A 57,671-nucleotide genomic window follows, 5' to 3' on the forward strand; every position below is an offset into this window, starting at 1 on the left:
GGCGCGGTTTGTGCTGTTTCTTGATCTGACCGGGGGAATGGTGCGCGACAGTGCTTTTGTGGCCGGGGGCCCATTTCGGGGGCGCGGCGGCGCCTGCGATAGGGGACAGGGCGAGCGAGGCTGCAGCGATATAGGCCAGTCTCATTGGCGATCTCCTTCATGATCTCAACACTTGGATGAGGCTTGGCGGGGATCGGGGGATTTGGCAAATGGACTGTGCCGAAAGACGCTGACGCAACAGCGGGTCATCGGCGGGCTGGTGCCGGTTTTAAAACCCGCAGGGCGCAGGGCGCGGATGTTTGCGCCCCACGTCGGATTGTTCGGCGGATATTGGCGACCGGGAGGGACCGGGCGCGGGTTCAGCCCTCTTCGGTAAAGCGGACCTTGCCGATAAAGGGCAGGTTCCGGTTGCGCTGCGCGTAATCGATTCCATAGCCGACGACAAATTCGTCCGGGATCTCAAAACCGATCCAATCAGAGCGGAAATCCACCTCACGGCGGGAGGGTTTGTCCAGCAGCGCGATGGATTTCAACCGGGCTGGCTGGCGGCTGCGCAACAGATGCGTCACGTGGTTCAGCGTATGCCCGGTGTCGACGATATCCTCAACAACCAGCACATCTCGCCCTTCAATTGCGCCACGTAAGTCTTTGAGAATACGAACTTCCCGACTGCTTTCCATGGCGTCACCGTAAGAAGATGCCTCAAGAAAATCGACTTCGATCGGCAGATCCAGTTCCCGCACCAGATCGGCGATAAAGACGAAGCTGCCGCGCAAGAGCCCCACCACCACCAGTTTGTCGGTGCCTTCAAATTCCGTCTGGATCTCGGCGCAAAGCTCTTCGATCCGGGCCGCAATGGCCTTGGCTGAGATCATCACATCGATGACATATGGCCGCTGTGTCATGGGTGCCCCCTTGAATTTCCCGCGCGTTCATATGACATGACGCGGGACGATCATAGCAGGAAATGCGCCTCTTATGCCTACCCATTCAGAAACCCGGCCAATGCCTTACACGGCGCAGCAGATGTATGATCTGGTGGCTGATGTCGGGGATTACCCCAAGTTTCTGCCCTGGTGTTCCGCTGCCCGTATCCGCAGCCGTACGCCCTTGGGGGACGCTGAGGTGATGGAGGCGGACTTGGTGATCTCCTTCAAGGTGTTTCGCGAACGCTTTGGCAGCCGGGTCACGCTGTTCGCAGAGGAGAAGAAAATCGACACGGAATATCTGGACGGGCCGTTTCGTTACATGAAATCCAATTGGGCCTTTGCGGATCGCGCGGATGGTGGCTGTGATGTGTCGTTCTATGTTGATTTTGAATTCAAGAACGCCGTGCTGCAGGGCATCATCGGTGTGGTCTTCAATGAGGCGATGCAGCGGATCGTGCGTGCCTTTGAACGTCGCGCGGCGGAGCTCTATGGCTGATCCGCAACCACAGCTAAGCCGTTGAATAAAACGGGCCCGCGATGCAGGCCCGTTGTCGTTTGTGATATTGGCTGATTGGCGTCAGCTGGTCATGTCGTAGGCGCGTTCACCGTGAACGGTGATATCCAGACCGTTGGTCTCCGTCTCCAGGTCGACGCGCAGCGGTGTGATCGCGGCGGTAACCTTGACCAGAACGACGGTCACGACGGCGGTGAAGATCCCGACAACCGCCAGACCACCCAGCTGCGCCAGCCAGCTGCCCGCACCAAAGACCGCGATCATGATGGTGCCGAAGATGCCGCCGACACCATGCACCGCAAAGACATCCAGCGTGTCGTCGATCTTCAACAGGTTTCTGACGAGGTTCACGGCCTCCTGGCAGAGGATACCTGCGACAGCACCGATCACCAGCGCCTCAACCGGGCCGACAAAGCCGGAGGCGGGCGTGATAGAGGCAAGGCCCGCAATGGTGCCGGTGACAAGGCCCACCATGGACGCCTTACCGTATTTGATCTTCTCCCACAGCGCCCAGGTCAGCGAGGCTGTGGCGGCGGAGATATGGGTGACGGTGAGGGCCATCGCCGCGCCACCGTCTGCGGCCAGCTGCGAACCACCGTTGAAACCGAACCACCCAACCCAGAGCATGGCCGCGCCGATGAAGACATAGCCGGGGTTATGCGGCGGAGTGGTGCGGTTTTTGCGCGGGCCAAGGAACACCGCGATGATCAGCGCCGCCAGACCTGCAGTTTCATGCACGACGATGCCACCGGCAAAGTCGCGCACGCCGATCTCGCCAAAGATGCCGCCATCGGCCAGCATGCCGCCGCCCCAGATCCAATGCACGACGGGCGCGTAGCACAGGAGCATCCAGAGACCGGAGAACACCAGCACAAAGCCAAAGCCCACGCGCTCAACATAGGCGCCGACAATCAGGGCAGGCGTGATGATCGCGAAGGTCATCTGGAAGGCAAAGAACAGCACCTCCGGGAGGGTGCCAGAGAGGCTGTCTGCGGTGACGCCGGACAGGAACATCTTGTCCAGCCCGCCCCAGAGGCCAGAGGTGCCGCCACCAAAGGCAATGGAATAGCCAAAGGCGAGCCACAGAACGCTCATCAAACAGGCAATGGCATAACATTGCATAAACACGCTGAGCACATTTCGGGCACGGACAAGGCCGCCGTAAAACAGGGCAAGCCCCGGCAATGTCATGAATAGGACGAGGGCCGTGGCCACAATAATCCAAGCTGTATCGGCTGCGTTCATCGCCGTTCCTTCCGCATCTGCAGGCTGTTTCTTGATCTGAAGCCTGACAAAGCGGAACTGGGGCGTTGAAAAAAGCGGCAGGTTTCATATTGGCGCCAGAAAACCGGGCTTTTGTCAAAGTGCTGAAAAAATGAGCGACCCTGCGGGCGTGTTGCTCAATTCCCGCCCACTCTATGAAATAGCGGCAGATGGGCTGTGGTTTGCGTCAGTCCAGCGGGTTGGGGCTGAGCGATTGCCAGATCAGGGTCAGCGCATGGTCGCGTGTCGCTGTGCGGACGCCGTCGCGGCCAAGTGGGCCGAAATCAACTGTTTCGACGTGCGTGGGTTGGTTGCGCCGTGCCAGCGCGAAGCAAACCCGCCCCTCAGGTTTGTGCTCCGAGCCGCCGGGACCAGCAATACCGGTGACCGCTACGGCGATGTCCACATCGGCGCGGCTCTGTGCACCCTCGGCCATCTCGGTGGCCACCTCCTCGCTGACGGCGCCGACGGCTTCTAGGGTTGCCTGCTCAACACCCAGCATCTCCTGCTTGGCGCGGTTGGAATAGGTGACATAGCCCCGATCCACGACCGCGGAGGATCCGGGCACATCGGTGAGGGCCGCCGTAATCATGCCGGCGGTGCAGCTTTCTGCGGTGGCAAGGGTGAGGCCTTTGGCACGGGCCTCACGGATAATGTCTGTCGTGTCCATATCACCCTCTCCTCAGATTAGAGGCCAAGCACCCCATGTGAGAATCCAGCAAGGGCGGCGACGCCAATCGCAGCAAGAATACCGGCGATGATGTCGTCCATCATTACGCCTGTGGCGCCCTTCTGGCGGTCGGCCCAGCCGACGGGGCCGGGTTTCCAGATGTCGAACAGCCGAAACAGCACAAAGGCGGCGATCCAGCCCGGCCAGAGCGCGGTGATTGCGATGTCATGCGCCCATGCGGGGTAAGAGATTGCCCAAAGGGCGACGAACTGGCCTGCGACCTCATCCAGAACAAATTCGGAGGGGTCCATGTTCTCGCGGTTGCGGGTCATGGCCTCTGCGGCCCAGACGCCGACCACCATGCAAATCACGGTCGCAAGCGCCAGCAGGAGAAACCCACCCAGCTGGTGCAGGACAAACGCCAGAGGGAGGGCTGCCAGCGAGCCCCATGTACCGGGGGCGGGGCGCAGATAGCCAACACCGCCGACGGTGCCGATCAGAAAGGCGAGGCGCGACCGTTTCATGGTTTCACCACGCAGGCTGTGGCGATGGCGGCGATGCCTTCGCCCCGCCCGGTGAACCCAAGCCGTTCGGAGGTGGTCGCCTTGATCGAGACGCGTGAGAGATCAATCGACAGGATCTCCGCCACGGCAGCGCGCATGGCGGGGGCGTGGGGGGTGATCTTTGGGAATTCACAGACCAGTGTGCAATCCACATTGGAGATCTGGTAGCCTTTGGAACGCGTCAGCTCGGCGGCATGGCGCAGGAAGATATCGCTGGCCGCGCCTTTCCATTGCGGATCAGACGGCGGGAAATGGCGACCTATGTCGCCCTCTGCCAGCGCGCCGTAGAGGGCATCGGTAATGGCATGTAGCCCGACATCGGCGTCCGAATGCCCCTGAAGGCCGCGATCATGGGCCACCGGCACCCCGCAGAGCACGACCTCATCCCCCGGTCCAAACCGGTGAACATCATAGCCATTGCCAAGCCTTACATCCATGTCGCCCCCTAAATTGCGCGCAGCCCGGTCGAAATCTTCCGGGCGGGTGATTTTGATGTTGTCTGGGTCGCCCGGAATGATGGCAACGTCAATCCCTGCCGCGCGGGCGACCTCCACATCATCGGCGGCGTCATCGCCATTTGCCGCAAGTTGCTGATGGGCAGCGCGGATCTGGGGCAGGTGGAAGCCTTGCGGGGTCTGCGCTGCAAACAGCCCATTGCGGTCTTCAGTGCCGGTGACATAGCCATCGACCCCGCGCCAAAGCGCATCCGTCACGGCCAGCGCAGGGGCAGCGGCCAGATGGGTGTCGAGCGCGGTCATTACTCCCCGGATCATGCGTCCAGACACACATGGACGGGCGGCGTCATGGATCAGCACCCTGTCGATGTTGTGATCACTCAGCAGTGCAAGGCCGTTAGCCACCGATTGGGCCCGTGTGGATCCACCGGTGGTCAGCAAGATGCCGCCCTGGGTAGAAAACTCCTGCCAGTGGTCGTGATCCTCGGCATTGAGGACCAGTGCGATGCGGTCTACGCCTGCAGTGAGGAAGGCATCAAGCGTCCAGTCGATCACCCGACGTCCCGCCAGGGGGCGCCACTGTTTGGCCAGACCACCGCCCGCGCGCAGCCCCTTGCCTGCGGCGACAATCAGTGCGGCGGTTTGGTGTTCCGGGGCACGGGTCGCCTCGGGTGTGTCTGCGCCGACGGTTGCAGACGGGGAGGGGAAGAGATCGGACGGCATCAGGCGCCTCATTGTTGGGTCGCAATTGTTTAGGAGGTGATGCAAGGGGAGGCAATGGCAGCAGGTCACCCCGCGTAATATGCTCAAAAATTAGGCATATGCCAAAAGATGCAGCCTTGCCGCCGGGGGTTTCATTGTCGCATAGAGGCTGCTTCGGTTAGAAACGCTTCATATGCACAAGGATTAGGCAGTTGTCCTTCACTCTCGGTTCCACTTCTCTGACACCTCCCATCGCGCTGGCGCCGATGGCCGGAATCACGGATCGTCCCTTTCGCGATCTGGTGCGCAGCTTTGGTGTTGGGCTGATGGTAAGCGAGATGGTCGCCAGTCAGGAGATGGTCCAAGCCAAGCCCGGTGTGCGCGAACGCGCCGAGCTGAGCGCCGATGTCGAGAATACCGCCGTGCAGATTGCCGGGCGCGATGCCTACTGGATGGCAGAGGCCGCGCGCCAGGTGGAGAGCCGGGGTGCCAAGGTCATTGATATAAATATGGGCTGCCCGGCCAAGAAGGTGACCAATGGCTATTCAGGCTCGGCGCTGCTGAAGACACCGGACCACGCGCTGTCGCTGATTGAGGCGGTGGTGGCTGCGGTTTCGGTGCCGGTCACGCTGAAGACGCGGCTTGGCTGGGACGACAATAGCCTCAATGCCGCTGACGTGGCCCGCCGCGCGCAGGATGCGGGCGTGCAGATGGTCACCATTCATGGCCGCACCCGCTGTCAGTTCTACAAGGGGAGCGCGGATTGGAAGGCGATCTCTGCCGTAAAAACCGCGCTGACCGTGCCGCTGCTGGCCAATGGCGATATTGTCGATACGGCGAGCGCACGTCGCGCGCTGGCCCAGTCTGGCGCGGATGGTGTGATGATCGGGCGCGGGGTGCAGGGTAAACCCTGGCTGCTGGCTGAGGTGGCCCATGACATCTGGGGCAGCGCCGTCCCCGATGTTCCCACCGGTGCAGAACTGGTTCAGATGGTCTGCGCCCACTATGAGGCGATGATCGCGTTCTATGGCACTGACCTGGGCCTGCGGGTCGCGCGCAAGCATCTGGGTTGGTATATGGATGAGGCTGCTACACCGGCGCCGCTGCGCCGCGAGGTGCTCACGGCCAAAGACCCTAAGGCGGTGCTGAAGCTATTGCCTGATGCGCTGACCAGTGGCGCTGGTCCGGATCGCAGCCCCGACCTGGCGGGAGGGCAGGCAGCATGACCGGGCACGTGGGGGAGGCCCCTGCGGGGGTTACAGGATGGAACGGGGCCGATAGTGCGCTTTGGGCCTCGTTGCCTGTGCCGGCCTTTGTGATAGATCCAGAGGCCCGGATCGAAGATGTGAACTCCGCTGGTGAAGGGTTCCTCAATACCTCGCGCAAGGCGCTGCTGGGGAAGGCGATCTGGCACCATGTGATCATTGCTCCCGCCATCGACGAGGCGGTGGCACGCGCCCGCGACAATGGTACGCCCCTGTTTGTCAATGACATTGATGTTGGTGCGCCGGGGCGTGCGCCGCTACAATGCAATGTACAGGTGGCGCGGGTGCAGGGCGTTGAGGGGCGGATGCTGATCCTGCTCTCCCCGCGCGAGCTGGCCGGGCGGCTGACGCAGAACCACTCCGCCAAATCTGCCGCGCAATCTGCGATTGGCATGGCGGAGATGCTGGCCCATGAGATCAAGAACCCGCTGGCTGGGATCACCGGGGCTGCGCAGCTGTTGTCGATGGGGCTGTCGGGCGATGATCTGGAGTTGACCGACCTGATCGTCAGCGAAAGCCGACGTATTGTGAAGCTGTTGGAGCAGGTGGAGCAATTCGGCAATCTCTCTGTCCCGGCCTTTCAGGAGGTCAATCTTCACGATGTGCTGGACCGCGCCCGCCGTTCGGCGCTTTTGGGTTTTGGCGCGCAGATGACAATTATCGAGGATTATGATCCCTCCCTCCCGATGGCCTGGGGAGATGGGGATCAGCTGTTGCAGGTGGTGCTGAATCTTCTGAAGAACGCAGCTGAGGCCGCGGATCCGGGGGGTGGCACCATTCGGATCCGGACGTTCTATGAACATTCCTTCCGGCTGCGCCGCAGTGACGGGTCCGGCAAGCTGTTGCCGCTGCAAATTGAGATTTCGGATGATGGCCCCGGCCTGCCTGAGGCAATTCGCGACGATATCTTTGATCCCTTTGTCTCTGGTCGGGAGAATGGCACCGGACTGGGGTTGGCGCTGGTCAGCAAAATCATCGCCGATCATCAAGGCTGGATCTCGGTCAATTCCGAACCCGGCCGGACGGTTTTTCGATTGTCACTGTCGCGCGTGCCGACCGCACCGCGTCCCGTACCCATCCCAAACGCCCCACGGCAGGAGTAGCACATCATGGACGGCACCGTTCTGGTCGCAGATGACGATCGCACAATTCGCACGGTCTTGACCCAGGCTCTGACGCGTGCCGGGTGTAAGGTCCATGCGACCTCCTCCCTGACCACGCTGATGCGTTGGGTGGGGGAGGGCAAAGGCGATGTCGTGATCTCCGATGTGATGATGCCGGATGGCAACGGGCTGGAAATGCTGCCGAAGATTGCTGATGACCGTCCCGGGCTGCCGGTGATCGTGATTTCGGCGCAGAACACCATCATGACCGCGATCAAGGCGGCGGAGGCGGAAGCCTATGACTACCTGCCCAAACCGTTTGATCTGCCGGAGCTGATGAAGCGGACGGCGAAGGCTCTGACCGAAAGGCGGAGCGGGCAGGGGGCGTTGCGCGCAGCTACCCAGACTGGCGCCACGCCGGATGGGGCGGAGACCGCGAACGAGAGCCATGAGGATCTGCCGCTGGTCGGGCGCACCGAGGTGATGCAAACGCTCTACCGGCTGATCGCGCGGGTGATGAACACCGATATCCCCCTGCTGATCACCGGTGAAAGCGGCACCGGAAAATCCCTGATTGCCCGGTCTATGCATGACCTGTCGGACCGCCGCACGCTACCGTTTGTCCGGGCGGAGGCGGCTGATCTGGCGTCACTTGACGGTCCGGCGCAGCTGCTGGCCGAGGTCCGTGGCGGAACGCTGTTGCTGGATGAGCTGGCGGATCTGGCGGAGGAGGCGCAGGCCCGCGTGGTGCGGATGATGGATGCGCCGGGGGATCATCAGCCCCGATTTATCGCCACCAGTCAGCAGAATCTCACTGCGGCGATGGAGGCTGGCACGCTGCGACAGGATCTCTACTACCGGATCAGCGGCACCGAGCTGCCGGTGCCTGCGTTACGTGCCCGCGTGGACGATATCTCCCTGCTCTGCGCGCATTTCCTGACGCGTGCTGAGAACGAGGGCGCGCCGCACCGTCGGCTGAGCGAGGCGGCCCGTGAGCCGTTGCGGCAGTTTCCTTGGCCGGGCAATGTGCGCCAGCTGGAAAACGTGGTGCGTCGTCTGGCGTTGACGGCCCGCAGTGAGGAGATCAGCCTCGACGAAGTCAACGCCGCGCTGGGCGCACAATCGGGCGGCGAACCGATGGCGGCGACAGGCGGCGCACTCAGCAATGAAAAACTGTCGGAATCAGTGGCGCGCCATTTGCAGCGGTATTTCGATCTGCACGGCGATATGCTGCCGCCGCCGGGGCTATATGCCCGTCTGATGCGCGAGGTTGAGACCCCGTTGATTGAAATATCGCTCGCAATGACCGGCGGAAATCAGGCAAAATGTGCGGATTTACTTGGCATTAACCGCAATACGCTGCGCAAGAAGATTACAGATCTTGATATTGAGGTGACACGCCGCCGCAAACTGATGTAATATCGCCACAGAACCGTGGCGGATCGGCGTTCAGGCTGGTGATGATCACGACATATGGCGGTCGACCAGAAGGGTCGCACATCAGGATGAGGGCAGTACGTGGCGCAGAGGTCACATCTTCGCTCGGCATATGGGCCATTTGCGGCCCTTGACCGGTGGCGCAGAACACGCAGGGCGCGCAATGTTGGCGCGCTCGGGCTGGTTGTTCTGGGGCCGGTGCTGGCGCTTTCGACATTTTTGATCATCGGCCCGTTTTCGCAAGGGGTGGCGTCGCTGTCGCTGCGGCTGATCCTGCTTGCCGATCTGATCTATGTGCTGGCAGTCGCAGCCTTGGTGCTGACGCAGGTGGGACGCCTGATCGCCGCGCGCCGGGCCAAATCCGCAGGCTCCAGATTGCATCTGCGTCTGATCGGGGCCTTCGCCTTTCTGGCGCTGACGCCCACCGTGATTGTGGCGCTTTTTGCCGGGCTGACGGTTAATGTTGGCCTTGAAGGCTGGTTCTCTGATCGGGTGCGGCAGGTTGTGGGCAGCTCTCTGGCGGCGGCGGAGGCCTATCAGGACCAGCAGCAGCGTGACCTCTCGGAGGATGCAGTGGCGCTGGCGCGCTATATCGACAACAGCCGCAACCGTAATTTTTTCATCAGCGACGGGCAGCTGCGCCAGGTGCTGACACAGGGCCAATTGCAGATCCAGCGCGGGTTGCAAGAGGCCTATGTGGTGGATGGTGCGGGCGCCATTCGCGCCCGTGGGGAGCGGTCGTACGAGTTCGACTTTGAAGAACCGCGTGCGGCAGATATCAGCCAGGCCTCTTTTGAAGGGGCCACCCTGATCCAGGACTGGGACAACAGCGAACTGCGCGCACTGGTGCGGCTGGATGCGTTTGTCGACCGGTTTCTCTATGTCAGCCGGGATGTGGACGGCGAATTGCTGAGCCTCCTGGATGACACCAAGGAAACGGCGCATCTCTATCAGCAGTTGGAGAGCGAACGGGGGCGGGTGCTGTTTGATTTTGTCCTGCTGTATCTTGGCTTTGCTGTGATCCTGATCCTCGCGGCGATGTGGCTGGGCATGTGGTTTGCCGAGCGGCTGTCGCGCCCGGTCGGGCGGCTGACCATTGCGGCGCGGCGCGTCGGGGCAGGCAACTTGAATGTGCAGGTGCCAGAAGACGATGGCGATGACGAGATCTCGCAATTGGGTCGCTACTTCAACCAGATGACACTGGAGCTGCGGGAACAGCGCGACACGCTGCTGGAAAACACCCATCAGATTGAACGCCGCCGCCGGTTGTTTGATTCCGTGCTGATGTCGGTGACCTCTGGCGTGGTGGGGCTGGATTCTGAGGGGCGCGTCACATTTGTGAACCGGTCTGCGGAGCGGCTCTTGGGTTGGAGCGGTGATCGCCAGTCGCTGGCCCTGGCGGTGGCCGTGCCGGAGTTCGGACCGCTGTTTCAGGAGCTGACCGAAACTGGCGCCGATGTGGTACAGGGCGAGATAAAAGTGACCCGTCAGGGGCAGCTGGAGAACCTTCTGGTGCGGATGTCCCCCCGGCGGAGCGAGGAAGACCGGCTTGAAGGCTATGTGGTGGCCTTTGACGATGTCACGGATCTGGTCAGTGCCCAGCGGATGGCGGCCTGGGGCGATGTTGCGCGCCGGATTGCCCATGAGATCAAGAACCCACTGACACCGATCCAGCTGAGTGCCGAGCGCATCAAACGCAAATTTGCGCCCAAGCTGGGCGAAGAAAACAGCGATCTTCTGCAATCCATGACAGATGTGATTGTACGTCAAACCAATGACTTGCGCCGTATTGTTGATGAGTTTTCCAAGTTTGCCCGCATGCCGGAACCCGAGCGGCGTGAGGAAGATCTGGTGAAGTTGCTGCGCGAGGCGGTGACCCTGCAAAAGGCCGGTCAGCCCGATCTGCGTATTGTCGCGGATCTGCCGACGGAGCCGATGCTGGCGGATCTGGACGCGACGATGATTGGCCAGGCCTTGACCAATTTAATCAAGAATGCAGGCGAAGCCGTTGAAACACTGAAACAAAAAGGCACAGTTGCGGATCTTGATCCTGAAATCCGCATCGCTGTAAGTCCGACGAAATCCGGCTATGAGGTCACCATCGCCGACAATGGCATCGGTCTGCCAGAAGACCGTGCCCGTTTGTTCGAACCCTATGTGACCACCCGCGACGAAGGCACAGGTCTTGGCCTGCCGATCGTCAAGAAAATTATCGAAGAACACGGCGGAACACTGGTGCTGGAAGATGCGCCGGTTTTCGACGGTCAGGCCCATTACGGGGCCATGGCTGTGATCCGCCTGCCTGCTGCACATGAGGCGGCAGACCATCATAAGAGTACAGTGAAAGCAGGTCTGACATGAGTGACATTCTGATTGTTGACGATGAACGCGACATCCGTGAGCTGGTTTCTGATATCCTTGAGGATGAAGGCTACGCGACGCGCAAGGCTGGCAGTTCCGAGGAATGCATGGCCGCGCTGAATGAGGCGCCGCCCGCGCTCATGGTGCTCGATATCTGGCTGAAGGACAGCCAGATGGACGGCATCGACATTCTGAAAGTCGTGAAGCGGGACAATCCAGAGATCCCCGTGGTGATCATTTCAGGTCATGGCAATATCGAGATCGCGGTCGCGGCGATCAAGCAGGGCGCCTATGACTTTATTGAAAAACCGTTTAATATTGATCAGTTGCTGGTCGTTATTCGCCGCGCGATGGAAACCTCAAAGCTGCGTCGCGAGAACACGGATCTGAAACGTCAGGACTCCGGCGCCAGCGAGATGATCGGCGCCTCCGCCGCCTATCGCGCGTTGGTCAGCCAGCTGGATAAGGTGACCAAATCCAATGGGCGGGTGATGCTGACCGGGCCTGCGGGCAGCGGCAAGGAAATCGCCGCGCGGTATATCCACACCCAGTCGAACCGCGCCTCAGCGCCTTTTGTGACGGTGAACTGCGCCAGCATTGAACCCGACCGGATGGAAGAGGTGCTGTTTGGCCGCGAAAGTACCGAGCGCGGGATTGAGCCGGGTCTTCTGGAGCAGGCACATGGCGGCGTCGTCTTCTTTGATGAGGTGGCGGATATGCCGCTTGGCACCCAGTCTAAGATCCTGCGCGTGCTGGTTGATCAGCAGTTCCAGCGGGTCGGAGGCTCTGACAAGGTGCGCGTCGATCTGCGGGTTATCTCCGCGACCAACAAGGACTTGGAACGCGAGATTGAGGCGGATCGCTTCCGTCAGGAGCTTTATCATCGCCTGAATGTGGTGCCGATCCCGGTTCCGTCACTGGCAGACCGGCGCGAGGATATCCCGCTGCTGGCGGATCATTTCATTGCGCAGTTCAACCAGAGCCAGGGCCTGCCGCTTCGCAGGCTGAGCGAAGATGCCGTCGCGCTGATGCAGACTATGCTGTGGCCGGGCAATGTGCGTCAGTTGAAGAACATGGTGGAACGTGTTCTGATCCTTGGTGAAAACAGCGGCCCGATAGAGCCGAAAGATCTGCCGCGTGAAGAGGAAGCGGTGGAAGATCAGAGCCGGGTCGTGCTGTCTGGCGCGCTTGCTACCCTGCCATTGCGGGAGGCGCGTGAGGCGTTTGAGCGGGAGTATCTGCTCACACAGATCAACCGATTTGGCGGCAATATCAGCCGCACCGCGTCCTTTGTCGGGATGGAACGGTCTGCGTTGCACCGCAAGCTGAAATCGCTGGGGGTGGTGACCTCCAACAAGGCGGGCGCGCGAATTGCCCATGTTGAGAAAGAAACTGAGGAGGATATGGCCTGAGACAGGCTGTATCCACGCGAGTTCTGTTATATATTAAGGCTTTGTCGGCAACCTTTAATGTGCCGACAAGTCAGGGAGCCGTAGCGACGATCTGAGGGGCCTGTCCGCGTCGCGCAATTGCGCAGGATGTCTGGGTCAACGTAGGAAGCGTCGATGCACGGCGGCTACCCACGGCATCCGCCACCGATTGCGGACAGCGTTTTAGGGCGATGCTCTGATAGCCTTTGGACGCCATGCAGGACTGCTCCACCCGCCCGCGCAGATCTGCGTTGACGTCGACGGTATAGATGCCGCCGTCCTCCCAATAGCCCGCACGGTGATAGCAGCGCCCATTGCGGCAGATTTCACCGCCTGGACGATAGATGGGCGGGTGCTGTCGAATCTGGGTCGCGACCGGTGCATCCCGCAGGGCGCTGACCTCGCAGGATAGCAGATCCGCGTCGCGTCGGGCCACATCCGCGCCCGCGCGGTAATAGACCGGAACCGGTCCGCAGGCCGCCATACCCGAGACCAGCAACAGTGCGGCAAACGTATGTTTTGCGAAGAACATCCTGTGATTGTGCTGCAAATTCCTCGGCAAGACAATTGAATTGACCGTTACTGCGGCTTCTGTCATTCAAAACCGGCGATTGCGCGTATCAGCGCCCCGAGGGACAAGCACATGAAAGTAATTATTTGTGGCGCAGGTCAGGTCGGCTGGCAGATCGCCCGCCACCTGTCGGGTGAGCACAACGACGTGACGGTGGTGGATAACAACCCTGATCTGGTGCGTCGCGCGACGGATACGCTGGATGTTCAGGGGATTGCGGGGTTTGCCTCCTATCCGGATGTGCTAACCCGGGCCGGGGCGCGGGACGCGGATATGATCATCGCGGCCACCCATTCGGATGAGGTGAATATGGTCACCTGCCAGGTGGCGCATTCGGTGTTTTCCATCCAGCGCAAGATCGCGCGGCTGCGCTCCAAGAGCTATCTGGAAGCGATTTACTCTGATTTGTATCGGCGGGACCATCTGCCGATTGATGTGGTGATCAGCCCCGAGCGCGAGGTGGCCGCCGCGGCGATGCAACGCCTGTCGGCGCCGGCTGCTTTTGACACCGAGATGTTTATGGAAGGCGGCGCGCAGCTGCTTGGGGTGCAGATCGATGAGGATTGTCCTGTCGTCAACACGCCGCTGCGTCAGCTGACCGACCTGTTTTCGACCCTGCGCGCCATCGTTGTGGGCATTCGCCGGGACGGCAGCCTGTTTGCACCGGAACCGGGCGACCAGCTCTTCGTCGGCGACAGTGCTTATGTGTTTGCCCATGTGGATGATGTGAGCCGCACCATCGAAGTCTTTGGCAAACAACAGAAACGCCAGGATCGCGTGGTGATCGTGGGCGGCGGCAATGTCGGCCTTGAAGTGGCGAAGGCTCTGGAATCCCGCACAGGGCGCACCCGCGCCAAGATGATTGAGCGGAACCGCAAATGCGCCGAACGTGCGGCGGAGACGCTGGAACGGACAATCGTGCTGAACGGCGATGGCCTGGACCGTAGCCTGATGATTGAGGCGGGGATCGACCGCGCTGACGCCATGCTGGCGGTGACCGATGACGATAAGGTCAACATGCTGGCCGCTGTGCGCGCGAAGGCCGAGGGCTGCCCTCTGGCTATTGCGCTGATCAATGATCCGACACTTGTGCCGCTGATGGCACCCTTGGGCATTGATGCTTATATCAACCCGCGCGCCACCACCGTAAGCTCGATCCTGCGCCACATTCGCTATGGCCGGGTGCGACAGGTCTATTCGATCGGCGACGCCGAAGCAGAGGTGATCGAGGCCGAGGTGATGTCAACCTCTCCGATGGCCGGGCAGATGATCCGAGATATCGATTTCCCTGAAGGTGTGCTGGTGGGCGCCGTCAGCAAAAACGGTGTGGTGATGCGCCCAACTGGCGGCATGCGGATTGAGGAGGGCGATGTGATTGCCCTCTTTGCCATGGCCGCGGATGTGCCCGAGGTCGAGCGCCTGATGCAGGTCTCGATTGACTTCTTCTAGGATGTCGCGGAACCGCAAACCCTCGCAGGAGAGGACACGGGGTCTCCTGCGCCTGCCGCTGTTTCTGCTGATCCTGTTGGTGGCGGCGCTGGCGATGTGGGTGCCGGCCATCCACGCGCTGATCCTTGATGATCATCAGACCTCGCGCAGCTTCTTCTACTCTGGCGTTGTAGGGCTGATCGTCGTTGTGCTGGTCGGGCTGTCGATGGGCAACCGCGTGCCGCGCTACAGTATGCCGGGGCAATTGACCTCGCTGCTGGCCAGCTTTGCCGTGCTGCCTGCGTTTCTGGCCGTTCCGGTGCAGGATGCCTTGGGGAATACCAGCTATCTCAATGCATATTTCGACATGGTCAGCGCCATAACAACAACGGGTGCGGATGTATTTGCCGACCCGAACCGGTTGCCGCCCAGCGTACATCTGTGGCGCGCCATGGTTGGCTGGCTTGGGGGGCTGCTGATGTGGGTGGCGGCCTCGGCCATTCTCGCCCCGCTGTCGCTGGGCGGGTTTGAGGTTACCGCAAGGGGCGAGCCGGGGCGGGGCACCGAAACACCCCTGCACATGCAGCGCGCGGATCCGCGTCGCAAGCTGGTGGTGGTGACCAAAACCCTCGCGCCGCTTTATGCCGGGCTGACACTGGTGCTGTGGATTTTGCTGATCGTCACCGGTGAGACGGCCTTGGTCGCGCTTGGTCATGCGATGTCGGTGCTGGCCACCTCGGGCATTTCGGCCGTTGGCGGGGTGGAGAATGGTGCCAGCGGGCTTGGCGGCGAAATGGTGATGTTCCTGTTCATGTTCTTTGCCCTGTCGCGGCTGACTTTTTCCACCGATACGGTGACCAGTGGCCATAGCCGACTGGATAGGGATCCTGAGTTCCGCATCGGCCTTCTGATCGTCTTTGGCGTGCCGCTGTTGCTGTTTCTGCGCCATTGGATCGCCAGTTTTGATGTCGCGACCACCAGCGATCTGGTGCAGGGGCTGCACTCCTGGTGGGGAGCGACGTTTACCGTTCTGTCATTCCTGTCGACCACCGGGTTTGAAAGCGCGGATTGGGAAACTGCGCGGCAATGGTCGGGGCTGAATACACCGGGCATGATCCTTCTGGGGCTGGCGGTGATTGGTGGTGGCGTGGCAACCACGGCGGGCGGTGTGAAGCTGCTGCGGGTTTATGCGCTCTACCTCAATGGGTTGCGGGAGATGGAACGGCTGGTCCATCCATCGTCCGTCAGCAATGAGGGCAAGGGAAACCGGAGGTTGCAACGCAATGGCGCCTTTGTGGCCTGGGTGTTTTTCATGCTGTTTGCGCTGTCGCTGGCAGTGATCAGCATCAGCCTGGCGGCCGTGGGGTCTGATTTTGAGCAGGCGCTGATTCTGACCATTGCGACACTCTCAACCACAGGGCCGCTGACTGAAATCGCAGGGTCCGAACCCATCGCGCTCATCCATCTGACGGCCACTGCAAAGCTGATCCTGTGCTTTGCCATGGTGCTGGGGCGGCTGGAAACTCTGGCGATCATTGCGCTGATGACACCAAACCTCTGGCGCAGTTGATCAATCATGGTTACCGTGAATGTCATATGAGTAATTTTCGGGTGGAAACTCCGACTATCTGCGTTCATAGTATTCATTAACAGGGCGCTGGTCCGCAGCGCGACAAGAACAAAGGCGAGATAATAATAATGGCTTCGGACAGACAGAATCTTCAGGATGCCTTCCTGAACCACGTTCGTAAAACCAAGGTTCCGGTCACCATCTTTCTGATCAACGGCGTAAAGTTGCAGGGTGTGATCACATGGTTTGACAATTTCTGTGTCCTGCTGCGTCGGGACGGGCAGTCGCAACTGGTTTACAAACACGCCATCTCGACGATCATGCCTGCCCAGCCGATCAGCCTTTATGAAGGTGAAGACGCCTCTTGATGGAGCATGATAGGACGCCCACCCGTGCCTGGGTGGTGCATCCCGATATCAAATCAGACCGCGACCGCCGCGACCCGGTGTCCGCCCTTGCGGAGGGCGTTTCCCTGGCGGAGGCCTTGCCCGACATTGAGGTGATCGGCTCCGATGTTGTGCGCCTGCCAAAGGCGCATGCGGGGATGTTGTTTGGATCGGGTAAAATCGATGAGTTGAAAACGCTGTTCCATGATGAAGAGGTGGAACTGGTGTTGATTGATGGCCCGGTATCACCGGTGCAGCAGCGCAATCTGGAGAAGGCCTGGAAGGTCAAGATCCTCGACCGGACCGGGCTGATCCTTGAGATTTTCTCGGATCGTGCGCGCACCCGTGAAGGCGTGCTGCAGGTGGAGATGGCGGCGCTCAGCTATCAGCGGACGCGGTTGGTGCGGGCTTGGACCCACCTGGAACGTCAACGGGGCGGGCTTGGCTTTGTCGGTGGTCCCGGCGAAACCCAGATTGAGGCGGACCGTCGTGCCATTGACGAACAGCTGGTGCGCTTGCGTCGTCAGCTCGACAAGGTGGTCAAAACCCGGACCCTGCATCGTGCGGCACGGGCGAAAATCCCCTATCCGATTGTGGCACTGGTCGGCTATACCAACGCCGGAAAATCCACGTTGTTCAATCGGTTAACCGGCGCAGAGGTGATGGCGAAGGACATGCTCTTTGCCACTTTGGACCCAACAATGCGCCGGGTGCAGCTGCCGGATGGGCCGGAAATCATCCTGTCTGACACCGTTGGTTTTATCTCGGATCTGCCGACGGAGTTGGTTGCGGCCTTCCGCGCCACGCTGGAAGAGGTGCTGGCCGCTGATGTGGTCGTGCATGTGCGCGACATCAGCCATGACGAGACCCAGAACCAAGCCGCAGATGTCGAGAGCATTCTGACCTCTCTCGGGGTTGATGACAGCCGCGCGCGGTTGGAGGTCTGGAACAAGCTGGATCTGCTGGACGATGAACAGGTTGAGGCCCGCCGCCAGCGCGCGGAGCGTGAAGAGGGCATCCACGCCATCTCTGCGATCAGCGGTGAGGGGCTGGAGGATCTGCTTGCGGATATCACGGCAAAGCTGCGTTTGATCCGCCATGAAGATGAGATCACCCTGACATTTGCGCAAGGCAAACAACGTGCCTGGCTGTTTGAGCAGGATGTGGTGCAAAGCGAAACCCAGACAGAGACCGGGTTCGAATTGACGGTTCTGTGGACCGAGACCCAGAAAAACCGTTTCGCTGCGCTCTAATCAGCGTTTCTGGCAGGACATCAAGAAACTCCCGCAGCCCATTCGGTAGCGGGGGTTTTTGTTTTACTGCAGGCGGTTAAGGATGGTTTCCGCTGCGGTCACTCGGTGCCGGTTGCCGGGATCAGGCGCGTGACACCAACGGCGGCTGCGCGGGCCAGATCCTCATCCAGTGACATCGGGATATATTCTCCCCGCCGCCAGAGCTGGGACATGTCGTCATAGTAACTTGACAGGAAGTGCCCGGATTGGCCGGTGGCGATGATGAAGACCGAACTATCGGGATCAGCAAAATCATAGACCCCCCGATAGCCTGCGGCGTGCACATTGCGGAACGGGTGCGTCCCCTCACCAGAGGTGCGCCCCCGTTGCAGTGTATTGTCGCCACCGCTGGTGGACTGGCGAATATTCACGAACACCCGCAACAGCGGTACATCCCCCAGCACCTCGTGGTTCTGTGTCGCCTGATGTGCATCACCCCAACGCAGTGATTCCAAGGCGTTACCATAGGTCTCTTCGATCCAGATCAGTGCATCGTCCAGCGCCAGACGAGCCAGCTCACTACAGGTTTCGGTGGGAGCACTTTGGCGGATATCGCACCAGGCCGATGCCCCCTCCACATCGCGGAACACCCGCTCAAGGAATAGCGGGTCCACTTGCGTAAACTCAGCGGCCAGTGGCCCAAGGTCGTCTGTGATCAGACGTTTTTGCAAAGCCCGCACCCAGGCGGCATAGATCAGCGGCTCTGGCAGATGTTCGTTCATTTCGCCGTTCCACTCCGACAGCAGCGTCAGTGCAATCTGGCGCTGCCGCTCACGGGTGCCTTCGGGCGCGGCTTCGCCGGTGAACCACAGATCGGCGCCAATCAGTGGCAACAGGCTGCGGGCGGTATAGGAGACGGTGTCAAGCTGTGCCTCGATGAAGCTGTCACGGGTGTGGACCTGCCGGTCCTGCATCAGCTTCTTCCAGCGATTGATGCGCTGGGTATCGCCCCAAGTGTAAGAGACGTGATTGGGAAACGGGCGTTCAAGCAGCTTGTTGTTGGTGTTTCCGAGGATGCCCCCAATGGGGGAGACAAACTCGGGATTGGCAGCATAAGGCGCGCGGCCCTGCCATTGGTTCTCGCTCCGCCAGCCTTGGCTGGGCATCCGGCCCTGGCTCTGATGGCGGGCGTCACGCTGCGGAATGGCGCCAACGGTTTTCAGCGCAACAGTCGTCTTGTCGGCAAGGGTCAGGTTCTGCGAGGGGGCGATATAGCCTTCGCTGATCTCAATCGCCTGAGCCACGGAGTTCGCACGCATCAGCTCAAGCGCGGCGCTGATGGAGGTGTCCTCAGCGCTGAGGCCCGTCCAGCCAAGGCTGACAACATGACCCGGCGGCGTGATTGCCGCGAGATCAAACAGGGACCGGGGCAGAACCGGGCCATTGTCGGTCCAGCGCAGGGTCAGGGTGACCGGGGTTTCGTCCTTGATGTTGATGATCGAGGGGCGGCTGGTGAAGCGCTTGTAACCGTCGGCGGTTTTGTATTCCTCGGCATTGTCGGGGTTCAGCTGTTCGATGAACAGATCCTGATCATCCATGTAAGAGGAGGTCACGCCCCAGCCCAGCAGGTCCGAACGGCCGGAGATGACAGCGGGGATGCCGGGAATGGTGGCGCCGATCACACCGCCGGTGCCCAGTTCCAGCCGCGCCAGATACCACACGCCGGGGGCGGTCAGCTCCAGATGGGGGTCGTTGGCCAACAGCGTGCCGCCTGCGGCAGACCGACTTGGGGCGGCAGCCCAGGCATTTGATGCGCCCGCCAGCCCACGGGGGGCAATCGGCATGAAGGGCACGGCCTGGCTGATGTCCGTGCTGGCGCTGGCATGGCGCGGCAGGTCCGGAAACAGCGCCGCATATTCCGGCAGCGCGGCAACACCGTTGCCCGGCGCATCCGGCAGAATATCCTTCAACCGTTCGGGATCGGGCAACGCCAGAGAGGTACGGGCGCGCAGGATTTCTTCCTGCATATGACCGGAGAGTTTCAGCCCCATCAACTTCATCACCGCAATGCTGTCAGCAGGCTGCCACGGCGCCATTGGGACGTTAAAGAGGAACATCTCCGGTGCGCCGCGCCCCAGTGCGTCCTCATTGATTTCCTGCAGGCGTGCGTTGACCCCGGCAGAATAGGCGCGCAGCGCGGTCATGGTTTCGGGGGTCTGGGCGGCGACGGATTGCTGCGCCAGACGGTAGATATCGAGGCGGCGGATCAGCGTGTCGACCTGCAGCGTGCGACTGCCGAAGATCTCTGACAGGCGGCCCATAGCGGTGCGTCGCATCGTGGTCATCTGCCACAGGCGGTCCTGGGCATGGGCATAGCCGAGGCCAAAATAGACATCCTCGTCGCTGGCGCCATAGCTGCCGAAAATATGCGGCACATTGGCGTTATCACGCACAATTTCCACCGGCGCCAGCAGGCCGGGCAGGGTGATCTCCTTATTGTAATCCGGCAGTGATTGCGCCGCGAGGAAATAGACCAGTCCAAGCCCCATCACCAAGAGTAGAATCAAAGCGGCGGCAAGGCGCAGAAGCCAGCGAAAGAGAAGTCCCATCGGTGGTGCGTTTCCTCAGTTTTTCGACGTTATTGGCCCGGTTACGGCGCAGTTTCTCGCCCTCGCAGATTGCACCGGGCGGCGCGGCTGTTAGGGTGGCGCCAACATAGGGCAAGACGCATCAGGGGGAAAGCAGATGGCGAAGGTTGCATTCTTGGGTTTGGGAGTGATGGGCTATCCGATGGCAGGTCATCTGGCCGCTGCCGGACATGAGGTGACAGTCTACAACCGCACCGCAGCAAAGGCGGAAGCCTGGGCAAAGGAGCATACTGGCACCGCCGCTGCGACACCACGAGAGGCGGCAGCGGGCGCGGAGTTCGTGATGGCCTGCGTTGGCAATGACGATGATTTGCGCAGCGTGTGCCTTGGCGATGCCGGGGCCTTTAGCGGTATGGATGCGGGTGCGATTTTCGTGGACCATACAACGGTGTCGGCGAAGGTGACCCGCGAGCTGAACACGGCGGCGGCGGATCTGGGGCTGTCTTTTGTTGATGCGCCGATTTCCGGCGGTCAGGCCGGGGCGCAAAACGGTGTGCTTTCAGTTATGTGCGGCGGCGATCAGGCGGCCTACGACAAGGCCGAGCCGATTATCGCAGCTTACGCTCGGATCTGCCGCCGGATCGGCGAAAGCGGCGCTGGTCAGATGACCAAGATGTGCAATCAGATTGCGATTGCCGGGTTGGTTCAGGGGCTCAGCGAGGCCCTGCATTTCGCTGAAAAGGCCGGGCTGGATGGCCGCGCGGTCGTCGAGGTGATCAGCCAGGGCGCTGCAGGCAGCTGGCAGATGGCCAACCGGCATGAGACCATGCTGGACGACCATTTTGAGCATGGGTTTGCGGTTGACTGGATGCGCAAGGATCTGGGCATCTGCCTTGATGCGGCGGAGGAGACCGGGGCCAGCCTGCCGGTGACCGCTCTGGTCGATCAGTTCTACAAAGAGGTGCAGAAACTGGGCGGCGGGCGCTGGGATACTTCCAGCCTGTTCAAACGTTTGAAGACGTTTGAGTAAGCAAAGGCACGTAATAATAATGGCCTTTCCTGACGGAAAGGCCATGCTTCCGGCGGTGATATTTTCAGCCAGAAGATAAATCGGATCTTACGGCACGCAGCCGGGTCGGATCAGGGGATGATCCGGGTATACTTGGTGCCTTCCAGCGTGGCACCTAGGCGCAGGCCTGCCTGACCGAAGACAGCGGCCAGAACCGGGCTGTTCAGCGTATTGGTGTCCGCGGCCAGCGAGTCCCCCTCGTCGCGGATCACATACTCCAGATCGGCGCCTGCGGCCCAGCCGGATGAGCGGCGGAAGTTGGAGAGTGCGTCCTGCGTCATGAAGAACAGCACATGGGCATATTGCTGGGCGCCGATTTGCAGACCTGCGTTGCCCTTTACCGTGGAATAATAGTCGACCGTCACGCCATCAATGCGCAGGGCGCCACGACCAAAGGCACCGCCGACGAAGAAGCCAGCCTCTGTCACCAGCGGCATCACCAGCATGCCGGTTGATTTCTCAGCCAGGGTGACGGCGCCGGGGTACTGGCTGTACATCTGGCTGAGGGTCGCATCGACGCGGGCGTCGATGGTGGAGGCGTTGCTGTTTCCGATACCATTGCCACATGCGGCGGTGACACCAGCACCAGCCAGCGCGCCAAGCGCAAAGCCACGCCGGGTCAAACGGGAAGAATTAGAACTGCTCATCTTGAGTTGCCTGTTATCTGGGGCCGGGGCCGCGCGGGGCTATTGTCTCGGCCTGTCACTGTTCAATTGCGGCCAGTTTTCTGGCTCTGCGGCAAGGTATACGCGGAAAGCTGCCGCCTGTCATCACTGAGACAGGTGCAATCAGCGGCTTCCTGCCGGCAATTTTGCGTGATTGCTCAGGCTGCGGGTCCGGTGGTGCCGCCAGTGTCACCTAGCCATTCAGCAGCCGTGCAGCTGCCGGTGCGTAATAGGTCAACACCCCATCACAGCCTGCGCGTTTGAAGGCCATCAAGCTCTCCATCATGATACGCTCGCCATCGATCCACCCGTTCTGGGCGGCGGCCTCAATCATCGCGTATTCGCCAGAGACCTGATAGGCAAACGTAGGCGCGCCGAAAGTGGATTTCACCCGCTGGCAGATGTCGAGATAGGCAAGACCGGGTTTGATCATCACCATATCTGCGCCCTCTGTCAGATCGCGTTCGATCATGCGCAGGGCCTCATCAGTGTTGCCGGGGTCCATCTGATAGGTTTTCTTGTCGCCCTTCAGCGCGCCGGAGGCACCGACGGCATCGCGGAACGGGCCATAATAGGCAGAGGCATATTTGGCGGCATAGGAGAGGATGGTGACATTGCGGTGACCTGCGGCCTCCAGCGCGCGGCGCATGGCTCCGATCCGGCCATCCATCATATCCGAAGGACCGATGATATCGGCGCCGGCATCGGCCTGGGCCACTGTCATCTTCACCAGCGCCTCGACGGTTTCGTCATTGACGATCTCACCGTCCACCACATAGCCGTCGTGCCCGTTGATATTATAGGGATCCAGCGCCACATCAGTCATCACCGCTATGTTCGGCGCGGCAGATTTAATGGCACGAATGGCCCTGTTAACCAGATTGTCCGGGCTCCAGGCCTCGGCGCAATCCTCGGTCTTGAGCGCGGGGTCGGTATAGGGAAACAGGCAGATCGCCGGGATGCCAAGCGCCTGCGCCTCAATCGCGGCGTCCACCACCTTGTCGATGCTGCGCCGGGTGACCCCTGGCATGGAGGGGATCGGCTCCTCAATCGCGTCGCCATCGCGTACAAACACCGGCCAGATCAGATCATCGCTGGTCAACGTGGTCTCGCGCACCAGATTGCGCAGAGCAGGGGCGCTGCGCAAACGGCGGGGGCGGGCAGCGGGAAAAGGGGCGACGGTCGGCTTCATCGGGTCCTCGCAGATCAGGGGTGCGATCCGGCGAGCGGTCGCAGTTGACCCTTTGGGTGACATGGAATGACGGCGGCGACAAGTGACAGATTCGCCGCGCCATGGCCCCCCATCCTCTGGTCGGACGGGGCCACCCCTTGTGCCGGCGCGCGACGCAGGGGATATAGGGGCGCACAGACTGGACGAGAGAAGGGCCGCGCAGTGGATCTGTTTCATACCTTGACCGAGCTGATTGATCTGCGGTCCTTTTCCAACCTGTGGTACTGGATCGCGCTGGCCGTGGTCTGGTCCTCCGCCAGCCATTGGGTGATGGGGGTGCCGTTTGACATGGTCTATCGCGCCCGCAAGCAAGGCGGGCAGGCTGCGCTGGATCTGGAGGCCATCACCCGCGTCAATGTGAACCGGATGATGTATATCACCGAGGTGTCGGGCCATTGGGTTCTGGGGATGACCTGCTTTGTGCTCGCGATGCTGGGGATGCTGGGGTTCTATTATGGGGTGGAATTTGCCCAGGCGGTGTTTCTTCTGGCCTTTCCCATGGCGATCGTCGGCCTAATTAACTGGAGTTCGGCGCGTCGCATCCATCGTGAGGGGCTGGCGGGGGAAACCCTGGCCCGGCAACTGACCATCACCCGGTTGTTCATCCAGCTGGTGGGGATGGTCGCGATTTTTGTGACCGCGCTCTGGGGCATGTATCAGAACCTGCAGATCGGGTTCCTCGGCTAATTGCCTGCGGGCAGACGACGAAAGAGAGACGAAGATGGCGCAACGGGCAATCACCGCAGGCGGCGCACCAGAGGGTTTCGATGCGCGGCTGATCCTGAAGGAGGCCGCCAGCAGCGATGCGCCGGTGGTGCATGTCGCGCGGGATGACAAGCGGATGGAGGCGACGCGGGCGGCGTTGGCTTTCTTTGCGCCGGATATGCCTGTGATCAGCTTTCCGGGTTGGGATTGTCTGCCGTACGATCGGGTGTCCCCCAATGCGGATATTGCTGCGGCGCGGATGGCCACGCTGGCGGCGCTGGTGCATCAGATGCCGGGGCAGTTTGTGTTGCTGACCACGCTCAATGCGGCCACTCAGCGTGTCCCTGCCCGCCAGGTTCTGAAGGATGCCGCCTTTGTTGCGGAGGTGGATCGACGTATCGACGAGGAGGCGCTGCGCAGCTACCTGACGCGGATGGGCTTCACCAAGAGCCCGACGGTGATGGAGCCGGGCGATTTTGCCGTGCGGGGCGGGATCATTGATATCTTTCCTCCCGGGCAGAGCGGCCCGGTGCGGCTGGATCTTTTCGGTGACGTGCTGGATGGGGCGCGGCGGTTTGATCCGGCGACCCAGCGGACCACCGAGAAGCTGTCGATTGTCGAGCTGGCGCCGGTTTCCGAGGTGATTTTGGACGAGGCCGCGGTAACCCGGTTCCGGCAGAACTACCGGATCGAGTTTGGCGCGGCGGGCACGGATGATCCGCTGTATGAGGCGGTGTCTGCAGGGCGGAAATACCAGGGCATCGAACATTGGTTGCCGTTTTTCCATGATCGGCTGGAGACGTTGTTTGACTATCTGCCTCAGGCCACGGTGACGCTAGACGATCAGGTGACGCCCGCCCGGTTGGCGCGCTGGGACAGCATCGTGGACCAGTATGAGACCCGCAAGATTGCGATGGCGCAGAAGGGGCGGATGGACACGGTCTACAAACCTGTGCCGCCGGGATTGCTGTATCTTGATGACGCGTCTTGGGAGGCGGCAATCGGGGATCATCGGGTGATCCAGTTCCATCCGTTGCCGCAGGCCAGCGGACCTGGGGTGATTGATGCAGGTGGCCGGATCGGTCGCAACTTTTCTCCTGAGCGACAGCTGGAAAGTGTCAGTCTTTTCAAATCGCTGGCGGATCATATTAAAGCACGGATGCAGGTGGGGCCGGTTGTGGTCGCCTCCTATTCCGAGGGCGCACGGGAGCGGTTGACCGGTCTGATTGAGGATGAGGGCCTGGCGGAGGTCATCGCGATCAAGGACGGAACCCGGATTGGGAAATCCGGCCTTCATCTGGCGGTCTGGGCGCTGGAACACGGGTTCGAGACCGATGATCTGACAGTGATTTCCGAACAGGATGTGCTGGGGGATCGGCTGATCCGCGCGCCAAAGAAACGCCGCAAGGCGGAGAATTTCCTGACCGAGACACAATCCCTCAGCCCCGGCGATCTGGTGGTGCATGTGGACCACGGGATTGGCCGCTACAAGGGGCTTGAGGTTGTCACTGCCGCAGGCGCTGCGCATGAATGCATCCTGCTGGAATATGCAGAGCAATCAAAGCTGTACCTGCCGGTTGAAAATATTGAGCTGCTGTCCAAATACGGCCATGACGAGGGTCTTCTGGACCGTCTGGGCGGCGGCGCCTGGCAGGCCAAAAAGGCAAAGCTGAAGGAGCGGATCCGCGAGATGGCGGATCGGCTGATCCGGGTCGCGGCAGAGCGCGCGCTGCGCAAGGCGCCGATGATGGACCCGCCGCCGCATGCCTGGGAAGAATTCTCCGCCCGCTTCCCCTATCAGGAAACCGACGACCAGCTGCGCGCGATTGGCGAAGTGATGGAGGATCTGCAATCCGGCTCTCCCATGGATCGGCTGATCTGCGGTGATGTCGGCTTTGGCAAGACTGAGGTTGCGATGCGCGCGGCCTTCATTGCGGCGATGTCCGGTGTACAGGTGGCGATTGTCGCGCCCACCACGTTGCTGGCCCGTCAGCATGCGGTGGCCTTCGCGCAGCGGTTTCGCGGGTTTCCGTTGGAAGTCAGGCAGTTGTCGCGGTTTGTTACTGCAAAGGAAGCCGCCAAAACCCGCGAAGGTATGGCCAAAGGGACCATTGATATTGTCGTCGGCACCCATGCTTTGCTGGCAAAATCCGTCCGGTTCCAGAACCTCGGCCTGCTGATTATCGACGAGGAACAGCATTTCGGTGTCGCCCATAAAGAGCGGCTAAAGCAGATGCGCAGTGACATCCACGTGCTGACGCTGACCGCAACGCCAATCCCGCGAACGCTGCAATTGAGCCTGACTGGCGTACGGGATCTGTCCATCATTGGCACGCCGCCGGTGGACCGTCTGGCCATCCGCACCTATGTGAGCGAGTTTGATGCGGTCACCATCCGAGAAGCCCTGCTGCGGGAGCATTATCGCGGCGGGCAGAGTTTCTATGTGGTGCCGCGCATCACCGATCTGCCGGACGTTGAGGCCTTCCTGCAGGAGCAGCTGCCCGAGCTGTCTTATGTCGTGGCCCATGGTCAATTGGCGGCGGGCGATCTGGATGACCGCATGAATGCCTTTTACGATGGCAAATTCGACATTCTGCTGGCCACAACAATTGTCGAATCCGGTCTGGATATCCCGACCGCCAACACGATGGTGGTGTATCGCGCGGATATGTTCGGTCTGGCGCAGCTGTATCAGATCCGGGGCCGCGTGGGGCGGTCAAAGACACGCGCCTATGCGTATCTCACCACCAAGCCCCGTGTGCGCCTGACGCCCGGTGCGGAAAAACGTCTGCGCGTGCTGGGTTCGCTGGATACGCTGGGGGCGGGGTTCTCCCTGGCCTCGCAGGATCTGGATATTCGCGGGGCGGGCAATCTCCTTGGTGAAGAGCAATCCGGCCAGATGCGCGATGTGGGCTATGAGCTTTATCAATCCATGCTGGAAGAAGCGATTGCCAAGATCAAATCCGGTGAGCTGGAAGGTCTGTCCGGCAGCGATGACCAATGGGCGCCGCAGATCAACCTTGGCGTACCTGTGTTGATCCCGGAGAATTACGTGCCGGATCTGGATGTGCGTCTGGGTCTTTATCGACGGCTCTCGGATTTGAGCACCAAGGTGGAGCTGGAAGGTTTTGCCGCGGAGCTGATCGACCGTTTTGGGCCGCTGCCCAAAGAGGTCAACACGCTGATGCTGGTGGTGCGGATCAAGGCGATGTGCAAACGCGCCGGGATCGCCAAACTGGACGGCGGGCCAAAAGGTGCAACCATTCAGTTCCACAATGATAAATTCGCGTCACCGCAGGGTTTGGTGGAATTCATTCAGGCGCAGGACGGTTTGGCCAAGGTAAAGGACAACAAGATTGTCGTGCGCCGTGACTGGAAGAAAGACAGCGACAAGATCAAAGGTGCCTTTGCCATCGCGCGTGATCTGGCTGAAAAGGTTGTTGCCGAAAAGAAGAAAGCCAAGGCGAAGGCGAAATCTGGTTGAATAAGCTGACGCGCTGGACATGAAAAAGCCCCTCCAACTGCTTGGAGGGGCTTTGTTTTGTATGGTGATATGTGGGGTTATTCCGCCGCCACCCGGTTTTCGACCCGTGCCATATGCAACATGATGGCGTAGCCTGCGACCACCATCAGCAGGATCGCCCCGGTGAGTGGCGCAATGGAGCCATCAAACAGCAGCCCCACCGTCGCGGCAGCTGCGGCGGCAAACACCGTGGACACACCACCCACGATAGAGGCGGCCATGCCTGCGATATGGCCCATCGGCTCCATCGCCATGGCGTTGAGGTTGCCAAGCGTCAGACCGGCCATGAAAAACACACTGGTCTGCCAGGCCACAAACAACGCAAACATAACATCATGGGAAAGCGGCAGCACCTCCAGGCCCAGCATCAGCGTGGAGAAGATGATTTGTCCGGCCAGCGCCCATGTCACCATACGCCGCATGCCCAGGCGTACCACAAGCGACGCGTTGATCAGGCTGCTGCTGCCCGACATGATGGCTATGAAGCCAAACCAGAACGGGAAACTGGCTGCGCGATCAAAGACGACATCATAGATGGGCTGAACCAATGTGATCATGCAAAACAGCATCGCAAGACAGAAGCATTGCACCATCATCGACAGCCGTACCGTGGGATGCCGCAGCATCTCGATCAGGGCTGCCTTGAGATTTGGCAGGCGAAACGGGCGGCGGTTTTCGACGGGCAGCGGCTCGGGCAGGCGCAGGCCCATCCACAGCACGATGATGACCGCAAACAGCGCAAAGGCCAGGAAGATGCCGCGCCAGCTGGTCAGCAGGATAATGCCTGCGCCCATCATCGGAGCGATGGCTGGCACGAGGGTGAAAATCAGCATGGCTATGGACATCATCCGGGCCATTTCCCGACCAGAATAGAGGTCACGCACAATCGCCAGTGCCACGACCCGCGGTCCGGCAGCACCCAGCCCCATCACCACACGGCTCAATAGCAGCATTTCGATGGAAGAGCTGGCATAGGCTACCAGCGCAGCCGCAATATAAAGACCCGCAGCGGCAAAAATGACGGTTCGGCGGCCAAAGGCGTCGGAGAGCGGCCCGGTAAAAAACGTGCCAATCCCCATGCCAAGCGCAAAGGTGGCAATGACCAGCTGCGCACGGTTGGGGTTATCGAAGCTAAGCGTCTGACCAATTTCGGGCAGCGCAGGCAGCATGGCGTCGATAGAAAATGCAACAGTTGCGAACATCATCGCAATCAGGGCAATGAACTCAGCTTTGGACATGCTGATCTGTATATCTTTTGTCATTTGAAACCTCAGGCGACACATCAGGAGCCCCGGTAATCGGGTGCTGTCTGGGCGGCGCTCTGTCCGCGCTAACATATCTCTCGGGATTGGACCAGCAGCCAAGACGCACAGTTTTATGTGCATCGTTGTAACTGGCCGCGCCGCAAAGGTCTGGACTACTCTGTGCAGCAGTTCCAGACTTTCAATATAGGGCTAGGCGTACTGAGGCGCGCGTTCAGGCTTTGTCGGCCTCCGCGGCGTTACCTTCCTGCAGCTGTCTCTGGATGTCGGCGATCACCTGTTTCCACAGTTCGGGCTGCTGCGCGCCCGGCACGGCGTGCTGGTTCGCGACCACAAATGTTGGCACCGATGTGACCCCCATCTTGCGTGAATGGGCGTCGCGGTTGCGGATCTCCTCGGCGTCGGTGTCGCCAGACAACAGCCGTAGGGTAACGGCGCGGTCCATTCCCGCAGCCTCAGCAATATCAGCGAGGATCTCAGCGTCGCCAATATCCTTGGCCTGCACGAAATAGGCATCAAACAGCGCATCGACCACCGCGCTTTGCTTGCCCTCAATCCCGGCCCAGTGGATCAGGCGGTGCGCATCCAGCGTGTTCGGCGTGCGCTCCATGGCTTCGAAATTGATCTGAAGCCCGGCGGCGCTGGCGTGTTCGACAACCGGGGCATAGGCTTTCACCGCGCCGTCCTTGCCGCCAAATTTCGCCTCAAGATAACTGCGCCGATCCATGCCCTCGCGCGGCATATCGGGGTTGAGCTGGAACGGGTGCCATTCAATGACAAACGGATGATCGCCAACCTCGGCCAGCGCCTTGTCCAGATGGGTCTTGCCGATATAGCACCAGGGGCAGATCGGATCGGACAGGATATCAAGCTTTACAAGGCTCATGACGGGGTCCTTTGGTGTCGGATGTAGCAATCGGGCAGGGCGCGGCGCAGCAGTTTGCCATTGGCTCCGCTGGGCAGCGCGTCGAGACGCAGATAGGCGCGCGGCTGTTTGTAGCGCGCCAGTCGGTCCTTGGCAAAAGCCGAAAGCACCTCAGCGGTCACGTCTTTGGCACTGGTATAGAACGCGACAATGATGTGGGTGTCGGGTTTTACCTCGACCGAGGCGACCGCCACCTGCTCCAGATCGGGGTGGGTTGCCAACGCCGCTTCCACCTCAAGCGGGGAGACGCGATAGCCGCCTGCGTTCATCATGTCGTCGTTGCGGCCGAGATAGCGGATCTGATTGTCCTCTGTCATCGCGCCCAGATCGCCGGTCAGGAACCACTCCCCCTGATAGCGGTCCTCGGTGGCGGCTGCGGCGTTGTGATAGCCGAGCATCAACCCCGGATCGCGGCGATCAATGGCGATGACGCCGGGGGCGTTGCGGGGCACAGGTCGTGCGGCTGGATCCAGAATGGCAATCCGGCGCCCCGGTTGCGGCCAGCCCAATGTGTCGCCCACCTGCGCCGGATCGCGGTGGCGCACCGGATCGGCCGAGATGAAGGTGGAGCATTCCGACATGCCAAACGCCTCATAGAGCGCAGTGCCGGTGGCTGCCTGCCAATCCCGCGCCACCTGGCTGGAGAGTTTCTCCCCCGCGCAGAGACCGTGGCGCAGGGCGGGTAGATGTAGCGTCCGGTCGTTTTGCAGCAGTTTGCGATAGACGCCGGGCGCTGCGGCAAAGAGGCTGGCATCATGCTGCCGCAAGAGATCGGGCAGCGCGGTGATCGGGGTGCCATCTTCGGGGATAAGTGCCGTTGCCCCGAGGCTCCACGGGTCCATCAGCCCGGTGCCCAGCGTGAAGGTCCAGTTGAACGCACCAGCATGGAGCAGGCGATCTGTGGGGTGCAGATCATACCAGTGACGGATCATCATTTGGCGCGCCCAGATTGCCCGGTGGGCATGCACAACCGCGCGCGGATTTCCGCCGGTTCCGGAGGTGTAGACGATATAGGCCGGTCGATCAGGATCGCCAAGCTGCATGTGAAACTGGCTTTCAGGCGGTGCGGTGCGCTGCATGGCCTCAAGTGAGTCGCGGTTGATCTCGCAGGGGTGCGATGCTGAGGCGATCCACGGATCGCGCAGGATCGCAGCAGGCGACAGGTCATCTATGATGCGCGCCACCTCAGGCTCGGTCAGCTGCGCGGAGGTGGGAACCGGCACCAGCCCGACAGCGATGGCGGCCAGATAGGCAATCGGGAAGATCGGCGTATTGCCCAGCCGCAACAGCACCCGGTCGCCGGGAGACAGCCCCTCGGCCAGCAGTCCGGCGCCCAGTCCACGCACCGCAGCGCGCAGGGCCCCGTAGGTGTAGATCTGTGGCGACGGCTCTTGCGACTGATCTGATGTGGCCGCGTCGTGCTGAGACTGCGGCGACAGCACGTGCAGCGCGTCTGCATCTGCTTTTGCGGGACGCGCCGCCGCGCGCTGGTAGAGCACGTGGTCGGCCAGATTGAACGGCGCGGGGCAGGGCGCAAAAGGCCCGCTGTCAAACACAGATTGCATCTCGATTGGCTAACTTGGCAAACCACGCGTTGCAAGATGGCGCGCCCCGTCCTATAGGAAAAAGCATGACCTCTCGTGATCCCAAATCGCTTATCACTATTGCCCGTGCATCGGGTGAGGCTGCCGAAACCGAGCCACTGGATCTGGGCGCTCGGGTGCGCGAGTTGCGCAAAGCGCGGGACTGGACGCTGGAACATGCCGCCAATCAGGCAGGCCTTGCGCGCTCGACCCTGTCGAAGATCGAAAATGGCCAGATGTCACCGACTTACGAGGCGTTGAAGAAGTTGGCGGTGGGGCTTCAGATCTCGGTTCCGCAGCTGTTTACCCAGCCGCAACGGGATCAGGTGAATGGTCGTCTGACGGTGACCAAGACCGGTCAGGGCTCTGCGCATGCCACTGCAACCTATGAGCATGAACTGCTGGCCGACAGCCTGACGCGCAAACAGATGTTGCCTTATCGCGCCCGCGTTCGGTCCAGGTCGATGGATGAATTTGAGGGCTGGGTGCGCCACGACGGCGAGGAATTTCTATACGTTCTGACAGGGGTCGTGCGGCTTTATACTGAGTTCTACGAACCGATCGAAATGCGGCGTGGCGACAGCGCCTATTACGACGCTGCCATGGGGCATAATGTGATCTCGCTGAGCGATGAAGATGCAACCATTCTCTGGGTGACGTCCCTGTCATAAGGGGTGCCACTCTGCCAGACGGCCCCAGATCAGCCGCAACATCAAAGCACGTGTTGGGACCGGTTTATGCGGATCACCGCCCTAAGGTGTCCACAGCCAAGCCGCCCCGAGCGGGGAACGGCCGCTGTACGAACAGCTCGGATCAGTTCAGCTGATGGTCCAGCTCCCGGTGCAGGCTCTCGGTGTAGAGGAAATCATCCACCTCCTCCCGAGCCTCCGTCAGTGTCAGGTGATGGGTACGGGCCAGATAGGCGACGAACTTATCCTTGTCGTCGAACAGAGATGGGGCCGAGCGGGTCTGCAGATGCGGAAACCGTTGCTTGAGACGGGGCATCCTGTCGAACCAGCTGGCGCGGGCTGTTTGAACAGGCATGGGGGGGCTCCCTCCGGGTCAAAATTGCGCGTGGGTTTTAATGCTAGCATTTTTTGCCAAAAAAGAAAGTCCGCGTCCTGCCGGATGCACCCGTGGCCCGGGTTTCGCCTGAGGTTTGCTTTGGGTCGGGCCGGGGTCAACTTGGCCGAAACAGGCGGGGTAGCACCAGATGCGCAAGGCCAACACCGAGAAACTGCATGACGATGAACATCAGAATATGACCGGGGTAGATGCCTGCAAATGTATCGCTGAACCCGCGTGCAATGGTCACCGCCGGATTGGCAAAACTCGTCGAGGAGGTGAACCAATAGGCGCCGGTGATATAGAAGGCGACAAGGGCAGGCACCGCATCGGGGCGTGACCGCAGCCCCCCAAAGATCACGAATAACAGACCAAAGGTTGCGAGGATTTCCGAGAACCATTGGGCGCCCCCGGTCCGATGCATGGTTGTGGAGGTCTGCAGGATGGTCAGATCAAACATCACATGGCTGGCCCAGACGCCGAGGATGCCGCCTACGATCTGCGCGGCCACATAGGGCGGCACCGCCCCCCAGCTGTGATCGCCGCGCAGCGCGAAGGCCAGCGTGACTGCCGGGTTGAAATGTGCGCCGGAAATCGGCCCCAGCGTCGTGATGATCACATAGAGCATGGCGCCCGTCGCTACGGCATTGGCCAGCAGCGCCAAGCCGATGTTTCCACCCGACAGGGTTTCGGCCATGATGCCCGACCCCACAACGCCGATCAGGAGAAAGCCGGTGCCGAGCGCTTCGGCGATCAGTTTTTGCGTGGTCATGCCAGCTCTCCGATGCGGATTAGGTCTTGGCGTAGGGTGTCGGTGTCGCGGTCTTCCAGTGGCAGGTCCAGAAACGCCTGCGCGCGTCGCTCCAGCCGATCATAGGCAAGGCGAAAGGCCGCATCCCAGTCAGGTTTCGCGGCTGCCGCCGGATCTTCGACGCCCCAATGGGCGCGCAACGGGGTGCCGGGCCAGATCGGGCAGGTCTCGCCCGCAGCGGAGGCACAGACGGTGATCACCAGATCCATCTGAGGTGCGCCCTCGGTGGCAAATTCATCCCAGCTCTTAGACCGTGCAGCGCTGGCGTCATGGCCTTTCTCCGCCAGAAGCGTGAGTGACTGCGGGTGAACAGCCCCAGCCGGCCTGGAGCCTGCGGAAAAGGCGTTGACGCGCCCGTTGCCATGGCTGTTCAGGAGGGTTTCCAATAGGATGGAGCGTGCTGAGTTGCCGGTGCAGAGGACCAGAATATTCATGTGATGAACTCGTTTGATGGCTATGCAGAAGATGTAAGACGGCCGATGTCATCCAGCTGGTGCTGTAGCGATATACGGTCGAGGCTCTCAAAGGGGAGCGCGGCGAAGTTGCGGATGCGGTTGCGCAGCGCCTCATAGGTCTGCTGATATGCAAGATCAGGTGCCGTGGCTTTGACCGGATCGGGGAGCCCCCAATGGGCGCTCATGGGCTGACCGGGCCAGGTGGGGCAGTCTTCATTCGCGGCGTGGTCGCAGACGGTGAAGATGAAATCCATTTGCGGCGCAGCACCGGCCGAAAACGCGGTGAGATCCTTGGAACGAAGCCCATTGGTTTCATGGCCTTTCTCCTGCAACAGAGCCAGAACCTCCGGACGCGGCATGGGAGAGGGGCGGCTACCTGCGGAATAGGCGCGGAACCGTCCGTCGCCTTCCTTCTGCAGGATCGCTTCTGCCATGATGGAGCGGGCGGAATTGCCAGTGCAGAGAAACAGAACGTTCAAGGGACGGTCGCTGCGGGGCGCCAAGGGTTGCTGAACCACGGCGGTCTGGCAGATATCGGGTCGATTGTAGCAGCAATCTGACAACAGATCGTCGAACAGGCTCCGCAGCCCCTCCAACTGCGCCCGGTAGAGCAGCGAGGTGCCTTGTCGTTCGGCACGGATCAAGCCGGCGGAGCTGAGCGTCGAGAGGTAGCTGGAAACGGTGTTGGCCTTCTGCGCCAAAGCGGTGGCGATTTCACCCGCGGGAACAGCATCGGGATAGCGCCGCATCAGCAGGCGAAACAGCGCCAGCCGATTTGGATGCGCCAAAGCCGAAAGTTGCGATGTGATTCCTATTTCCATATTTCGCGAAATACAGAAATATATATGTTGGGTCAACGAGAAGTTCTGGCCATAAAAGGGCCCGCCCCGAAAAGGTCGGAGCGGGCCGGGATGTCGGCGCGGGTGGCGGCGTCAGTCGGCCTGATACCACCAGACTTCGGGCATATAGGCGATGCCATCTCCGCTGACTGGCAGCCGCTCGGGGAATTTCAACTCCTTGCGATGGGCAATGCGCGCTTCAGCGTATTGCCAGACCGGCATCACATAGCGTCCCGCTGTCAGCAGACGGTCAAGCGCGCGGGCGGCGGCGGTGAAATCCTCCTTGCTCTTGGAGGTCAGCATGGCGTCGATCATTGCATCCACCGCAGGATCCTCAATCCCGATCAGATTGCGCGATCCCGGCTGCTGCGCAGCGGCGCTGCCCCAATACAGATATTGCTCGTTGCCGGGGCTGAGCGACATTGAGCGGCGGAAGAAGGTCATGTCGTAGTCAAACGCCTGCTGACGCTGCACAAACTGGGCGCTGTCCACCATGTCGGATTCGAGTGCGATGCCGAGGCGCTCCAGAGCGCGGGCATAGATTTCCACGACCGAACGCATCTCACCCTCGCCCAGATTGCCGGGGGTCAATAACACCTTGAATTCAAGCACGTCGCCATCTGCGTTGCGCATGATGCCGTCTTGGACCGTCCATCCGGCCTCCGCCAGCAGTTTGGTTGCGATGCGCAGGTTCTTGCGATTGCGCTCGCTGCCGTTGCTGACCGGCAGCGTATAGCCCTCCATCACGCCGGGGAGCAGGCTGTCTTTGAATGGGCTCAAGAGCTCGCGCACCTTGCCTTCGGCAGCTCCGGGCTGCATTGCCAGGGTGGAGTTCGAGAAATAGGAGGAAATCCGCGGTTGGCTGCCACCTGTCAGTGTTTCGTTCATATATTCGAAGTTGAACGCCTGGATCAGCGCCTCGCGCACCCGCCAATCGTTCAATGGGGCACGGCGGGTGTTCATCGCGATGCCCGTCATGCCGGAGGGTTTGCCGTTTGGGATGACGCTCTTGATCACCTCGCCGGATGTCACCGCAGGAAAATCATAGGCCTTGTCCCATTTGGCGGCGTTGAATTCGCGGATTGCGGAAATTTCCCCAGCCTTGAAGGCTTCCAGCAAGACGGTTTGGTCGCCGTAGAAATCCAGCCGGATCTCATCGAAGTTACTGGTGCCGCGTCTGAGCGGCAGATCGCGCCCCCAATAGTCAGGATTGCGGGAAAAGCGGATGAAGCGGCCCGGCTCGAAATCAGCGACGGTGTAGGGACCAGAGCCAATCGGTGCCTCATCCAGACCGGAAGCGGCAAAATCCTTGCCCTCCCACTGTCCCTTTTTCAGGATCGGACGCAGACCTGCGATGAGCGCCAGTTCACGATTGTCCTCATTAAATGTAATGCGCAGGCTGCGCGCGCCCGTTTGTTCGATGCTGTCGATCTGGTTCCAGAACCGCCGATAGCGGATATGCCCCTCCTGTCCGAGGGTTTCATAAGACCAGATGACATCTGCGACCGTGACTGGTGAGCCATCGGAGAATCGGGCCTCCGGACGCAGTGTGAATTCAACCCATGCGCGATCCTCCGGCACCTCAATCGATTCGGCGAGCAGCCCATAAAGCGTGAACGCCTCGTCCGCGGATCGACCCATCAGACTCTCATATCCCCAGAAGCGCATCTGCCAAGGGGGGGTGCCTTTCTCGGCGAAGGGGTTCAACGTATCAAAGCCGCCGGTGTTGCCAAAGACCACCTTGCCGCCCTTGGGCGCATCGGCGTTTGCATAGGGTAAAGACACAAAATCCGGTGGTAGGGCCGGGTCCCCATACATAGCTATGCCATGCGCTGATTCTGCTTGTGCAAAATTAACGCTTGCGCTGAGGATGATTCCGGCCAACACCGGTCGAACTCTAAAGAAAAAATCTGGACGCACTTTTGCAACAATCCCGCTCTGGCCTTATTTTCATGAACACCAACGCTAACGGCGCTGTCAGGTCAATTCAAACTTTTAGCTTGGATGAGCGGGGGAAATTGCTTATAAAGGTCTCACTGCTCGATAGGTTTCTTGCCTGTATGAAACCTGCCTCAATAACTTAACGCCCGCTTCGTGCGGGCGTTTTTTTTGGCTTTGCGGTTTCCAATTGCATCAGCGTGTTACATCGCAGAGGGCGGATCCAGATGTCATCTGATCTGCCTCACCGGTTGCTGGACGCGCGCTTTTCTGACCGGTTTCTTGCAACTTTCACGCGGTGATTGCCGTTTCCTTTGCAGGTGCAGCATGCCACAGTTGCACCAATCAGGTTTTGCACAGGAAGGGAAGAGCAAGATGACGTTGAGCGGCAAATGTGCGGTGATTACCGGGTCAAATTCTGGAATTGGACTTGGGGTTGCGCGGGAAATGGCGCGCGCCGGAGCAGATGTGGTTCTGAATTCGTTCACCGACCGGGACGAGGACCATGCGCTGGCCGCCGAGATCGCTGCCGAATTCGGCGTTGAGGCACGCTATATTCAGGCCGATATGTCCGATGCGGAGGCCTGTCGCGCCCTGATCACCAAATCCGGCCGCTGCGATATCCTGATCAATAATGCGGGTATTCAGCATGTGGCGCCAGTGGATGAATTTCCGGTCGACAAGTGGAATGCCATACTTGCCATCAACCTGTCGTCGGCCTTTCACACCGCCGCTGCGGCCCTGCCGATGATGCGCAGCGCAGGCTGGGGCCGGGTGATCAACATCGCTTCGGCGCATGGGTTGACGGCGTCCCCTTACAAGTCGGCCTATGTCGCCGCCAAACATGGCGTGGTCGGTCTGACCAAGACGCTGGCGCTGGAAACCGCAGAGGAACCGATCACCGCCAATGCAATCTGTCCGGGCTATGTGCTGACCCCGCTGGTGGAGGCGCAGATCCCCGACACGATGGAAAAATACAACATGGGCCGGGAAGAGGTGATCAAGAAGGTGATGCTGGAGCGCCAGCCCTCGCGCGAGTTTGCAACGGTCGAACAGTTGGGCGGCACGGCAGTGTTCCTCTGTTCCGATGCGGCGGCGCAGATGACTGGCACCACCCTGAGCGTCGATGGTGGCTGGACCGCGCTTTAGTCGCGATGCGGACGTGCAGAGAGGGCCAGCCCCCTCTTGCCCCATCAGGGGCAATTCACCCCCGGAGTATTTTTGGAAAGGTGAAAAAATGAAATGTGCAGGCCCCGATCTGCGCCGCCGGTCAGGAGATAGAGTGTGACAAAGCGGATCAATCTGGCCCTGCAGGGCGGCGGCGCGCATGGGGCGTTTACCTGGGGTGTTCTGGACCGGCTCTTGGAGTGTGAGGATCTGGAGATCGCCGCAATCACCGGGACCTCTGCCGGGGCCCTGAACGGGGCGGCGTTGAAATCCGGGCTGGTTCAGGGGGGGCGTGCAGGGGCGCGGGCCTGTCTTGATCATCTCTGGCAGCGGATGGGGGCGGTGGGGGACATGCGGTTTGCCCATTGGCTGGCTGGGCTTGATGCCGCACCGCTGCTGGGCGCATTGGACTGGATCGCGCCGTTTTCCCCGCGTGAGGCCATGGGCCAGATCCTGTCGCCCTATAGCTATGGGCCGTTCTATCGCAATCCGCTCAGACCCGTGGTGGAAGGATTCAATTTTGCTGAGGTTTGCGCCGATCAGGGGCCACAGTTGTTCATCTGCGCCACATCGGTCCGCAGTGGCAAGGTGCGGGTGTTTTCTGGTGAGGAGGTCACGACCGACGCGATCCTGGCCTCTGCCTGTCTGCCGAACCTGTTTCAGGCGATTGAGATTGAGGACCCGAAGACCGGACGGTTGGAGCCCTATTGGGATGGCGGTTATACCGGCAATCCGGCGCTATTTCCGCTTTACCGGCCTGAATTGCCCTCGGACGTGGTGATTGTCAGTATCAACCCGCTGGAACGCGATGAGCTGCCGCACACGCCGCAGCAGATCCAGAACCGGGTGAATGAAATCAGCTTCAACTCATCTCTGTTGCGAGAGCTGCGGGCGATTTCCTTTGTTCAGCGGTTGCTGGCAGAGGGACAGCTGGCGGCGGGAGAGATGAAACGGGTGTTGGTGCATATGATCGCCGATGATGATCTGATGCGGGAGCTGTCCGTCAATACCAAGCTGATCCCGATCCCACAGATTCTGGCGAAGCTGAAAGCCGCCGGACGTGCAGCTGCGGAGCAGTTTCTGGAGCAGGACAGCGACGCCATCGGCCTCCGGTCCACGGTGGATCTGGCGGAGATGTTTGGCTGAGCGCAGAACCTCGGCCTGATGGTGCCCCCTATAGGGAGCGCCGGAAGTCAGTCTGAGACGAGCTCGGCAGGTTTCGTCGGATCCTTGGCGTTGGGATAGACAAGTCCGGCGGAGATCACCAGTTTGGCAGCCTCTTCCACAGTCATGTCCAGCGGGATCACATCTTCCTCAGGAAAGAACAGCAGAAACCCGGATGTGGGGTTTGGTGTGGTCGGCACAAAAATCGACAGGAGGTTGCCACCCGTCTCGGCCCGCGCTGCCACCTCACCTTTGGCGGTGGTGGAGACAAAGCCGATTGCCCAGATGCCACGGCGCGGATACTGGATCAGGCAGGCGGTGTCGAAGCTGCGTTCGGTCTGGGCAAACACGGTTTCCGAGATCTGTTTGATCCCAGAATAGATCGAGCGCACCACCGGCATGCGGTCCACCAGGCTTTCGGCAAAACCGATGAGTGAACGGCCGATGATGCCCTTGGCGATCCAGCCCACCACAATGGTGAACAGCAGGAAGATTATCAAACCGACGCCACGCAGGTTGATCCCGATATATTGCTCGGGCCGTACGGTATGCGGCACCAGCGGCAGCACCACACCGTCGATCCAGCCCATCACTGTCCACAACAGCCAGATGGTCAGCCCGACCGGTGCAATGACCACGATGCCGGTAAAGAAGGACGACCGCAGCCGGGCAAAAAGGCCGGGGCGGCGGGGCGTGTTTTCGTCGTCAAAAGGCGTGGTCATCTGTGCGTTTCACCGGTGAGGAACGTAAGGAAGCTAGGCAGGGATCTGCGCAACCGCAATGGGCAGCTGCGCAGAAAGAGCCTTTATTGCTTCAAGTTGACCAATTCCTTGGCGATTTCAGCGGCCAGCCGGGCATTGTTGCGCACAAGCGCAATATTGGCGGTCAGTGACCGGCCCTCGGTCAGCTCAAAGATGCGTTGCAGCAGGAAGGGGGTTACCGCCTTGCCAGCGACGCCTTGCTCATCCGCCTCGGACTGGGCCTGCGCCAGAACCGGTGCCAGATCTTCGGCAGCGATCTGGTCGCCTGCCGGGATCGGGTTGGCGATCAGTTGTCCGCCGGGCAGGTCCATGGCCTGACGGGTGGCATGGGCGCGGGCGATCTCCGCGGCGCTGTCCATGCGCAGGGGGGCAGCCAAGTCAGAGGTCGCCGACCAGAACGCCGGAATGCTGTCCTGCCCATAGGCGATGACCGGCACGCCTTGGGTTTCCAGCACCTCAAGCGTTTTGGGGATATCTAGGATCGCCTTGGCGCCTGCGGCCACCACGGTAACCGGGGTTTGCGCCAGTTCCATAAGGTCGGCAGAAATGTCGAAGCTGGTTTCTGCGCCCTTATGGACGCCGCCGATGCCGCCAGTGGCAAAAACACTGATCCCGGCCAGCCGGGCCGCGATCATGGTCGCCGCAACGGTGGTGGCGCCGGTGCCGCCGGTGGCGATACAGGCGGGCATATCCGCACGCGAAATCTTCGCGACATTCTTGGCCTGGCCAAGCGCCTGCAGTTGGTCCGCCTCAAGCCCGATGTGCAGCACGCCGTCGATTACGGCCATGGTGGCCGGAACGGCACCCGCGGCGCGGATATCATCCTCGACCTGTGCGGCCACCTCGACGTTTTGGGGATAGGGCATCCCGTGGGTGATGATGGTGCTTTCAAGCGCAACGATGGCCTGACCGGAGGCGCGAGCTGCTGCGACTTCGGCGGAAAATGTCATGTCGATCAAAGGGGTGGTTCTCCTGAAACATAGGTTGCAGCGGCCTTCAGCGCCGATGCAAGGGAGGTTTCGCGGTCTTCGCCGCGGGCCTCGGCTGCGATATGTGCAGCCATGAAGGTATCGCCAGCGCCCGTCACGCGCGCGACGGTCACGCGCGGCGGGGCCTGGGTGATCAGCCCCTTGTGGTCCGCTTCGGTGGCGGTGCTGCCGCCATCGGTGACCAGTACCCGCGCGGCGCCGCGATCCAGCATGGCGCGCGCGGCGGTGGGGCTGTCGGTGAATTCGTCCTGACAGAGCAGGCCCGCTTCCTCAAGGTTCACATAAAGTGTGCCACAGCTGCGCAGCAGGAATGGGCGCAGACGCTCCGCCTTGCCGGGTGAGGCAGGGGCGACGCGCAGGTCTGCTTTCGCAAAGGCCGGGTTGGCGGTGATATCATCCAGCAGCGACAAGGTCAGATTGCCGTCCAGCGCCACCGGGCCGCTGTATGGTGCATCCTCGCTGCCAAGGGCGCCATCAATCAGCGGGCGCAGGATCTTCGCACCTGCGGCTTCCAGCGAATGGGCGTCTGCGATGGCGGCAATCAGACCATTGGCACCCTCGACCGCCATATAGCGGTCGGTGGGCAGATCCTCAGAGCGGTAGAGGTGGTCCGTGATCAGGCCAAGATGGGCGCAGGCATGGACCAGTTCATCCCCTTCAGGATCGCGACCGATCGCGCTCAGGAGGGCCGGGCGCAGGCCAAATCGGGCCAGTGTCATCGCAATGTTCATCGCAACACCGCCGGGCAGGCGGGTGATCCGCCCCGGCATATCCGACCCGCGCTGCATTTCCGCGGTGCACCGGCCAATGATGTCCCAGAGCACCGATCCGATACAGAGGATATCAGGCTGCGCTGAGGCAGTGCCGCCGGATGGGGGCGTGGCGTCAGATTGATGCGAGGCGGGAACATGCGGAGGCTGTGTCATAAATCCCGTATTGCCGCGTTTTTTCGCCCCCCGCAAGCGGCAACAGACCTAGGGAACGGCGAAAGTCAGGGCAGCCCAGTGCGTCTGCCAGACCGGCGCGGGCTTGCCTGTGGTCGCGCTATCATCCCCGGATGTGGCCTCAGGATCCAATGGGCGCAGCACCACGGCATCCAGGAGATAGACGTGGCCGGATTTCACAGGCACCACGGCGCGGCCATCTGCATCAGTGCGGATCAATGTGATCGACACAGTATCATCCGGCGTTCGTTCGAAGACCTCAACCTGAGCGTGGCTGCGTGGGCGGTCCTGAAACCGCAGTTCGACCGGCAGGCCGGCGCTCAGATCATCGCTGTAGGGGTTGGCCAACGCGACAAATTCAGTGAGCAGGCCAATCGCGTGGTCCGATCCTGCACCACTGCCAACAGCGATCAGCGATTTTGCGTGGCGGGTGTACCGCTCGGCAAACCCTGTGCGGGGCAGGTTGCGGGCGCTGTGGCGCTGCTCGATATCCGGGAAGTCCTTATGGGCTGCGAATTTTGCGAAATCCTCCCAGTTGTCATAGGTCAGATCGTCCGGTGTGGTCTCATGAGCCACCACCAGCAGCCCCTCCGCAGGCGGCTCCAGCTGAAGCGCGGGCAGGTCGCCCATGCGTCCGCCATAGGGGCGGGCCTCCGCCTGACCCCAGATCTCGAACCGGGCGATATTTTGATCGAAATACGGCAACCGCGCACCGCTGAACACTTGCCCGTTGCGCAGATCTGCTCGAACCGAGGCGCCTAATTTTACTTGATATTTTTCTGGCGCAATCCAAAACTCGTGGGCAAGGGCAGTGCGGCCGACAGTGTTTGCGGCAAGCGCGAGCAGGATAAAAGCAACAGGGCGGGCAAAACGCATGGCGCAGATGAGACCTCTGGCTGGGACGGTGGGTGACAGACATTGGCAGAGCGCGGCGCAGATGCCGCGCGGAGGACTGATCCGCTTGCGGCATCACCTGAGACGTCTGCTGCTGGTCCTGCTCTTCTGGAGCGTCTCACACTCTAGCGGTTTCGCCCATGAAGTCACGCCGACGATTGCGGATTTTGAGATTTCCGGTGATCAGCTGACCATGGATCTGCGGATCAACGCCGAGGCTTTTGTGGCGGGTATTGATCTGGATGGTATGTCCGATACTGACACGGCTGATCAGGCGCAGGACTATGACGACCTGCGCGCGCTTGGCCCGGATGAGCTGGCGCCGATGGTGCAGCTTTTTGCCGAAGATTGGTTGCAGAGCCTTCAGGTGGAGGCACGCGGCGCTATCGCGATGGAGGTAACCGCGATTGAGATTCCGGAGCCGGGGGACATTGCCCTGCCGCGCAGTACCTTGCTGCGGCTCTCGGGCGAAATCCCGGACGGCGCGCGCGGGCTGAAACTGGGCTGGCCAAAGGGGTCGGGCGGTGTGGTTCTGCGCCAAAACGGTGTCGAAGGTCCCTACACCGGTTATCTGCAGGGCGGGGAAACCACCCCGACCATTCCCCTGTCAGGCGGGTTGGCGCAGACGCCGAGCGAGGCATTCGTTGACTATATCCCCGTGGGCTACACCCATATCCTGCCAAAGGGGCTGGATCATATCCTGTTTGTGCTGGGCTTATTCTTCTTCAGCACCCGGCTGCGGCCTCTGATCTGGCAGATCAGCGCCTTCACGGTGGCACATACCATCACCCTGGCGCTTGGCGCTCTGGGGTTGGTGCAGATCAATCCTGCCATTGTGGAACCGCTGATTGCCGGATCAATTGTATTCGTCGCGGTGGAGAATATCTTTGCCCGGAAACTGCACAGCTGGCGAACTCTGGTGATCTTTGGCTTCGGGTTGCTGCACGGGCTGGGGTTCGCCTCGGTGTTGGGCGAGTTTGGCCTGCCGGATGCGCAGTTCCTGCCTGCGCTGCTGGGTTTCAATGTTGGCGTGGAACTGGGGCAGCTGACCGTTGTCGGCGCGGCTTATGCGCTCCTCGGGTTCTGGTTTTGGCGGCATCCGAAATATCGGGGCCGGGTCGCCATCCCGGCCAGTTTCACCATTGCGCTGATCGGCGGCTACTGGTGCGTGGAGCGGCTATTCCTCTGACCGGACGGGAAGCCGGTCAGATGTGCTGTCTCGGACGTGTCTTTAGCGACATTCGACCGGTGTGGGCCTTTTTAGCCCTCCATCGCCGCCAGCAGGCTGCGCAGGCTCATGAGCGGGTCCTCTTCGCGCCAGATCTCATCTCCGATGCCGAAGAAATCCGTATAAGGCGTCAGATCGCGGACCAGTTCAGGTGTGAGGCCGCCCTCTGCCACCACCGGCACTTCGATCATCTGGGACCACCACTCAAAGAGCTCTTTCTGGGCCTGATTGCCATCACCCAGACCGGAGGTCCCAACCGGGCCGAAACTGACATAATCGGCACCGGCTTCGGCGGCGGTAAGACCATCGTGGCGCGACGCCGCGCAGAAACTGCCGACAATCGCATCGGTGCCAAGCGCCTTGCGCGCCGCCCGAACCGGGCGGGCCGCGTCCGAGAGGTGAACCCCATCAAGGCCCAGGCGTTCCGCAAGGATCTGGTGATCCGCGATCACAATTGCCACATCGCGGGCATGGGCCACGGCGCGCAGGGCATCACCGGCCCGGCTCAGCGTGTCCTCATCGCGGCTGGCCAGCTCAAGACGAACGCAGGAAATTTCCACCGAATCCAGTACCCGTGCCAATTGGTCGGGAAAGCGGCCGAGCTCAAAACTGGGGGGCGTCGTCAGATAGATCTGCGGCGTTTCGGGGGCGTCAGCGGGGCTGTCCATGGGGAGGGCTCCTGTTCAGTGGTTGTCGGTGTTTAGCGCATCTGCCACTGGACGCAAGGATTTGGCGACATCCCGAGCGGGATATTTCCGTGTGATGCAGCGCTGATATATCAGGAATATAGCGGTGTTTGGGCAGAAGTCGCCCCGCGCGGCCTTGCCCATCACGCCTGTGCCGACTACAGCAGTGCAGCTTTTTTGGAGAACCGGATGCCCAGCGACACCCCTCAACCCGCTTTTGTCCTCGTGCGCCCCCAGATGGGCGAGAACATCGGCGCCGCCGCCCGCGCGATGTGGAACTTTGGGCTGGACCGGATGCGCATCGTGGCGCCGCGCGATGGCTGGCCCAACCCCAAGGCCGTCGCCATGGCCTCAGGCGCGGGGCGGTTGCTGGATGAGGCGCGGCTGGCAGGGGATCTGGCCAGCGCGCTTGAGGATTGCGATTTCGTCTTTGCCACCACGGCGCGCCCGCGCGAGCTGACGAAACCTGTCTATAGCCCAGAAGCCGCGATGAAACTGGCCGCAGAGAAAATTGCGGCAGGGCAAAAAGTGGCGGTGATGTTCGGCCCTGAACGAGCAGGCCTTGAGAATGAGGACATTGCCCGCGCGAACGCCATTATCTCGGTCCCCGTGAATCCCGAGTTTGCGTCGCTAAACCTTGGCCAATGCGTATTGCTGACGGCCTATGAATGGCGGCGTCAGATGGCTGAGGTCGCGCCCGTCGTGACCGATCTTGGCAAATCCGACTGGGCCAGCCACGCGGATGTGGATGCGCTGGTCAACCATTATGAGGACCGGTTGGATGAGGCCGGGTTCTTCTTTCCGCCAGACAAGGCGCCCAGCATGAAGACCGTGTTCCGCAACATGTTCAGCCGGATGCCACTGACCCGCGCAGACGTTCAGATGCTGCATGGTGTCATGCGACAGATGGTCCGCTGGAAAGAAAAACGCGACTGAGACGCGACTTCGGGCGAATTTGCACCACAGTCGCCCACTGGACGGGGCCGAACATGCGGCCTAGCTTGACGGGAAATTGGAAGAGGCAAGCATGAGCAAGCGCAGCATTTTCGAAGAGGTCTCTGGCAACGATCCGCAAGAACGCCCACAGGCGACACCCGGCGGTATTGATCGCACCCGCCGCGGCGCAAGGGGTGCAATTCGGGCGTGGCTGGCAGTGCTGTTTGCGCTGGTGGTGACGATGATTGTTGTCGGCGGGCTGACCCGGCTGACCGACAGTGGGCTGTCGATCACCGAATGGCGGCCTGTGACCGGTGCCATGCCACCGCTGAGCGAGGCAGACTGGCAGGCGGAATTCGACAAATACAAAGAAATCGACCAGTGGCGCATTGAGAACCAATGGATGCAGCTGGCGGATTTCAAAGAAATCTATTGGTGGGAATGGGGCCACCGTCAGTTGGGCCGGGTGATTGGCCTGGTCTGGGCGCTGGGGTTCCTCGGCTTTGCTATCACACGGCAGATTCCGGTTGGTTGGGCCGGGCGGCTGGCACTGCCCGGCCTTCTGGGCGCTGTTCAGGGCGCGATCGGCTGGTGGATGGTGGCCTCCGGTGTAACGCAGGGCGAGGGCATGACCTCGGTCGCGTCTTACCGCTTGGCGACGCATCTGGGGTTGGCCTTTGTCATTCTGGGATTTATCGCCTGGTACATGTTTCTACTGGGGCGCGAAGAGCGCGATCTGATGCAGGCGCGTCGGGCCAAGGAGGCAAAGCTGTTTGGTCTCTCTACCGGCCTGCTGCACTTCAGCTTTTTGCAGATCATCCTTGGCGCGCTGGTTGCGGGCATCGACGCGGGGCGGTCCTACACCGACTGGCCCTTGATGGGCGGGCAGATCCTGCCGCCTGAACCGTTTTTGCTGCAGCCGCTCTGGACCAATTTCTTTGAAAACCCGGGCCTTGTGCAGTTCATTCACCGGATCAGCGGTTATCTCCTGTTGGCCTTTGGCGTGGTGGTGTGGTTGCGCGGGCGTAACAGCGCCCACCTGCGCACGCGCTTTGCCTTTAACGCGGTCTTTGCCGCGCTGTTGTTGCAAATGGTCCTCGGTATTGTCACCGTGCTCTATGCGGCGCCCTGGCAGATCGCGATCCTGCATCAGCTGATGGCTGTCTGCCTCTGGGTCCTGATCCTCAGGACGCGGTATCTGTCGGGTTATCCCATTGCAACTTCGATTAAGGATCACTGAGAATGAGCGCATTTGACGACTTGATGGCCTATGAGCGGGACACCCAGGCGCTTGGCCAGATTGCGGGCCGATTGGGCTGGGATCAGGAGACCATGATGCCTCGCGGTGCCGCTCCCCAGCGGGGCGAAGAAATGGCCGCGATCGAGGCGGTTCTGCATGCCCGGCGCTCCGATCCGCAGGTCGCTGACTGGCTGGCACGGGCTGAGGCCCCGGATGAGGTGGGTGCGGCGCAGCTGCGCGAGATCCGTCGCAGTCATGAGCGTGCCGTCAAGGTGCCCGGCGATCTGGCGAAACGCATCGCCCGGGTCACCTCCGAGGCGCAGGGGAAATGGGCAGCCGCCCGGGGTGCTGAGGACGTCGCAGCCTTCTTGCCGGTGCTGGAGGAAGTGGTCGCACTGAAACGCGAAGAGGGACAGGCCTTGGCTGCCGGGGGCGATGTCTATGACGCGATGATCGCTGACTATGAGCATGGCACCACCGCTGCCGAGATCGCTGCGCTGTTTGATGCCATGCGCCCGCGTCTGGTTGATCTGCGGGCGCGCGTTTTGGACAAACCCGCGCCAAAGGGCGTCAGCGGGCATTTTGATGCCGACAAGCAGATGGCGTTGACCACGACGCTGGCGGAGACTTTTGGCTACCAGATGCGCCATGGTCGGGTCGACAAGGCAGTGCATCCTTTCTGTTCGGGCAGCGGTCTGGATGTGCGCGTGACCACGCGGACCAGCGACGATGATCCCTTCAACTGTTTCTATTCCACCATTCACGAGGTGGGCCACGCTGCCTACGAGCAGAACATTGATCAGGCCTATCTGCTGACCCCACTGGGGCGCGGCGTCTCGATGGGTGTGCATGAAAGCCAAAGCCGGATCTATGAGAACCAACTGGGCCGCAGCCGTGCCTTTACCGGGTGGTTGTTTGATCAGATGGTGCCGCAGTTCGGTGACTTTGGCATTGCAGATGCCGATGCCTTCTATGCGGCTGTGAATGCGGTTCACAACGGTTACATCCGGACTGAGGCCGATGAGTTGCAGTATAACCTGCATGTGATGATGCGCTTTGATCTGGAGCGCGCGCTGATGTCCGGTGATTTGCAGGTGCAGGATCTGGAGGCGGCCTGGAATGACCGTTTCGCCGCTGATTTCGGCTATGGCGTTGATAAACCCTCCAATGGTTGCCTTCAGGACGTGCATTGGTCGGTGGGGCTGTTTGGCTATTTCCCGACCTATTCGCTGGGCAATGTCTATGCGGGCTGTCTCTATCAAACGCTGCGTCAGGCGGTGCCGGATCTTGATAAGCAACTGGCGGCGGGGGATACGGTCGCCGCAACCAGCTGGCTGCGCGATAATCTGCAAACCCATGGCGGGCTGCGCAGCCCGGTTGAGACCATCACCCATGCCGCGGGAATGGCACCCAGCCCGGAACCGCTGCTCAGCTATCTGGAAGAGAAGTTCGGCGCGCTTTACGGGCTATAAGGCGACACGCCGCACAATCAACGAAGCCCCCGTCAGTCACTGGCGGGGGGTTTTCCGTTCCGTTGCCGCGCGCGCGTCTCGCTGGCGCAGATCCGTTCAGATCAGCGCCATACGCTCGGCGCGTTCAGGATCAGGGAAGGGGCGGTACAGGCCGAAGTCAGCAGAGGCAATCAGCGCATTCACATTGGCATAGAGCCGCTCAACATTCTCGTCCGTTTCACCCAGCACCCGAAACGCCTGATCCAGCTGGGTCATATTGGCGAATTCGATTTCCAGCAGAAAATCCCGGTGATTGTCGCTGGCCAGGTTCAGTTTGCGGCGCAGCAAGCGCCAGCCCTGAATGACATCCCGCTCACGCAGATAGGACATCCATTGGTCCACGGCATTGGCAAAGGCAATCGCCTTCGCCTCGTGATGCAAATCGATCGAGCAGTGATAGAGGTTCATGTCAGGCCTCCCTTGGCGATGGCGTGTATCGCTGGAAGGCTGACAGAAACTGCTTAGGTTTCGATTAACGAAAAACGCCACCCCGGAGGGCGGCGTTTTAGTGACGTCATAGCGCTATAACAGGAGTGAGATCAGGTTGCCTCAGCAGCTTCGCTGGCCCCCTCAGACGTGGGAACCTCTGCATCCTCGTCGTCGCGTTCCGCGATCCAGGCAACCGAGACGACCTCTTCGCCCTTGGCCGTGTTGAACACCCGTACACCACCGGCGCTGCGGGAGCGGAACGAGATCCCGTTGACCGGACAGCGGATCGACTGGCCTTTGGACGTTGCCAGCATGATCTGGTCTTCAAGCTCGACCGGGAAGGTCGCGACGATGGCGCCGCCTTTCATGGCACCAACACCCTGACCACCACGTCCGCTGACACGGTAGTCATGCGCGGAGGTCAGGTTGCCCACACCAGAGCGGTTGATGGTCACCAAGAGATCATTGGCCGCCAGCATTTCCTGATAGCGCTCCTCGGAGAGTGAGCCTTCGGTTTCTTCACCATTTTCGTCTTCGGCAACCTCACCGCCAAATTCGGAGCGGAACCGTTTGATGAAGGCATTGCGCTCCCAGGGTTCTGCGCTGAAGTGGCGGATCACCGACATCGAGACGACCTCATCCCCATCGCTGACCAGCCGGATCCCGCGCACCCCGGTCGATTCACGGGAGTTGAAGACGCGGACATCGGTGGAGCGGAAGCGGATTGCCCGGCCGGAATTGGTCACCAGCATCACATCATCATCCTCGGAGCAGATACGGGCATTGACCAGCCTGACCGAGCCATCCTCCGGCAGCTTCATCGCGATCTTGCCGTTGCGGCGCACATTGGTGAAATCCGACAGGCGGTTGCGACGCACGTCCCCGCCCGAGGTGGCAAAGACCACCTGTAGGTTTTCCCATTCGTCGTCTGGCACATCGACCGGCATGATCGCCGCGATGGAAACGCCCGGCGGGATCGGCAGAATGTTGACAATCGCCTTACCCTTCGACGTGCGGCCACCTTGCGGCAGGCGCCAGGTCTTCAGCTTGTAGACCATGCCATCGGTGGTGAAAAACAACAGCTGGGTATGGGTATTGGCCACAAAGAGGTTGGTGACAACATCCTCTTCCTTGGTCTGCATACCCGACAGCCCCTTGCCGCCACGCTTCTGCGCGCGGAAGTCGGCCAGCGGGGTCCGCTTGATGTAGCCGCCGCTGGTGATCGTCACGACCATGTCTTCGCGCTCGATCAGGTCTTCATCTTCCATATCGCCGGACCAGTCGACGATCTGGGTGCGACGGGGCACGGCGAAATTATCACGCACTTCGCGCAGCTCATCCGAGATGATGCCCAGAATACGCTCACGCGAGGACAGGATCTCAAGGTATTTCTTGATCTTGCCTGCCAGTTCTTCCAGCTCATCCGTGACTTCTTTGACACCAATCTGGGTGAGACGTTGCAGACGCAGTTCCAGAATGGCGCGGGCCTGAATCTCGGAGAGATTATAGGTGCCGTCGTCATTCATGGTGTGGGTCGGATCGTCAATCAGACGGATATAAGGTGCGATGTCGACCGCAGGCCAGCGTCGGGTCATCAGCTTCTGCCGCGCTTCGGCTGCATCCGCAGAGGCGCGGATGGTTGCGACCACTTCGTCCACATTAGAAACCGCGACGGCCAAACCGCACAGAATATGGCTGCGTTCCCGCGCCTTGCGCAGATCATAGGCGGTGCGCCGCGCAATCACGTCTTCGCGGAAATCAAGGAAGGAGGTCAGGAACCGGCGCAGGGTCAGCTGTTCAGGGCGACCGCCATTCAGAGCCAGCATGTTGCAACCAAAGTGGGTCTGCATGGGCGAGAAACGATAGAGCTGGTTCAGCACCACCTCAGCCGTTGCATCGCGTTTCAGTTCGACAACAACCCGCACGCCGTTGCGATCGGATTCATCCTGAACGTGGCTGACACCCTCGATCTTTTTCTCGCGCACCTGTTCGGCGATCTTTTCGATCATCGCGGCCTTGTTGACCTGATAGGGGATCTCCTCGACCACGATGGCGTAGCGGTCTTTGCGAATTTCCTCAACGCGGGTCTTGGCACGAATGACGACGCTGCCGCGCCCTTCCAGATAGGCCTTGCGCGCGCCGGACCGACCCAGCATCACGCCGCCGGTCGGAAAGTCCGGGCCGGGGACAAAGTCGATCAGCTGTTCACTGGTCAGATCCGGGTCTTCGATCAGGGCGAGCGTGGCATCAATCACTTCGCCCAGGTTGTGGGGCGGGATATTGGTGGCCATACCAACCGCAATACCACCAGCGCCATTGACCAGCATGTTGGGGAACCGCGCGGGCAGAACCGTCGGTTCACGGTCCTTGCCATCGTAGTTGTCCTGAAAGTCGACCGTGTCTTTTTCAATGTCAGCCAGGATTGAGGCGGCGGGTTTGTCCATCCGCACTTCGGTATAGCGCATGGCGGCTGGGTTATCGCCATCCATGGACCCAAAGTTGCCCTGACCGTCGAGAAGCGGCAGTGACATGGAGAAATCCTGCGCCATCCGCACCAAAGCGTCATAAATCGCGGAGTCGCCATGGGGGTGGTATTTACCCATGACATCGCCAACCGGGCGCGCCGATTTGCGGTAGGGTTTGTCATGCGAGTTCCCGACCTCATGCATGGCGTAGAGAATTCGGCGATGAACCGGTTTCAACCCGTCACGCAGGTCAGGAATGGCGCGGCTGACAATAACCGACATCGCATAGTCGAGATACGATGTGCGCATCTCGGATTCGATGGACACCGTTGGGCCGTCATATTGAGGCCGTTCAGGTTTGTTTTCGTCCATGTTTTCAGGATTTTCCGGCGTATCGTTCACGTTGGCTGCCCGTTGTTATTATTGGGTCTATATATTGTGTCTGCACCATAACAGACAGGGCATATAAGGCGCAAGCAAGCAGGGCGGCGGAGCGCCCCCGTGCTGGAGGTTTTCTGCCAAAGGGCTGTATTTGTTCGGAATTAACCCTTTCCGTGGTAAGCTACTTTGGGGGGATCCGTAAGGGAGACCTGAAATGGAGACACGCGAAACTGAATTGATGCTGAAGGGCTACGGTCTGACCACGGCTGAGATGACCTATCACATGCCGGATCACACCCATGTTCTGAACACCTTCGTCTGGCAGGAGTATGATCTGGCGCCAGACCATCCGCGATTGTTTGAATTCATTGATTTCTGGCATCGTGAGATCGACGGCCCGTTGCATTCGGTCCGATTTACCCATCGCAAAATGATCAGCTCCGGCGAATGGCGCAACGTGAAGGGTGTGCTGCATATGCACTGATTGTGCCGCCAAATGGCCAGTCCGGGCTATAAGTGAGATCCGAGGACCCCTGAATGCGCAGGGCTCGGCAGCGCGTCGTGACGACCATGGGCGGTGATCTGTTTTCTTTCTGAGGCAACTGCTTATACTGGTGCCAAATGGACCCGATGGCAGTGGCTCTTGCGTTGTGCAAGCCGGTGCTACGGTGACAGGTGCTGGCCTGTGGGACGTGTTTGATGCGCCTCAGGTTGGGATGTGACCCTTCCTGGTTGAGAGAAAGCGCAATATGGTTTCCCGAGTTATTCCGGTTCAGGCCTTCGATCTGGTGATATTTGGCGGCACGGGGGATCTGGCGCAGCGCAAAATCCTGCCTGCACTGTTCCGGCGCCATTGTGCAGGCCAGTTGCCGCAGGATGCGCGGATTGTGGGCGCGGCGCGGAGGGCGCTTGGCAGCGATGGATATCGCGATCTGATCCGCGATGCCTTGCACAATGAGCTGAGCGGTGCGGAGATTGCTGCGCGCGGTGAGGAGCTTGAGCGGTTTCTGGCGCGGCTGGAATATCTGGCGATTGATGCGGAGGCGCGCGATGGCTGGGCAGCGCTCAAACAGATGCTTGGTCTGCCAACGTCGGATCGTGTGCGGGTGTTTTATTTTTCCGTCGGCCCGGCGCTGTTTGCGCCGCTGGCGGAGCAGATCTGGACGCATCAGCTGGCGGATGACCAGACCCGGATTGTGGTTGAAAAACCCTTCGGCCATGACCTGAGTTCAGCAAAAGCGCTCAATCGCACTCTCGCGGGCCATTTCGATGAAAGCCAGATCTACAGGATTGATCATTATCTGGGCAAGGAAACGGTACAGAACCTGATGGCGATCCGGTTTGGCAATATGCTGTTTGAGCCGCTCTGGAATAGTCAGTATGTGGATCATATCCAAATTACTGTCGCTGAATCAGTGGGTATTGACGGTAGAGCGTCGTATTATGACAAATCGGGCGCGATGCGGGACATGATGCAAAACCACCTGATGCAGCTGCTGTGCCTGATTGCAATGGAGCCTCCGGCAAAATTCGATCCCGATGCCGTGCGCGACGAAAAGCTGAAGGTAATCCGGGCGCTGGAGCCGGTGGAACCCCACCATATTGTGCGCGGTCAATACGCATCGGCTGAGGACGGGGCAGGGCGCGACGACGACCAGTCTTACCGCGAAACCGTGGGGGATCCGCGCTCCACCACCGAAAGCTATGTGGCGCTGAAGGCCCATATCAGCAATTGGCGGTGGGCGGGCACGCCGTTTTATCTGCGCACGGGCAAGCGGCTGGTGGCGCGCTCCTCTGTGATCAATGTGTTCTTCAAGGATGCGCCCCATTCGATTTTTGGTGCCGATGCCGGACGCCACGCCAATCTGCTGACCATTCGTCTGCAACCGAATGAGGGCATCACCCTCAAGGTGACCATCAAGGAGCCTGGACCCGGCGGTATGCGGCTGATTGATGTGCCGCTGGATATGAGCTTTGCGCAGGCGCTGGGGGCGGATATCGACGGCGCGCCCGATGCTTATGAGCGGCTGATCACCGATGTGATCCGGGGCAATCAGACGCTGTTCATGCGCGGTGATGAGGTGGAGGCCGCCTGGGCCTGGACGGATCCCATCATTGCGGGCTGGACATCGCGCGGAGATGTGCCAAAACCCTATGATAGCGGTAGCACCGGACCGGGAGATGCGGATCTCCTGATGCGGCGCGATGAACGGGAATGGCGGGGGATCAACCCATGAATATTATCGAATATGCAGATCGGGATATGCTGGCGATTGACGTGGCCAATCAACTGGCGGGTGATCTGAAGACCCATCTTTTGCATCATGACAGCGCGTCCTTTGCCGTGGCAGGCGGCACCACCCCAGCGCCGATTTTTGACGATCTCTGCGCCGCGGATATCGACTGGGCGCGGGTGCGCCTGATGGCGACAGATGAACGCTGGGTGCCCGCCGATAGCGCACGTTCCAATGCGCGCATGATCCGCGAGCGTCTGCTGGTCAACCGGGCGGCATCCGCGACCTTCGTGCCGTTTCATGTGCCCGCGCGTGCGCCAGAGGATGTGCTGGCTGAGGTCGAAAGCCAGATTGAGCCGGATCTGCCGCTTTCTGTTGTCCTGTTGGGGATGGGCGAAGACATGCACACGGCCTCTCTGTTTCCCGGCGTGCGCGGGCTGAGCGAGGCACTGGCGCCAGATGCGCCGGTGTTGGCGGTGATGCGGCCCGACAGCCAGCCGGAACCGCGTGTCAGCCTATCGGCGCGGGTATTGGACGCGGCGATTGCCAAACATCTGGTGATCTATGGGGAAGCCAAGCGGGAGGCGCTTGAAACCGCCAAATCCTTGCCGCCGGAAGAGGCGCCAATTCAGGCAGTTTTGTCAGAAATGACAGTGCATTGGGCGCCTTAGATCAGGTAAAGTGTTGAGGGTTGAGATCCGCCGCTTAACCCTCTGAAACAGCGCCGTCCCGCTCGATCAGGGCGGTGCGGAGGCTGTCTGGCAGCGGGTAGCCCGATTGCCCATCTGGTGTGCGCAGAACCATGATACCGGTCATCGTGGCACGCAGATCACCAGACCAGATCTGCTGTTCCATCACGTATGAGGTCCGGCGGAAGGACACGACGCGGGCCGTGGTGATATAGTCCTCGTCCAGCACCATCTCTTTCATGTAATGCACATTTGCGTTGCGCAGCACATTGCGAGGGGCAGGCATCCCGTTGAAATGAGGAGCGAAAAACCGATCATAGTAGGCCACGCGCAGGGTCTCGAACCAGCTCAGATAGGCCTTGTTGTTTACGTGATGCAAAATATCCAGCTCGGAAAACCGCACCCGATCGGCCATTGCCAGCGGTTGCGGGCTTTTGAGACCGTGGTGGCGTTGGGCATCCGGGCTGAGCGGGGTGTGAAAGATCAGATCCATGCAGAAGTCGCTAGCGAGATTGGCAGCGAGGTGCAAGTCAGCACGCCGCTACAGGATGTCTCACAAGGTACATTCGCAACATGCCGTGAATGCAAAATACCACTGAAAATCCAGTGAATTGTGAGGCTATCTTAATGTGAGTGATTTTGGAGCGGGTAACGAGAATCGAACTCGTAACTAAAGCTTGGGAAGCTGCCGTGATACCTTTTCACCATACCCGCGCCAATAAGGGGTGATTACCGGTTTCGCGGGGGAGGGTCAAGCGCCCAACCACCCCCGCGACCGGCAAAAATGCCTTATCCGCGCCGCCGCCGACGACGGCGTCCGCCGTCCTCATTGCCGTCGCCACCTCCGGTGTTGAAATTCGCCTCGGGCAGGGTGACGATGCTGTTCAGGATCGGGAATGGTTCGGCGGAGTTCGGGATGGCAGAGGCATTGACGAAATGCTCCTGGAACCGTGACTCCACGGCGGTTTCGATCTTTTCGATCCGCTGGACGGTGGCCTCAATCTCGGTGCGGGCCTTTGTGTTGAGCAGCGCAATACGGGCACCGGTGCCTGCGGCATTGCCCGCGCTGGTCACCTTGTCCAGCGGACAGTCCGGGATCATTCCAAGGACCATCGCGTGTTTCGCGGAGATGTGCGCACCAAAGGCGCCCGCCAGCACCACCCGATCAACGGTATCGATGCCGAATTTGTCCATCAGGAGACGTGCGCCGGAGTAGAGCGCCGCCTTTGCCATCTGGATCGCGCGGATATCGGGGTTGGTCACGGTGATGGTCGGGCCGCCCTCGGACGAGCCGTCCCACAGCAGATAGGCATTGGTGCGCCCGTCCTGGATACAACGCGCACTGCCGGTCTGTTCAGCTGAGCCAATCAGCCCGGAGGCATCCAGCACGCCGGCAAGCCGCATCTCGGCAATCGCCTCGATAATGCCGGAGCCGCAGATGCCGGTGATGCCGGTGGTTGCGACTGCGGCGGCAAAACCGTCCTCATCCGACCAGATGTCGGAGCCGATCACCCGGAAGCGCGGCTCCTTGGTCTCCGGGTTGATCTCGACGCGTTCGATGGCACCGGGGGCCGCCCGTTGACCGCTGGAGATCTGCGCGCCCTCAAACGCGGGGCCGGTGGGGGAAGAACAGGCCAGCACCTTGTCCTTGTTGCCAAGCAGGATTTCCGCATTGGTGCCCACATCCACGACCAGCACCAGATCTTCTGATTTGTCGGGCGCTTCCGACAGTGCCACCGCGGCGGCGTCAGCCCCCACATGGCCGGCAATGCAGGGCAGCAGGTAGACGCGGGCGGCCGGGTGAATATTCAGGTCCAGCTCCACGGCGCGCAGTGCCAGCGCATTGGAGGTCGCCAGTGCGAAGGGGGCCTGACCCAGTTCAAACGGATCAATGCCAAGGAACAGGTGGTGCATCACCGGGTTGCAGACAAACACCGCATCCACGATCAGCGCCTTGTCGATTTCCGCCTCAGACGCGATCTGGGTGAACAGCGCGTTCATACCCTCGCGCACCGCGCGGGTCATCTCCTGATCGCCGCCCTTGTTCATCATCGAATAGGAAACCCGGCTCATCAGATCTTCGCCAAAGCGGATCTGCGGGTTCATGATGCCGGAGGAGGCGACGACCTCGCCGGTTTTCAGATCGCACAGATGTGCAGCGATGGTGGTCGAGCCGAGGTCAACCGCCAGACCATAGATCGAGCCCTCGTAGAACCCCGGCCAGATGTGCATGATCTTGGGCGGGTGATTTTCATCGCCCAGATGCACGGCGACGGTGACTTTCCAGCCGCCCTTGCGCAGGGCCGGTTGCAGCACGCTCAGGATGTGCAAATCGGTTTTGACACCCTTCAGATCCCACTGGGCATCCAGCGCCTCGATCAGCCGCTCCATATCGCCTGTGGGTTTGTGCATGTCGGGTTCTTCCACCGCGACATAATAAAGACGGGTGGAGGGGTTCATGGTGATGTCGCGCGCCTCGGCGCGTTTGCGGACCACCTGACGGTGGACTTGGCTTTCCGGTGGCACGTCAATCACCACATCGCCCTGTACCTGCGCCTGACACCCCAGGCGCCGCCCGTCGGTCAGGCCGCGTTTGTCCTTGTAGCGCTGTTCGACCTTGTTCCATTCGGTCAGGGCGTCATCGGCGACGGTCACGCCATGTTTGGAGAACTCACCATAAGATGGCGTAATCTGACATTTCGAACAGATGCCCCGCCCGCCGCAGACGGAATCCAGATCGACCCCCAGCTGGCGTGCCGCTGTCAGAACTGGCGTGCCAACCGGAAACCGGCCACGCTTGCCGGACGGTGTAAAGACCACCAGCGGATGCGATGCGGGATCAGTTGCGGTCTCGGTCGAGATCTCGGGGGCGGGATCGTTTGCCATGCCTGTACCTATCTTGCTTGCGCGGTTTGGGCGGAGCATATGGCGTTTTTGGCGGGAGGAAAGGCGGCGCGCGTCATTTTGCGGTCTCGTGGCGTCATTTCTGCGCGGTTTTGAAGAAAGACCGCTTTGGGCAGCGGATCGATGACAAAATCCAGCCGCCTCAGGTGTTGTTGTCGGGTGATCCTGACGCGATGTCGCCCAGCCAATGCAGGATCTGGCCACGGTGTTCGTCAAGCATCGGCGCAGGCGGGCGCGTGGTCTCATCAGGCAGCGCGGAGAGTTTGACCGGGTTGCCCGCCGCCTTGAACCGTGGCGCGCCGTCGTGGTCACAGACATCCACCAGCATATTACGGGCGAGGATCTGGGGATCCTGCATCACCTCGGCGACGGACTGGATCGGACCCGTCGGCACACCGGCGCGCTGCAACCGGTCAATCCAATAGGACGCGGGCTGGTCCAGCGTCACAGCCTCAACCAACCGTTTGAGAAGGCGAGCGTTTTCGCAGCGCGCCTGATTGCTGGCAAAGCG

Annotated in this window: 51 protein-coding genes and 1 tRNA gene (2 of these 52 only partly in view); 23 read left to right on the top strand and 29 right to left on the bottom strand. The window is 60.7% G+C overall.

Translation table 11 applies throughout. The annotated features are described in order from the left end of the window. On the bottom strand, positions 1–145 hold the start of the coding sequence (locus tag D1820_RS03335) for a hypothetical protein (RefSeq protein WP_118067871.1). It extends 182 nt beyond the left edge of the window; 145 of the gene's 327 nt are visible here — the first part of the coding sequence; it begins with the start codon at positions 143–145; the stop codon falls past the left edge of the window. 214 nt (positions 146–359) lie between these two features. Beyond that, entirely contained in the window at positions 360–905 is a 546-nt protein-coding gene (hpt, locus tag D1820_RS03340) for a hypoxanthine phosphoribosyltransferase (RefSeq protein ID WP_040168993.1), read from the bottom strand. 73 nt (positions 906–978) lie between these two features. On the opposite strand from hpt, the gene D1820_RS03345 reads away from it, so the two are divergent. Further along, a complete protein-coding gene (locus D1820_RS03345; RefSeq protein ID WP_040178404.1) occupies positions 979–1,425 on the top strand; it encodes a type II toxin-antitoxin system RatA family toxin in 447 nt (148 codons plus the stop codon). 81 nt (positions 1,426–1,506) lie between these two features. Here the strand turns inward: D1820_RS03345 and D1820_RS03350 are convergent, their stop codons facing one another. The 4 genes from D1820_RS03350 to D1820_RS03365 form a co-directional block, all read right to left on the bottom strand. Next, positions 1,507–2,688, bottom strand: a complete 1,182-nt coding sequence (locus tag D1820_RS03350) for an ammonium transporter (RefSeq protein ID WP_118067872.1) — start codon at positions 2,686–2,688, stop codon at positions 1,507–1,509. Between the two features lie 205 nt (positions 2,689–2,893). Then, on the bottom strand, positions 2,894–3,376 hold the full coding sequence (locus D1820_RS03355; protein WP_118067873.1) for a CinA family protein: 483 nt from the start codon (positions 3,374–3,376) through the stop codon (positions 2,894–2,896). 17 nt (positions 3,377–3,393) lie between these two features. Then, positions 3,394–3,900, bottom strand: a complete 507-nt coding sequence (locus D1820_RS03360) for a phosphatidylglycerophosphatase A (RefSeq protein ID WP_040169000.1) — start codon at positions 3,898–3,900, stop codon at positions 3,394–3,396. Then, positions 3,897–5,117, bottom strand: coding sequence for a bifunctional 2-C-methyl-D-erythritol 4-phosphate cytidylyltransferase/2-C-methyl-D-erythritol 2,4-cyclodiphosphate synthase (locus D1820_RS03365; RefSeq protein ID WP_118067874.1), 1,221 nt, complete (start codon positions 5,115–5,117; stop codon positions 3,897–3,899). Before D1820_RS03365 ends, D1820_RS03360 begins: the two co-directional genes overlap by 4 nt. A gap of 191 nt (positions 5,118–5,308) precedes the next feature. Between D1820_RS03365 and dusB the strand changes: the two genes are divergently transcribed. The 5 genes from dusB (at position 5,309) to D1820_RS03390 (ending at position 12,674) form a co-directional block, all read left to right on the top strand. Beyond that, positions 5,309–6,322 carry a tRNA dihydrouridine synthase DusB gene (gene dusB, locus D1820_RS03370; RefSeq protein ID WP_118067875.1) on the top strand — a complete coding sequence of 338 codons (1,014 nt, stop codon included), beginning with the start codon at positions 5,309–5,311 and terminating at the stop codon, positions 6,320–6,322. Beyond that, positions 6,319–7,464, top strand: a complete 1,146-nt coding sequence (locus tag D1820_RS03375; protein WP_118067876.1) for a nitrogen regulation protein NR(II) — start codon at positions 6,319–6,321, stop codon at positions 7,462–7,464. Before dusB ends, D1820_RS03375 begins: the two co-directional genes overlap by 4 nt. Before the next feature lie 6 nt (positions 7,465–7,470). Further along, positions 7,471–8,883, top strand: coding sequence for a response regulator (locus tag D1820_RS03380; RefSeq protein WP_118067877.1), 1,413 nt, complete (start codon positions 7,471–7,473; stop codon positions 8,881–8,883). A gap of 99 nt (positions 8,884–8,982) precedes the next feature. Continuing rightward, positions 8,983–11,262: a PAS domain-containing sensor histidine kinase gene (locus tag D1820_RS03385; protein ID WP_118067878.1), complete on the top strand. Its 2,280-nt coding sequence runs from the start codon at positions 8,983–8,985 to the stop codon at positions 11,260–11,262. Then, positions 11,259–12,674: a sigma-54 dependent transcriptional regulator gene (locus D1820_RS03390; RefSeq protein WP_118067879.1), complete on the top strand. Its 1,416-nt coding sequence runs from the start codon at positions 11,259–11,261 to the stop codon at positions 12,672–12,674. The genes D1820_RS03385 and D1820_RS03390 overlap by 4 nt, the downstream gene beginning before the upstream one ends. Before the next feature lie 70 nt (positions 12,675–12,744). Here D1820_RS03390 and D1820_RS03395 read toward each other — a convergent pair whose 3' ends face one another. Next, positions 12,745–13,290: a hypothetical protein gene (locus D1820_RS03395; RefSeq protein ID WP_118067880.1), complete on the bottom strand. Its 546-nt coding sequence runs from the start codon at positions 13,288–13,290 to the stop codon at positions 12,745–12,747. A 45-nt stretch (positions 13,291–13,335) separates the two neighbouring features. On the opposite strand from D1820_RS03395, the gene trkA reads away from it, so the two are divergent. The 4 genes from trkA (at position 13,336) to hflX (ending at position 17,900) form a co-directional block, all read left to right on the top strand. Continuing rightward, positions 13,336–14,712: a Trk system potassium transporter TrkA gene (gene trkA / locus D1820_RS03400; RefSeq protein ID WP_024097341.1), complete on the top strand. Its 1,377-nt coding sequence runs from the start codon at positions 13,336–13,338 to the stop codon at positions 14,710–14,712. A 1-nt stretch (position 14,713) separates the two neighbouring features. Beyond that, on the top strand, positions 14,714–16,261 hold the full coding sequence (locus tag D1820_RS03405; RefSeq protein ID WP_118067881.1) for a TrkH family potassium uptake protein: 1,548 nt from the start codon (positions 14,714–14,716) through the stop codon (positions 16,259–16,261). Positions 16,262–16,389: 128 nt separating this feature from the next. Next, complete coding sequence (hfq, locus tag D1820_RS03410) at positions 16,390–16,629, top strand: RNA chaperone Hfq (protein ID WP_008204623.1); 240 nt, start codon at positions 16,390–16,392, stop codon at positions 16,627–16,629. After that, positions 16,629–17,900 carry a GTPase HflX gene (gene hflX / locus D1820_RS03415; RefSeq protein ID WP_118067882.1) on the top strand — a complete coding sequence of 424 codons (1,272 nt, stop codon included), beginning with the start codon at positions 16,629–16,631 and terminating at the stop codon, positions 17,898–17,900. The genes hfq and hflX overlap by 1 nt, the downstream gene beginning before the upstream one ends. A gap of 98 nt (positions 17,901–17,998) precedes the next feature. Here the strand turns inward: hflX and D1820_RS03420 are convergent, their stop codons facing one another. After that, positions 17,999–20,488, bottom strand: coding sequence for a penicillin acylase family protein (locus D1820_RS03420; RefSeq protein ID WP_118067883.1), 2,490 nt, complete (start codon positions 20,486–20,488; stop codon positions 17,999–18,001). A gap of 136 nt (positions 20,489–20,624) precedes the next feature. On the opposite strand from D1820_RS03420, the gene D1820_RS03425 reads away from it, so the two are divergent. Beyond that, entirely contained in the window at positions 20,625–21,497 is an 873-nt protein-coding gene (locus D1820_RS03425) for an NAD(P)-dependent oxidoreductase (protein ID WP_118067884.1), read from the top strand. A 110-nt stretch (positions 21,498–21,607) separates the two neighbouring features. Here D1820_RS03425 and D1820_RS03430 read toward each other — a convergent pair whose 3' ends face one another. Next, positions 21,608–22,183 carry a YSC84-related protein gene (locus D1820_RS03430; protein WP_014879949.1) on the bottom strand — a complete coding sequence of 192 codons (576 nt, stop codon included), beginning with the start codon at positions 22,181–22,183 and terminating at the stop codon, positions 21,608–21,610. A gap of 211 nt (positions 22,184–22,394) precedes the next feature. Beyond that, positions 22,395–23,393 carry a porphobilinogen synthase gene (hemB, locus tag D1820_RS03435; RefSeq protein ID WP_118070000.1) on the bottom strand — a complete coding sequence of 333 codons (999 nt, stop codon included), beginning with the start codon at positions 23,391–23,393 and terminating at the stop codon, positions 22,395–22,397. A 201-nt stretch (positions 23,394–23,594) separates the two neighbouring features. Between hemB and D1820_RS03440 the strand changes: the two genes are divergently transcribed. Both D1820_RS03440 and mfd read left to right on the top strand, forming a co-directional pair. Then, positions 23,595–24,119 (top strand): hypothetical protein, encoded by a 525-nt coding sequence (locus D1820_RS03440; protein WP_040178417.1) that lies wholly within the window; start codon positions 23,595–23,597, stop codon positions 24,117–24,119. A 34-nt stretch (positions 24,120–24,153) separates the two neighbouring features. After that, the gene (gene mfd, locus D1820_RS03445; RefSeq protein WP_118067885.1) at positions 24,154–27,621 is read left to right on the top strand and encodes a transcription-repair coupling factor; all 3,468 of its coding nucleotides are present in this window, start codon (positions 24,154–24,156) and stop codon (positions 27,619–27,621) included. Between the two features lie 77 nt (positions 27,622–27,698). On the opposite strand, the gene D1820_RS03450 is transcribed toward mfd, so the two are convergent. The 3 genes from D1820_RS03450 to D1820_RS03460 form a co-directional block, all read right to left on the bottom strand. Further along, positions 27,699–28,922: an MFS transporter gene (locus D1820_RS03450; protein WP_118067886.1), complete on the bottom strand. Its 1,224-nt coding sequence runs from the start codon at positions 28,920–28,922 to the stop codon at positions 27,699–27,701. Between the two features lie 214 nt (positions 28,923–29,136). After that, the gene (locus D1820_RS03455; protein WP_118067887.1) at positions 29,137–29,808 is read right to left on the bottom strand and encodes a DsbA family oxidoreductase; all 672 of its coding nucleotides are present in this window, start codon (positions 29,806–29,808) and stop codon (positions 29,137–29,139) included. Next, positions 29,805–31,412, bottom strand: a complete 1,608-nt coding sequence (locus D1820_RS03460) for a class I adenylate-forming enzyme family protein (RefSeq protein ID WP_118067888.1) — start codon at positions 31,410–31,412, stop codon at positions 29,805–29,807. Before D1820_RS03460 ends, D1820_RS03455 begins: the two co-directional genes overlap by 4 nt. A gap of 65 nt (positions 31,413–31,477) precedes the next feature. Here D1820_RS03460 and D1820_RS03465 point away from each other — a divergent pair, with 65 nt between their 5' ends. Beyond that, positions 31,478–32,101 carry a helix-turn-helix domain-containing protein gene (locus tag D1820_RS03465; RefSeq protein ID WP_040178424.1) on the top strand — a complete coding sequence of 208 codons (624 nt, stop codon included), beginning with the start codon at positions 31,478–31,480 and terminating at the stop codon, positions 32,099–32,101. A gap of 142 nt (positions 32,102–32,243) precedes the next feature. On the opposite strand, the gene D1820_RS03470 is transcribed toward D1820_RS03465, so the two are convergent. The 5 genes from D1820_RS03470 to D1820_RS03490 form a co-directional block, all read right to left on the bottom strand. Continuing rightward, positions 32,244–32,474: a hypothetical protein gene (locus D1820_RS03470; RefSeq protein ID WP_040178425.1), complete on the bottom strand. Its 231-nt coding sequence runs from the start codon at positions 32,472–32,474 to the stop codon at positions 32,244–32,246. Between the two features lie 136 nt (positions 32,475–32,610). Next, positions 32,611–33,267, bottom strand: a complete 657-nt coding sequence (locus D1820_RS03475) for an MIP/aquaporin family protein (protein WP_118067889.1) — start codon at positions 33,265–33,267, stop codon at positions 32,611–32,613. Further along, complete coding sequence (locus D1820_RS03480; RefSeq protein ID WP_118067890.1) at positions 33,264–33,740, bottom strand: arsenate reductase ArsC; 477 nt, start codon at positions 33,738–33,740, stop codon at positions 33,264–33,266. Before D1820_RS03480 ends, D1820_RS03475 begins: the two co-directional genes overlap by 4 nt. Before the next feature lie 20 nt (positions 33,741–33,760). After that, positions 33,761–34,582 (bottom strand): helix-turn-helix domain-containing protein, encoded by an 822-nt coding sequence (locus D1820_RS03485; RefSeq protein ID WP_118067891.1) that lies wholly within the window; start codon positions 34,580–34,582, stop codon positions 33,761–33,763. Positions 34,583–34,693: 111 nt separating this feature from the next. After that, the gene (locus D1820_RS03490) at positions 34,694–36,520 is read right to left on the bottom strand and encodes an extracellular solute-binding protein (RefSeq protein ID WP_118067892.1); all 1,827 of its coding nucleotides are present in this window, start codon (positions 36,518–36,520) and stop codon (positions 34,694–34,696) included. 393 nt (positions 36,521–36,913) lie between these two features. On the opposite strand from D1820_RS03490, the gene D1820_RS03495 reads away from it, so the two are divergent. Both D1820_RS03495 and D1820_RS03500 read left to right on the top strand, forming a co-directional pair. Further along, a complete protein-coding gene (locus D1820_RS03495) occupies positions 36,914–37,687 on the top strand; it encodes a 3-hydroxybutyrate dehydrogenase (protein WP_096873127.1) in 774 nt (257 codons plus the stop codon). A gap of 135 nt (positions 37,688–37,822) precedes the next feature. Then, positions 37,823–38,851, top strand: a complete 1,029-nt coding sequence (locus tag D1820_RS03500; RefSeq protein WP_118067893.1) for a patatin-like phospholipase family protein — start codon at positions 37,823–37,825, stop codon at positions 38,849–38,851. Between the two features lie 47 nt (positions 38,852–38,898). Here the strand turns inward: D1820_RS03500 and D1820_RS03505 are convergent, their stop codons facing one another. The 4 genes from D1820_RS03505 to D1820_RS03520 form a co-directional block, all read right to left on the bottom strand. Beyond that, a complete protein-coding gene (locus D1820_RS03505) occupies positions 38,899–39,591 on the bottom strand; it encodes a DUF502 domain-containing protein (protein WP_024097322.1) in 693 nt (230 codons plus the stop codon). Positions 39,592–39,674: 83 nt separating this feature from the next. After that, positions 39,675–40,589 (bottom strand): pseudouridine-5'-phosphate glycosidase, encoded by a 915-nt coding sequence (locus D1820_RS03510; protein WP_118067894.1) that lies wholly within the window; start codon positions 40,587–40,589, stop codon positions 39,675–39,677. Beyond that, a complete protein-coding gene (locus tag D1820_RS03515) occupies positions 40,586–41,545 on the bottom strand; it encodes a PfkB family carbohydrate kinase (protein WP_254683352.1) in 960 nt (319 codons plus the stop codon). The genes D1820_RS03510 and D1820_RS03515 overlap by 4 nt, the downstream gene beginning before the upstream one ends. A 48-nt stretch (positions 41,546–41,593) precedes the next feature. Further along, entirely contained in the window at positions 41,594–42,439 is an 846-nt protein-coding gene (locus D1820_RS03520; protein ID WP_118067895.1) for a DUF4198 domain-containing protein, read from the bottom strand. Between D1820_RS03520 and D1820_RS03525 the strand changes: the two genes are divergently transcribed. After that, positions 42,438–43,646: a HupE/UreJ family protein gene (locus D1820_RS03525; RefSeq protein ID WP_118067896.1), complete on the top strand. Its 1,209-nt coding sequence runs from the start codon at positions 42,438–42,440 to the stop codon at positions 43,644–43,646. The genes D1820_RS03520 and D1820_RS03525 overlap by 2 nt on opposite strands. A gap of 71 nt (positions 43,647–43,717) precedes the next feature. Here the strand turns inward: D1820_RS03525 and D1820_RS03530 are convergent, their stop codons facing one another. Continuing rightward, the gene (locus D1820_RS03530) at positions 43,718–44,353 is read right to left on the bottom strand and encodes a thiamine phosphate synthase (RefSeq protein ID WP_118067897.1); all 636 of its coding nucleotides are present in this window, start codon (positions 44,351–44,353) and stop codon (positions 43,718–43,720) included. Between the two features lie 207 nt (positions 44,354–44,560). Here D1820_RS03530 and D1820_RS03535 point away from each other — a divergent pair, with 207 nt between their 5' ends. The 3 genes from D1820_RS03535 to D1820_RS03545 all read left to right on the top strand — a co-directional run bounded on the left by D1820_RS03535 (position 44,561) and on the right by D1820_RS03545 (position 48,019). Beyond that, positions 44,561–45,307, top strand: a complete 747-nt coding sequence (locus D1820_RS03535) for an RNA methyltransferase (RefSeq protein ID WP_118067898.1) — start codon at positions 44,561–44,563, stop codon at positions 45,305–45,307. Positions 45,308–45,398: 91 nt separating this feature from the next. Beyond that, positions 45,399–46,547, top strand: a complete 1,149-nt coding sequence (gene ctaA / locus D1820_RS03540) for a heme A synthase (protein WP_118067899.1) — start codon at positions 45,399–45,401, stop codon at positions 46,545–46,547. A gap of 2 nt (positions 46,548–46,549) precedes the next feature. Continuing rightward, positions 46,550–48,019 (top strand): carboxypeptidase M32, encoded by a 1,470-nt coding sequence (locus D1820_RS03545; protein ID WP_118067900.1) that lies wholly within the window; start codon positions 46,550–46,552, stop codon positions 48,017–48,019. Positions 48,020–48,115: 96 nt separating this feature from the next. Here D1820_RS03545 and D1820_RS03550 read toward each other — a convergent pair whose 3' ends face one another. Both D1820_RS03550 and gyrA read right to left on the bottom strand, forming a co-directional pair. Then, positions 48,116–48,466, bottom strand: coding sequence for a DUF6614 family protein (locus D1820_RS03550; protein ID WP_118067901.1), 351 nt, complete (start codon positions 48,464–48,466; stop codon positions 48,116–48,118). A 131-nt stretch (positions 48,467–48,597) separates the two neighbouring features. Then, positions 48,598–51,354: a DNA gyrase subunit A gene (gene gyrA / locus D1820_RS03555; RefSeq protein ID WP_118067902.1), complete on the bottom strand. Its 2,757-nt coding sequence runs from the start codon at positions 51,352–51,354 to the stop codon at positions 48,598–48,600. 193 nt (positions 51,355–51,547) lie between these two features. On the opposite strand from gyrA, the gene D1820_RS03560 reads away from it, so the two are divergent. The 3 genes from D1820_RS03560 to pgl all read left to right on the top strand — a co-directional run bounded on the left by D1820_RS03560 (position 51,548) and on the right by pgl (position 54,238). Then, positions 51,548–51,817: an usg protein gene (locus tag D1820_RS03560; protein ID WP_118067903.1), complete on the top strand. Its 270-nt coding sequence runs from the start codon at positions 51,548–51,550 to the stop codon at positions 51,815–51,817. A gap of 265 nt (positions 51,818–52,082) precedes the next feature. Further along, entirely contained in the window at positions 52,083–53,570 is a 1,488-nt protein-coding gene (gene zwf / locus D1820_RS03565) for a glucose-6-phosphate dehydrogenase (protein ID WP_118067904.1), read from the top strand. Beyond that, positions 53,567–54,238: a 6-phosphogluconolactonase gene (gene pgl / locus D1820_RS03570; protein ID WP_096873129.1), complete on the top strand. Its 672-nt coding sequence runs from the start codon at positions 53,567–53,569 to the stop codon at positions 54,236–54,238. The genes zwf and pgl overlap by 4 nt, the downstream gene beginning before the upstream one ends. 34 nt (positions 54,239–54,272) lie before the next feature. On the opposite strand, the gene D1820_RS03575 is transcribed toward pgl, so the two are convergent. The 4 genes from D1820_RS03575 to D1820_RS03590 form a co-directional block, all read right to left on the bottom strand. Further along, positions 54,273–54,749, bottom strand: a complete 477-nt coding sequence (locus D1820_RS03575) for a thioesterase family protein (RefSeq protein WP_040178450.1) — start codon at positions 54,747–54,749, stop codon at positions 54,273–54,275. 147 nt (positions 54,750–54,896) lie between these two features. Next, positions 54,897–54,970 (bottom strand) — tRNA-Gly (locus D1820_RS03580). Between the two features lie 75 nt (positions 54,971–55,045). Beyond that, complete coding sequence (locus D1820_RS03585; protein WP_118067906.1) at positions 55,046–57,142, bottom strand: ASKHA domain-containing protein; 2,097 nt, start codon at positions 57,140–57,142, stop codon at positions 55,046–55,048. A gap of 160 nt (positions 57,143–57,302) precedes the next feature. Then, a protein-coding gene (locus D1820_RS03590) for a CaiB/BaiF CoA-transferase family protein (protein WP_118070004.1) crosses the window boundary here: on the bottom strand, positions 57,303–57,671 show its final stretch. The gene runs 807 nt beyond the window's last position; only the last 369 of its 1,176 coding nucleotides appear in the window; its start codon lies beyond the right edge, outside the window; the stop codon is at positions 57,303–57,305.

The sequence above is a fragment of the Phaeobacter sp. LSS9 genome (assembly GCF_003443595.1).
GTDB lineage: Bacteria > Pseudomonadota > Alphaproteobacteria > Rhodobacterales > Rhodobacteraceae > Phaeobacter > Phaeobacter piscinae.

Excerpts from the sequence above, each read along its gene's own strand:
- hpt (WP_040168993.1), bottom strand. The coding sequence starts at position 905 with ATGACACAGCGGCCATATGTCATCGATGTGATGATCTCAGCCAAGGCC.
- D1820_RS03345 (WP_040178404.1), top strand. The coding sequence starts at position 979 with ATGCCTACCCATTCAGAAACCCGGCCAATGCCTTACACGGCGCAGCAG.
- D1820_RS03350 (WP_118067872.1), bottom strand. The coding sequence starts at position 2,688 with ATGAACGCAGCCGATACAGCTTGGATTATTGTGGCCACGGCCCTCGTC.
- D1820_RS03355 (WP_118067873.1), bottom strand. The coding sequence starts at position 3,376 with ATGGACACGACAGACATTATCCGTGAGGCCCGTGCCAAAGGCCTCACC.
- D1820_RS03360 (WP_040169000.1), bottom strand. The coding sequence starts at position 3,900 with ATGAAACGGTCGCGCCTCGCCTTTCTGATCGGCACCGTCGGCGGTGTT.
- D1820_RS03365 (WP_118067874.1), bottom strand. The coding sequence starts at position 5,117 with ATGCCGTCCGATCTCTTCCCCTCCCCGTCTGCAACCGTCGGCGCAGAC.
- D1820_RS03375 (WP_118067876.1), top strand. The coding sequence starts at position 6,319 with ATGACCGGGCACGTGGGGGAGGCCCCTGCGGGGGTTACAGGATGGAAC.
- D1820_RS03380 (WP_118067877.1), top strand. The coding sequence starts at position 7,471 with ATGGACGGCACCGTTCTGGTCGCAGATGACGATCGCACAATTCGCACG.
- D1820_RS03390 (WP_118067879.1), top strand. The coding sequence starts at position 11,259 with ATGAGTGACATTCTGATTGTTGACGATGAACGCGACATCCGTGAGCTG.
- D1820_RS03395 (WP_118067880.1), bottom strand. The coding sequence starts at position 13,290 with ATGACAGAAGCCGCAGTAACGGTCAATTCAATTGTCTTGCCGAGGAAT.
- trkA (WP_024097341.1), top strand. The coding sequence starts at position 13,336 with ATGAAAGTAATTATTTGTGGCGCAGGTCAGGTCGGCTGGCAGATCGCC.
- D1820_RS03405 (WP_118067881.1), top strand. The coding sequence starts at position 14,714 with ATGTCGCGGAACCGCAAACCCTCGCAGGAGAGGACACGGGGTCTCCTG.
- hfq (WP_008204623.1), top strand. The coding sequence starts at position 16,390 with ATGGCTTCGGACAGACAGAATCTTCAGGATGCCTTCCTGAACCACGTT.
- hflX (WP_118067882.1), top strand. The coding sequence starts at position 16,629 with ATGGAGCATGATAGGACGCCCACCCGTGCCTGGGTGGTGCATCCCGAT.
- D1820_RS03420 (WP_118067883.1), bottom strand. The coding sequence starts at position 20,488 with ATGGGACTTCTCTTTCGCTGGCTTCTGCGCCTTGCCGCCGCTTTGATT.
- D1820_RS03425 (WP_118067884.1), top strand. The coding sequence starts at position 20,625 with ATGGCGAAGGTTGCATTCTTGGGTTTGGGAGTGATGGGCTATCCGATG.
- D1820_RS03430 (WP_014879949.1), bottom strand. The coding sequence starts at position 22,183 with ATGAGCAGTTCTAATTCTTCCCGTTTGACCCGGCGTGGCTTTGCGCTT.
- hemB (WP_118070000.1), bottom strand. The coding sequence starts at position 23,393 with ATGAAGCCGACCGTCGCCCCTTTTCCCGCTGCCCGCCCCCGCCGTTTG.
- mfd (WP_118067885.1), top strand. The coding sequence starts at position 24,154 with ATGGCGCAACGGGCAATCACCGCAGGCGGCGCACCAGAGGGTTTCGAT.
- D1820_RS03450 (WP_118067886.1), bottom strand. The coding sequence starts at position 28,922 with ATGACAAAAGATATACAGATCAGCATGTCCAAAGCTGAGTTCATTGCC.
- D1820_RS03455 (WP_118067887.1), bottom strand. The coding sequence starts at position 29,808 with ATGAGCCTTGTAAAGCTTGATATCCTGTCCGATCCGATCTGCCCCTGG.
- D1820_RS03460 (WP_118067888.1), bottom strand. The coding sequence starts at position 31,412 with ATGCAATCTGTGTTTGACAGCGGGCCTTTTGCGCCCTGCCCCGCGCCG.
- D1820_RS03465 (WP_040178424.1), top strand. The coding sequence starts at position 31,478 with ATGACCTCTCGTGATCCCAAATCGCTTATCACTATTGCCCGTGCATCG.
- D1820_RS03470 (WP_040178425.1), bottom strand. The coding sequence starts at position 32,474 with ATGCCTGTTCAAACAGCCCGCGCCAGCTGGTTCGACAGGATGCCCCGT.
- D1820_RS03475 (WP_118067889.1), bottom strand. The coding sequence starts at position 33,267 with ATGACCACGCAAAAACTGATCGCCGAAGCGCTCGGCACCGGCTTTCTC.
- D1820_RS03480 (WP_118067890.1), bottom strand. The coding sequence starts at position 33,740 with ATGAATATTCTGGTCCTCTGCACCGGCAACTCAGCACGCTCCATCCTA.
- D1820_RS03485 (WP_118067891.1), bottom strand. The coding sequence starts at position 34,582 with ATGGAAATAGGAATCACATCGCAACTTTCGGCTTTGGCGCATCCAAAT.
- D1820_RS03495 (WP_096873127.1), top strand. The coding sequence starts at position 36,914 with ATGACGTTGAGCGGCAAATGTGCGGTGATTACCGGGTCAAATTCTGGA.
- D1820_RS03505 (WP_024097322.1), bottom strand. The coding sequence starts at position 39,591 with ATGACCACGCCTTTTGACGACGAAAACACGCCCCGCCGCCCCGGCCTT.
- D1820_RS03515 (WP_254683352.1), bottom strand. The coding sequence starts at position 41,545 with ATGACACAGCCTCCGCATGTTCCCGCCTCGCATCAATCTGACGCCACG.
- D1820_RS03525 (WP_118067896.1), top strand. The coding sequence starts at position 42,438 with ATGGCGCAGATGAGACCTCTGGCTGGGACGGTGGGTGACAGACATTGG.
- D1820_RS03520 (WP_118067895.1), bottom strand. The coding sequence starts at position 42,439 with ATGCGTTTTGCCCGCCCTGTTGCTTTTATCCTGCTCGCGCTTGCCGCA.
- D1820_RS03530 (WP_118067897.1), bottom strand. The coding sequence starts at position 44,353 with ATGGACAGCCCCGCTGACGCCCCCGAAACGCCGCAGATCTATCTGACG.
- D1820_RS03535 (WP_118067898.1), top strand. The coding sequence starts at position 44,561 with ATGCCCAGCGACACCCCTCAACCCGCTTTTGTCCTCGTGCGCCCCCAG.
- ctaA (WP_118067899.1), top strand. The coding sequence starts at position 45,399 with ATGAGCAAGCGCAGCATTTTCGAAGAGGTCTCTGGCAACGATCCGCAA.
- D1820_RS03545 (WP_118067900.1), top strand. The coding sequence starts at position 46,550 with ATGAGCGCATTTGACGACTTGATGGCCTATGAGCGGGACACCCAGGCG.
- D1820_RS03550 (WP_118067901.1), bottom strand. The coding sequence starts at position 48,466 with ATGAACCTCTATCACTGCTCGATCGATTTGCATCACGAGGCGAAGGCG.
- D1820_RS03560 (WP_118067903.1), top strand. The coding sequence starts at position 51,548 with ATGGAGACACGCGAAACTGAATTGATGCTGAAGGGCTACGGTCTGACC.
- zwf (WP_118067904.1), top strand. The coding sequence starts at position 52,083 with ATGGTTTCCCGAGTTATTCCGGTTCAGGCCTTCGATCTGGTGATATTT.
- pgl (WP_096873129.1), top strand. The coding sequence starts at position 53,567 with ATGAATATTATCGAATATGCAGATCGGGATATGCTGGCGATTGACGTG.
- D1820_RS03575 (WP_040178450.1), bottom strand. The coding sequence starts at position 54,749 with ATGGATCTGATCTTTCACACCCCGCTCAGCCCGGATGCCCAACGCCAC.
- D1820_RS03585 (WP_118067906.1), bottom strand. The coding sequence starts at position 57,142 with ATGGCAAACGATCCCGCCCCCGAGATCTCGACCGAGACCGCAACTGAT.